Origin of the sequence: Rhizobium sp. CECT 9324, assembly GCF_918741265.1 — a bacterium.
In the GTDB taxonomy this organism is placed as follows: Bacteria; Pseudomonadota; Alphaproteobacteria; order Rhizobiales; family Rhizobiaceae; genus Allorhizobium.
The window spans coordinates 111,216-166,715 of the sequence record NZ_CAKKMZ010000001.1 but is presented as its reverse complement, the minus strand read 5'-3'; the positions used below and the strand labels follow the sequence as shown (position 1 = coordinate 166,715).

The window sequence follows — 55,500 nt, the reverse complement described above, 5'->3', positions numbered from 1 at the left end:
ACAGCGGTCGGTTCCTTCAACGGTGCTTTTGCCACCGTTTCGGCCCATGACCTGGGTGCGGTCGCCATCAAGGGTGTGCTGGAGCGCGCCGGTGTCGAGGCGGCTGAAGTCGATGAGGTCATTCTCGGCCAGATCCTGACTGCCGGCCAGGGCCAGAATCCCGCACGCCAGGCGGCCATGAAGGCCGGTATTCCGCAGGAAGCAACCGCCTGGGGTCTGAACCAGCTTTGTGGCTCCGGCCTTCGTGCTGTCGCGCTCGGCATGCAGCAGATTGCAACCGGCGATGCCAAGATCATCATCGCCGGCGGCCAGGAATCGATGTCGATGGCGCCGCATTGTGCGCATCTGCGCGGCGGCACCAAGATGGGCGACATGAAGATGATCGACACCATGATCAAGGATGGTCTGACCGACGCCTTCTACGGCTATCACATGGGAACGACCGCCGAGAACGTGGCGCGCCAGTGGCAGCTTTCCCGCGACGAGCAGGATGCGTTTGCCGTTGCGTCGCAGAACAAGGCCGAGGCGGCTCAGGTTGCCGGTCGGTTCAAGGATGAAATCGTGCCGGTTGTGGTTCCGGGCCGCAAAGGCGACGTGACTGTCGATGCCGACGAATATATCCGTCTTGGGGCGACGTTGGAAAGCATGACCAAGCTTAAGCCCGCATTTGACAAGGAAGGCACTGTGACGGCCGGTAATGCGTCGGGTATCAATGACGGTGCGGCTGCCGCCCTGCTGATGACCGAGGCAGAGGCCGTGCGGCGTGGCATCACGCCGCTTGCCCGGATCGCGTCCTGGGCCACGGCGGGCGTTGATCCGCGCATCATGGGTACAGGCCCGATCCCGGCTTCCCGCAAGGCGCTGGAGCGCGCTGGCTGGAAGGTAACGGATCTTGATCTCGTCGAAGCCAACGAGGCGTTTGCGGCCCAGGCCTGCGCCGTGAACAAGGATCTCGGATGGGATACCTCGATCGTCAACGTTAATGGTGGTGCGATCGCGATCGGCCATCCGGTTGGCGCTTCAGGCGCGCGTATCCTCAATACCCTGCTGTTCGAGATGAAGCGTCGTGGCGCAAAGAAAGGTCTCGCGACCCTTTGCATTGGCGGTGGCATGGGTGTCGCCATGTGTCTCGAAGCGCTCTGACGCCTGGCGAGCGAAGGCATGATTTGCGAGAGCATGGCCTCCCGCATCCTCATCGGAAAATGAGTTTGTCCCGGTTGACGCCGGGACCTCTGATCTGCGTGCAACGTGACGGGAACCACGCTGCCAAATATTGCCAGAAAATCCAGAACAACATGGGGAGGAAGACATGAGCAGAGTTGCATTGGTCACCGGTGGGACGCGCGGTATCGGCGCGGCGATTTCCATCGCCCTCAAGGCCGCGGGCTACAAGGTCGCGGCAAACTATGCCGGCAACGACGAGAAGGCCAAGGCCTTTGAGGCGGAAACGGGCATACCGGTGTTCAAGTGGGACGTCTCAATCTACCAGTCCTGTGTGGACGGGATCGCCTCCGTCGAGGCTTCCCTTGGAGCAGTCGAGGTGCTGGTCAACAATGCCGGCATTACGCGCGACGCGATGTTCCACAAGATGACGCCGGATCAATGGAACGAGGTGATGAATACCAATCTCACCGGTCTGTTCAACATGACGCATCCCGTCTGGACCGGCATGCGCGAGCGCAACTTCGGTCGGATCATCAATATCTCATCGATCAATGGCCAAAAAGGCCAGATGGGCCAGGTGAACTATTCGGCTGCCAAGGCGGGTGATCTCGGCTTCACCAAAGCTCTGGCGCAGGAAGGTGCGGCCAAGGGCATCACCGTCAACGCGGTCTGCCCAGGCTATATTGGGACGGAAATGGTGCGTGCCATCCCGGAAAAGGTTCTGAACGAGCGCATCATCCCGCAAATTCCCGTGGGGCGGCTCGGCGAACCTGAAGAAATCGCGCGCTGCGTGGTTTTTCTTGCGTCAGATGACGCCGGTTTCATTACCGGTTCGACGCTTTCGGCCAATGGGGGACAATTCTTCGTTTGACGAGGGTTGGACTGCCTCTGATTAACGTTTGGCATCCAATCGCAGCGCCCAAACGCTTAATATCCACGGATTTCTATGGTTAAGTAACTGTTATTCCACAATATATAGCGGTGAACAAAGCAGGAAGCCGGTTGCGTCCGCGATTCGTCGCCGATTCGTTCCGGCTTTGATCAAAAGGTTAACTGCGACAAAGAAAAGGCCGCCAAACTCGAGGTTTGGCGGCCTTTTCAGTGGTTAAATTATTAGCGGCAACGCGCTTCGTATGTGCGGCCATAACGGTCGCGATAGACGCAGTAGCCAGCACGCTCCTGGGAGTTGCCGATCAGCGCGCCGGCGACACCGCCGACGGCCGCACCAACGGCTGCACCGCGAACGTTACCTGTGGCCACGCCGCCAATGACGGCACCGGATGCCGCGCCGATGGATGCGCCCCGTTCGGTTGCGGTGCACGATGCGAGGGGAGCAATCAGTGCAAGTGCAAGGATGATCTTTTTCATTGTTCCTGTCCTTTCGACGACGAGGTGTTAGATTCGGCCCATCAGCATCAAGATGATGAGGATGAGAAGTACCAGTCCCAAGCCGCCGGACGGGCCGTAACCCCAGCTGCGACTATGACCCCAGTTCGGCAGAGCGCCGATCAGCAGAAGAATAAGAATAACGATGAGAATGGTGCTCATTGGGGGCCTCTCCTAAGCCTATGGAAAAATTTGTGTTCTGTGCTGCATGAACGCCACCGACTTTGATTTGTTCCATCGACGTGGCGAGAGTTTTGAGCAATTCGTCGAGATGGGTTGGCATCGCAGGGCCGATCATCCGAAGCAGGGACGGCGTGACGCACCTCGTGTGGTGAGCCTGGATGAAGCTTTCCACGATTCGATCCGTCTGCATCTGGTGCTCGACCATCGGAAGATGTCCGCATTGCTGCAGGATGACTGTCTGAGCCTGGGGTAACAGCCTGGAGACATGCAGTTGATGCGCCGGTGGAACGACTACGTCATTCGCACCGACGAGATTGAGGACCGGCATGCGCAATTGCTCCAAATCCGGCAAAAGAGTCGTCCCGGACATGAAATTTATGCATGCCGCGATATCTTCGGAACGGCCACGCAACAGGTTTTCACGGACCTCTTCCATTGCCGCTCGCGATCGTTCGTCCTCCCAGGGGCACGCCTTGTCATAAACGCATTCAATCGATCCCCAGCGAAACTGCTCGCTGGTCGAGATCCAGCGATGAAAGAATTGGCGAAACAAATAGGGTCCGACATGTGGGATGCGCAGCAACCGTGCAGCCAGTCGTTCCTGTCCCTCGAACCGTCCGCAAGCGAAGGCTCCGATCATGATCACCGAGCGCACAAGTTCGGGATGGGCGAGGGCGAGCAGCAGGGCGACGAACCCGCCGGTGGAGTGACCTATCAGCGTTACCGGTCGGCCGTCGAAATCACGGCGGATCGCAGCAGCCAGCGCATCGGTGACCATCAAGCTGGTAATACGTTCGCCCGGCCCATCCAGTATCCAGGGATGATGCCCGGGAAGAGGGTAGGCTGCAGTCCAGCCCTGCCGGGTAATCGTCGGCGCATAAGCATGCCAAAATGCTGGGGCCATGACCATGCCGTGCAACAACACGAAGTCCTGTCCGTCGCTTTTCCGACTAATCCATTCAGCAGGTGGGTGCTTATGTGCCATCTCAGTGATACCTCGGCTACCACAACGCGGTGATCAAAGCCGAGGTTCCATGCACGGAACAGTTCAAATCCAGACGATCGAATGGCTATATTCTGGTTTTTGGCGATTCAGCATATGGTGGTCAAGAACGAGCTTGGTCCGAGATGTAGCCGTGAACAAATCCGGAATTCGCCGGAGTCTGTGATTCGTCTCTGATTCGTTCGCATACTGTTCCGTCGGCTAATTCGCGCGCAAAAAGATGATTCTGATCAAGGGCTTGCGGCCTTTTTCCCGGCTTGGGCGACAAGCAGCTTGCCTTTGGTGCACTTCATCGCCATTTGTTGCCCAGGGTCGCCCCCCCCCTTTGGTACGGCGGCCCTGTGAACTGGAGCGGTCTTTGAATACCCAACCCATGATCCTGAGTGGCCGCAGCGTGACAGCCGTGCTGGGGCCAACGAATACGGGCAAGACCCATTTCGCCATCGAGCGCATGGTTGCGCATGGATCCGGGATCATCGGACTGCCGTTACGACTGCTTGCCCGCGAGGTTTATACTCGTGTCGTTGAGCGCGTTGGCGTGCAAAATGTCGCGTTGGTGACCGGCGAGGAAAAGATCTCGCCGCCGAATGCGCGCTTCTCGGTTTGCACTGTCGAGGCGATGCCGCGCGAGACCAAAGCGTCTTTTGTGGCGATCGACGAAATTCAGCTCGCCGGTGATCTCGAGCGCGGGCATATCTTTACCGATCGGCTGTTGCATTTGCGCGGACGGGACGAGACGCTGCTGCTTGGTTCGGCAACGATGAAATCGATCCTTATTCAGCTTCTGCCCGGCATTACCATCGTCGAGCGGCCGCGCCTGTCGCAGCTTTTTTATGCCGGACAGAAGAAGATCACCCGGTTGCCACAGCGCACGGCGATCGTCGCCTTCTCGGCCGATGAGGTTTATGCAATTGCCGAATTGATCCGCCGTCAACGGGGCGGTGCTGCCGTCGTACTCGGTGCACTGAGCCCGCGCACCCGCAACGCCCAGGTTGGGCTCTACCAGGAAGGTGATGTCGAATATCTCGTTGCAACCGACGCCATCGGCATGGGCCTCAACCTTGATGTCGACCATGTGGCATTCGCCCAGGATCGAAAATTCGACGGCTTCCAGTTTCGCAATCTGAATGCTGGCGAGCTTGGGCAGATCGCAGGCCGCGCCGGTCGGCACCTGAAGGATGGAACCTTTGGGGTGACCGGGCGGGTCGATCCCTTCGACGACGAGTTGGTCGAACGGTTGGAGGCGCATCAGTTCGACCCGGTCAAGGTCCTGCAATGGCGAACTGCGCATTTCGATTATTCTTCGGTAGCGGCGTTGCGGCGCAGCCTGGATGACGCGCCGAAGATTGCAGGATTGACAAGGGCCTTGCCGGCCATCGATCAGCAGGCGCTCGAATATCTGGCACGATATCCAGAAGTGATCGATCTTGCCAATCGGCCCGACCGGGTCGAGAAATTGTGGGAGGCCTGCGCGCTGCCCGATTATCGGCGCATTACGCCCGCACAGCATGCTGACTTGATTCAGAGCCTGTTTTTCGATCTGGTTCGTCAGGGTGCGGTAAACGAAGATTTTCTCGCCGAGCAGGTCCGCAGAGCCGATCGGACGGACGGGGAAATCGATACACTATCCGCGCGAATCGCGCAGATCAGAACTTGGACTTATGTGTCGAACCGGCCGGGTTGGCTTGCCGATCCGACACACTGGCAAGAAAAGACGCGGGAAATCGAAGACCGATTGTCCGATGCGCTACATGAACGGTTGACGAAACGCTTTGTTGATCGCAGGACATCTGTGCTCATGAAGCGCTTGAGAGAGAATGCAATGTTGGAAGCTGAAATCAGTGTGAACGGTGATGTCTTTGTAGAAGGACATGCCATGGGACAACTCTCCGGTTTCCGGTTCACGCCGATTTCCGGTGCCGAAGGTCCGGATGCCAAGGCAATACAGGCGGCGGCCCATCGGGCCATGGCGCTGGAATTCGAAGCGCGTGCTGCGCGGCTTCATGCCTCCGGCAACAATGATCTGGCGATCGGATCGGATGGACTGGTACGTTGGGTCGGTGATCCGGTGGCGAAGCTGTCCGGAAGCGATCATATCCTGCACCCGCGGGTGATCCTGCTGGCTGACGAACAGTTGACCGGCAATGCACGCGATCACGTTGCCGCCCGTATCGAACGTTTCGTCAATCATCATATCTCGACGATCCTGAAGCCGCTCGACGATCTGTCGCGTGCAGAGGATCTTCAGGGCCTGGCCAAGGGGCTTGCCTTCCAGCTGGTTGAAAATCTGGGTGTGCTGTTCCGTCGTGACGTGTCCGACGACGTCAAGTCGCTCGATCAGGACGGCCGCGCTTCGATGCGCCGCTACGGCGTGCGTTTCGGCGCCTATCACATCTTCATGCCGGCTTTGCTCAAGCCTGCCCCGGCCGAGTTGATCTCGCTGCTCTGGGCGTTGAAGCACGATGGTCTCGACAAGGCGGGCTACGGTGACCTGATCCCAGTGTTGGCCGCCGGCCGTACGTCGGTTGTCACCGACCCTACTTTCGAGCGGATGTTCTACAAGCTCGCCGGTTTCCGGTTTCTCGGCAAGCGTGCCGTGCGCATCGACATCCTTGAGCGTCTGGCCGACCTGATCCGTCCGCTGCTGCAGTGGAAGCCCGGTTCGCCGGCGCGTCCGGACGGCGCCTATGATGGTCGCCGCTTCACCACGACAACAGCCATGCTGTCGATTCTGGGTGCGACGCCGGATGATATGGAAGAGATCCTGAAGGGTCTCGGATATCGCGCCGACAGCGTATCGGCCGAAGACGCAGCCGTTTTCCTTGCCGCCCAGACCTCTGGTGGCCCAGTCGCGTCTGAAGCTGCCAGCGAAAAGAATGAAGACGATAGCGTTGACGACGCCGATCACACTGCTGCGGAAGCACCGACTGCGGAAACATCGGCTGTCGAGACACCTGCAGTCCAGGAAATCGCCAGCGAAACACCCGCTGGCGAGACGTCCGCTACCGAAGCACCAGTAGAGACGATTGAGGCTATCAACGGCGAGCCTGCGATTGTGGATGCCGATGTGGCGCCTGCCGAGCCCAAGCCAGTCCTGCTCTGGCGTCCGGGTGGTCGCAGCGACAATCAGCGCGGTGCTAGACCGGCTGGAGATCGTCGCCCGCAAGGCCAGCGCACGGCACCAGCCGGCGAAGGCAAGACCGAAGGCCGTCGCGACGATCGGCGCCGCGATGGTGGCCGTACCGAACAGGGTGCGGGCGCAAAGTCGCGTGACAACACCAATCGCGGCAACGCCAGCAACACGGGCAAGGGCGATCGCCAGGAGCGCGGTGATCGTCAGGATCGCAAGGATCGCGGCCCGCGTCCGGAGCGCGATAACAACAAGTCGCAACCGGCTCGTTTCGAGGCAAAGCCGCCCCGTAAGGAGAAGCCGCTGGATCCGGATTCGCCGTTTGCCAAACTCGCTGCCCTTAAGGAACAGATGAAGAAGTAAGATGGACGAGGAACAGTCACACACCGGTTCGCGTCAGCGCATCGACAAGTGGCTGTTCTTCGCCCGTGTGACAAAATCACGCAGCCTTGCTCAGGCGCGTGTGGCGAGCGGGCATGTGCGCGTCAATGGCCAGCCCGTGCGGCAACCCAGCTATCAGATCAAGCCTGGTGATCGGCTGGAGATCAATGTGGGAGAGCGGCAGCTGATCCTGGTGGTGCGTTTGCCAGGCGAAAGGCGTGGTCCCTACGAGGAGGCCCGTCACCTCTATGAGGACGTTTCGCCGCCGCCGAAGAAAAGAGACGCCTTCTCACCGATGGAACAGGCCGTGCGCGCACCCGGCGCCGGCCGGCCGACCAAAAGAGACCGTCGGGCGATCGAAGATTTGCGCTCCGGGCCGGACTGGGGCGATGATTAGAAAATTTGTGGCCGTTGCGGCTAAATAGCGAATTGATAATCCTTGCCTTGAGCTTGAGAACACAGTAGCTCACAACGCTGTCCAATAGACCTTACCGATGGGGACACAGGTGTTACGTCTGGGCAAATGGCCCGGAATGCAACAATGCAGTCGTTTCCCACCCGTGCCTAACGCCATTCTGGAGTGCCGCATGACCTATATCGTCACAGACAATTGCATTCGCTGCAAATACACCGATTGTGTCGAGGTCTGCCCGGTCGATTGTTTCTATGAAGGCGAGAACTTCCTCGTCATCCATCCGGATGAATGCATCGACTGTGGTGTTTGCGAACCGGAATGTCCGGCTGAGGCTATAAAGCCGGATACGGAGCCGGGTCTCGATAAGTGGCTCAAGATCAATACGGATTATGCGAAGATCTGGCCGAATATCACGGTCAAGAAAGAGCCGATGCCTGAAGCCAAAGAAATGGATGGCGTCGCCGGTAAATTCGAGAAATACTTCTCTGAGGAACCGGGTTCCGGTGATTGAGCTTTCGGCCGGAGTTGCCTATTTGGCAAATTGCCCGTTGCACAGTTTTTTGGCTTATTGGCGTCCCATCAGGCGCCAAGTTCGCCATGATTGTGACGGTCGACAGTAAAATATTGATTTCCTCGTCTTTTTGTGATAGCCTCTTAAAACTGTTCCACTTTGCGGCATAGTTGTGCCCAGAAACATCACGAAAGCAACTTCACCATCGACCGCGGTCTCCGTGACATAAACGACATTTGCGTGTCGTGTCTCTGTCGCGACGAGGGGGATGTTTGTTTTGTGACGTATTGGATCAGGATGGAATAACCTGGCGGTTTCTTCCATCTCATCCGGGCCTGACCGACCCGGCGCCGGCATTATGCCGGGAGCAAAACAGGGAGTTTTTGAATCGAATGACGACCCAGCAGAAAAAATCCTCGGCACGCCACGGTTTCAAGACCGGCGAGTCGATTGTCTACCCGGCACATGGCGTCGGTACCATCACCGCTATCGAAGAGCAAGAAGTGGCCGGCATGAAGCTTGAGCTTTTTGTTATCGATTTCGAAAAGGACAAGATGCGCTTGAAGGTTCCGGTTGCCAAGGCCGTGAGCATCGGTATGCGCAAGCTGTCCGAAACCGACTTTGTCGAGCGCGCTCTCAAGGTTGTACAGGGCAAGGCTCGCGTCAAGCGCACCATGTGGTCGCGTCGGGCTCAGGAATATGATGCCAAGATCAATTCCGGCGACCTGATCTCGATTGCAGAGGTCGTCCGCGACCTCTACCGCGCCGAGAACCAGCCGGAGCAGTCTTACTCCGAGCGTCAGCTGTATGAAGCTGCTCTCGACCGCATGGCGCGGGAAATCGCCGCCGTGAACAAGATGTCCGAAACCGAGGCCGTGCGTCTGGTCGAGGTCAATCTTGCCAAGGGCCCGAAGCGTGGCAAGACCATTGAAGAAGAAGACACCCAGGAAGAAGAAGCGGCATAAGCCGATCCTCTCATGGGTCACCTCTAAAAAGCCTCCGGTGCGAACCGGAGGCTTTTTTGTGTCTGCCGTTTGCAGAGACTGGCGGATCAGGCAATAAAAAACCCCCGCCGAAGCAGGGGTTTCCATGACTATAGGCAGAGCCGAAGTCGGTACTGGTCAGTTGCGGTTTCCGAGGAAGCGCAGCATGAACAGGAACAGATTGATGAAGTCGAGATAGAGGCGCAACGCGCCCATGATGGCGTTGCGGCCAGCCGTCTCCTGGCTATCGGATTCAGCATAGGCAGCCTTGATCGCCTGCGTATCATAGGCGGTCAAGCCGGCGAAGATCAGCACGCCGATCACCGAGATGGCGAAGTCGAGCGCCGAAGAGGCCATGAAGATGTTCACGACCGATGCGATGATCAAGCCGAACAGACCCATCATCAGGAACGAGCCCATGGCCGAGAGGTCACGCTTGGTGGTGTAGCCATACAGCGACAGGGCACCGAAGGACGCGGCCGTGACGAAGAAGGTCTGGACGATGCTGGCGCCGGTGTAGATCAGGAAGATCGACGACAGCGACAGGCCCATCAGGGCGGCATAGACCCAGAAGGTCATCTGCGCAGAAGCGACGCTCATTTTGTGGATGCGGAAGCTCAGGAAAAACACCATGGCGACGGGTGCCAGGATCACGACCCAACGCAGCGGCGAACCGTAGATCGCCTGGGCGAATGCCGGGCTGGACACGGCCATCTGGAAGGTTGCGTAAGCGGCAATACCGGTGATGGCAAGGCCCAGCGCCATGAGGTTGTAAACCTTGAGCATGTAGGCGCGCAGACCTTCGTCGATCATCGTCGCCGACTGGGTCTGGCCCGCACGGCTCTGATAGTTGCGAAGTTCAGACATTGGTTTCCTCTTTCAAGCTCCGATGGATGACGGTGCGGACTAAATGTCCGGGCGCCGCTGCGGAGCTCAGCATGCGTAACAACAATATGAGGTGTTCCCGGGTCTTGGACAAGAGCCGAAAGCTTAAATCGCGGTAATCCGCCCGACCGTGCGTCAAGTGTGTCAGAAGTTTTGTTTCTGACCTAAAGTTCACGCAGAACGGGAGCTGCTTTCTGTCCGAGAATGCGCCAGGTGCCTGCCAGACCTATGCCGATGGTGACCACAAGAGCAATGAGGATTGTCATCACAGCGACATCGGGCAGGAAGTTGGATGGAAGCTTCATGATCTGGCTCAATACATACCAAGCGATGCCACCGCCGGCGATGAGGGCGAACAGGGCGGTTGCTGCGCCAAGCAGCATATATTCGTAGGTGAATGCGCGGATCAGCATGGCGCGCGTGGCTCCCAGCGTCTTCAGGATGACCGCATCATGCGTTCGCGCGCGGTTGCCGGCGGCAAGAGCGCCTGACAGCACGAGCACCGATGCAATCAGGGCGAGGGCCGCTGCAGACCGGATCGCCGTGGCAAGTTGCCCAACCAGGCGGTCTACCACCTCCAGAGCATCCTTGACCCTCACGGTGGTGATCGTCGGGAAGGCCTGCGTGACGGAACGCAGGATCGTGGCTTCCTCGGCGGCCGTCGCCTCGCCGTCGATCAGGGTTGCCAGCCAGGCATGCGGCGCACCGGCGAACGTGTTGGGGGAGAAGACCATGACAAAGTTCATCGACAGGCTTTCCCACTGAACCTTGCGGAAATTGGCGATCCTCGCGGTGATGCTGCGGCCGAGCACATTGACGGTCACGGTGTCGCCGATCTTCAGACCGAGCTCCCGGCCTTCCTGTTCGGAGAAGGAGACGAGCGGCTCGCCGGCGTAGCCGTCCTGCCACCACGTGCCTTCCGTCACGCTGCTGTTTTCCGGTACGTTGCGGGCATAGGTGAGGCCACGATCGCCGCGCAACACCCAGCGGCCTTCCGGCGGCACGTTGATCTTGGCGACATCCGTGCCGTTCAGTGCCAGGATACGGCCGCGCAGCATCGGCACTTCGACCAGCTTGCCCTCGGGGGCCTCGCGCTGGACGAGGCTCCGGAAGCTGTCTAGTTCACTTCCTTGAATGTCGACAAAGAAGAAGTTCGGTGCACGGTCCGGCAGATTGCCGGTCAGTTCACGGCGCAGGTTGCCGTCGATGAGCGCCAGCGCCACCAAAAGGCTCAGGCCCAGTCCCAACGACAGCGTTACGGCCGGCGTCAGGGCGCCCGGCCGATGGATGTTGCCGACGGCGAGACGCAGCGCTGCCGAATGGATCCGCGGGCTGCGGCGCGCGGCCAGCGCAATCAGATAGGCAACCACGCGCAAGAGGACAAATCCTGCAGCCATGGCAATGAGGAAAACCGTCGCAATGCGCTTTTCTTCCGAGGAATAGATCGCAAGGGCTGCGAGCGCTGCCAGCGCCAGAGCGGTCGCAAGAATATAAGGCCAGGATGGCAGGCCACGGGTTTCGAAGCCCTGTTCGCGGAACAGGGCCGTTGCCGGAACCCTGCGTGCGTGGCCGAGCGGCAGGATGGCAAAGGCGAGCGTTACCAGGATGCCGAAGAGGGCAGCAAGCAGCAGCGCGCGCGGATAGAGCGTCGCTTCCGTCGAGATCGGCAGGATGCCGGCCAGATAGCTGGCCGTGATCGGTGGGGCAATGGCGCCAAGGGCCAGCCCGATCAGGATGCCGACCGAGGCGACCAGCGTGATCTGGATCAGATAGACCATGACGACCACGGATGCCGGAGCGCCAACGCATTTTAGCGTGGCGATGACGGTCCGTTTGGAGTCGAGGAAGGCCCGCACGGCATTGGCGACGCCGACGCCACCGACCACCAGGGCCGTGAGGCCGACCAATGTCAGGAACTGTGAGAAGCGCTCGATGTTTTCCGTCAGCGCCGGTGCTGCACGATCGCTGCTGCGGATCGACCAGCCGGCATTGGGAAGTTCCGTCTGGGCGCGTTGCCGTATCATTGCCGGATCGGGCGCAGGGTCGCTGAAGCGAACCTTGTAGGCTTGTTCGACGAGGCTGCCGGTCTCTGTCAGGCCGCTTGCCAGCAGCGCGGTGCGGCTGGTCAGGAAGCGCGGTGCAAAGCCGAAGCCATCCGAAATGGAATCCGGCTCATTGACGATCACGCCGTTGATCCGGAAGCGGGCGTTGCCAACCAGGATCTCATCGCCGACAGCCATGTTCATCCGGTCGAGCAGCAACTGTGCAACGACTGCGCCGTAAGTGCCGTCGCGTTGCGCAAGGAGCTCTGACAAGGGTTGGTCGGGTTCGGCCGTGAAACGGCCATAGAGCGGATAGGCGTCGTCAACAGCCTTGAGTTCGACCAGCGACTGATCCGCACCGTCCGGCAGGCGCGCCATCGAGCGCAGCGCCGTCGTCAGCGAAACGGTGCCCAGTCCCTGCAGGAAGCGCAGTTCTTCGGCGCTGGCCTCCCGGTTGTTGAGTTCGAAACGCATGTCGCCGGCGAGCAGCGTGCGGCCTTCCGAGGAAATCGCATCGGTGATGGCGGTCGAGACGGAATTGACGGCGGCGATGGCGCCGGTTCCCAGCGCGATGCAGGCGAGGAAAATGTAGAAGCCCTTGAGGCCGCCGCGCAATTCGCGAAGCGCGATGCGGAAGGCGATCTTCACCCGTGATGCAAAACCGCTCATGCGGGCACCGCGGTCGGGCGGCTGGTTTCAGCGGCGCTGTCGCCGGCAATCTTGCCGGATGCAACGCGGACCTGGCGCGAGCAACGGGCTGCCAGCGCGTTGTCGTGGGTCACCAGCACCAGCGTCATGGCCCGCTCGGCCTGCTTGGAAAACAGCAGATCAGCAATCTGGCGACCGGTTTCGGTGTCGAGATTGCCTGTCGGCTCGTCGGCAATCAGAACGGCGGGGGACGGCGCCAGGGCGCGGGCAATGGCGACGCGCTGCTGCTCGCCGCCGGACAATTGTCCGGGATAGTGGTTCAGGCGCTCACCCAGGCCGACAGCCTCCAGTTCCTTGCGGGCGATGTCGAAGGCATTGCGAACATTGGCGAGTTCCAGCGGAACTGCAACATTCTCGATCGCCGTCATATTGGCAATCAGGTGGAAGGACTGGAAGACAATGCCGATATTCTTGCCGCGAAAATCGGCCAGCGCATCTTCGCCAAGCGCGTGCAGCGCCGTGTCGCGGACATGAATTTCGCCGCTGTCCAATCGTTCCAGACCGGCCAGAACCATCAGCAGCGTCGATTTGCCTGAGCCGGAGGGACCAATGATGCCCACAGCTTCGCCTTCGGCTATGGTGAGATCAATATCTTTCAGGACGTGGACGGAGGCAGCAGCATTGCCCAGAGTGAGATCGGCGCTTTTGAGTTCGATGATGGTTTTTCTCACGCGCGGCCGTCCTATATCTATGGGAAATCAAATTCGTTGCCGCAGGATGCGACCTGACGGCAATCTAGGAAAGCCATGATGAGATTTAAAGCCGTAGCCCTTCATTTCACCGTGATCCTGATGGCAACGCTGGGTGCCGCCCGGCTCGCTGCCGCCGAGCCAGTGCAACTGGTCGGCTTCGGCGACAGCTTGATGGCCGGCTATCAATTGCCGCAGGAAGATGCGCTGCCGGCCCAGTTGCAGCGCGCGCTGGTGGCAAAAGGCCATGATGTCGTCATCACCAATGCCGGTTTTTCAGGCGACACCACGTCTGGCGGCCTGTCGCGCGTGGACTGGTCGGTTCCCGACGGGACCGATGGCGTGATCCTTGAGCTTGGGGCAAATGACGCCTTGCGCGGAATCCCGCCGGATCAGTCGGAAAAAAATCTCGACCAGATCATCAGCCGCCTGAAGGCGCGTGGAATCCCCATTCTTCTCGTCGGCGTGCTCGCACCGCCGAATATGGGCGCGCAATACGGTGAAACATTCAATGCTATCTATCCTCGTCTCGCTGCGAAACACGCGCTGCCGCTCTATCCGTTCATCCTCGATGGTGTGATTACCGAGCGCAGTCTTTTGTTGGAGGATGGCATGCATCCCAACACCAAAGGGCTGGCCGTGATGGCGCAGCGGATGCTGCCGCTGGCTGAAGAGCTGGTGAAAAGCGTTGAGGGTAAGTCTAAATAAGCGCTTGCGCCTGATGGCATTGCGTGATTCGCTGTGAGCATCTGCAAAAGATTCGGGGAGCTCGCGATGCCGAGATTATTCACTGCCCTCGAAATTCCCCGCAATGCGGCGATGAGCCTTTCATTGTTGCGGGGTGGTCTGCCCGGCGCCCGGTGGATTGATGTGGAGAACTATCACATCACCTTGCGCTTCATCGGGGATGTGGACGGACGCACGGCTGATGAAATCGTCGATCGTCTCGACCGGATTGACCGACCGGAATTCTCTCTCTCGCTGAATGGTATCGGTTCCTTCGGTTCGAAGAAACCGCATTCGATCTGGGCCGGCGTTACGCCGGTACCGGAGATGTATGCGCTGCAGGGCGAGATAGAACGGATTTGCCAGCGGATAGGGCTTCCTCCGGACCCGCGAAAGTTCACCCCGCATGTGACCCTGGCACGCCTCAAGCAGTCTCGTCTCGAGGATGTGGTGCATTACTTGAGCGGTCGCGGCGATTTCCATACCGTTCCCTTCATTGCGCCGCGCTTCGTATTGCTGTCGTCGAGGGAATCGGTGGGGGGTGGGCCTTATCTGACCGAGGAAGTCTTTCCGCTTCACGAAAACCGTTCGGTGGCGAATTTTGCGACCAAGGCTTTGCAGCCAGAAAAGAGCATGGTGTAGACAGCGTCGAATTCGGCCTGTCCACCATAGTAGGGATCCGGGATATCGACATCGGTTGACGTCGCATAACGGCTGAACAGATGCAGCCGGTCCTGATATTCACGGGGCGCCAGCGCCTGCAGGCGCCCAAGGTTGCTGCTGTCCATGGCGAGAATCAAATCGAACGCGGCGAAATCCTGCTGCTTGACCTGCCTTGCCCTCTGCGTCGAAATATCTATGCCATATTGGCGGGCTGTCTCGATGGAGCGGCGGTACGGCGGATCGCCTGCATGCCAGCCGCCGATACCGGCAGAGGCGATCTGGCCTGCATAGGTCTCGGCTGAGACGAGGTGCCGGTAGATACCTTCGGCCAGCGGCGAACGGCAGATATTGCCGAGACAGACAAAAAGGATCGAGGGTGTGTTCATCGGCACATTCCATTGGGAGGTGAAGAGATGAAATATGAGAAACTGGACGATGCGGCAATCGCTGCCCGCCTTGGTGAACTCAAGGGATGGTCGATCGGGCGCGCGGGTGCCGCGATCGAGAAGCACTATGTCTTTCGCGATTTTCGCCAGGCGTTCGGCTTCATGGCCGAAGCGGCCCTTGCTGCCGAAAAGCTCGACCATCACCCCGAATGGTCCAATGTCTACAAGCGGGTCGATGTGGCGCTGACCACGCATTCCGCCGGAGGCCTGACGGAACTGGATTTCAAGCTGGCCGTTCTCATGGATATGGCGGCCGCGCAGGAAGATTGAAACTGCCGCAGTCCATCCACATATCTTTTCAGGGTCCAAACGAAGGAATCGATGGACGATGGATGACGTGAAAATCGGCGAAATTCTGTTGCCGGGCGACGAAGAAACGCAGGAGCGGCAGGAGGCGAAGGTTCGCAGTCGCTTCTGGCCGACCTTGAAAAAAGCCGCTCGCCAGATCCCGTTCTCGCGGGATGTCGTTGCTGCGTTCTATTGCGCAACGGACAGGGAGACGCCGTTCCGTGCGCGCGGCATTTTGCTGGCTGCGCTGGGTTATTTCGTCCTGCCGCTCGATGCCGTTCCGGATGTGTTTGCCTTTATCGGTTTTACCGACGACGTCGCTGTGCTGACGGCCGCATTTGCGCTGATCAACAGGCATATCAAGGAGCGGCACTATGACGCTGCGGACGAAATATTGGCGGAAAAAGCCGAAGGTCCCGGCAAGAACGCCTAAGCGCTACCAAGATCGCTGACGAAAAATCAGATCAGCCTAACTCTTGCCTGATTTGCTCTTTCTACATCGCTGTCGGGAGCCAATGTCCATATCGGGTGATTTTTGCCGGATTTCGGGCGCCAAATTCAGTTCGACGACGCGGTTTGTGACAAGAAGGCGTCCTTCGTTCACGTTTTGGTAAGGTAAATTAAGTCAAACTGAACACAGGTTTTGACGAAGAGCGTCCGGTTTTGTGACTGGGCGATGGATGGAAACAACCGGCAGGAAGACATGTTTGTAAGAAGTAGCGTAGCCGCACTGGCACTGATCCTGGCAAGCAGCGGGCTCGCCGTCGCGCAATCGCCGACGCGTATCGAGCAGTTCAAGGCCTGGGGTGCTTATTCCTATAAATCCAACGGTGGCACTGTTTGCTACGTTCTGTCGGTCCCGACGACCAAAGAACCGGCCAGTGTCAATCATGGCGATATCTTCTTCGTCGTGTCGCAGCGCCCCGGCCAGAACATATCGTACGAGCCGCAGGCGATGATGGGTTATGCGATGAAGGGCGATTCGAAAGTCAATGTGACGATCGATGACAAGAACTTCGTCCTATTCGTCAAGGACACCTCGGCTTGGGTCGAGAATGCGGCCGAGGAACCGGCACTGGTTGCTGCGATGAAGACCGGCAAGTCGATGACGGTCAAGGCGACGTCGGCACGCGGTACGGGCACGAACTACAGCTATTCGCTGTCGGGCATTTCGGCGGCTCTGAAGAAGATCGAAGGCTGCAAGTAAACATCCTTTTGTCTCATCGTTAGCATGGGGTCGGCGTTGCCGGCCCCTTTCGCCGTTAAGGCTTTCGTGTCGACCGCAGCGCTGCGGGGTGACGGCGGCCGAAAAAGCTGATATTGCCCCGCATCAAAGTCGAATGCGCGACCATGTTCCGCATTGCAAAGTCCAGCATTCATGCATCGCCGAACATTGATCGCCGCCCGCCGGTGACGGTCCTGATATCGGCAAGAGGTTTGAACCATGTCCGCCACCGACACCCTTTCCGAGCGTCCTCGCACCGTTGCGCCAGCCCAGCGCCCTGGCGCCATGGCCGAGAAACCGAGCCTGATCGGCATGGACCGCGACACATTGGGGGCGGCGCTTCGCGAAAAGGGCGTGCCGGAAAAGCAGATCAAGATGCGCGTCGCGCAGATCTGGAACTGGGTCTATGTGCGCGGTGTCTCCGACTTCGACGCCATGGTCAATGTGTCCAAGGACATGCGCGAAATGCTGAAGACGCATTTCACCATTGCCCGGCCGGAGATTGTCGAAGAGCAGATTTCGAACGACGGCACCCGCAAATGGCTGCTGCGTTTTCCGCCACGCGGAGCCGGTCGGCCGGTCGAGATCGAGGCAGTCTACATTCCAGAAGAGGGACGAGGCACGCTCTGTATTTCCAGCCAGGTCGGCTGCACGCTGACCTGTACCTTCTGCCACACCGGGACGCAGAAGCTTGTGCGCAACCTGACTGCCGAGGAAATCCTGTCGCAGTTGCTTTTGGCGCGCGACCGGCTCGGCGACTTCCCGGATCGCGACGTGCCACAAGGCGGCATGGTGCCGTCGAGCGATCGCAAGGTGACCAATGTCGTGATGATGGGCATGGGCGAGCCGCTCTACAATTTTGAGGAAGTGAAGAAGGCGCTGCTGATCGCATCCGATGGCGATGGGCTGTCGCTGTCGAAGCGTCGCATCACGCTCTCCACCTCGGGCGTCGTGCCGGAAATCTACAAGACCGGCGAAGAGATCGGCGTCATGCTGGCGATTTCCCTGCATGCGGTGCGCGACGACCTGCGCGACCTGCTGGTGCCGATCAACAAGAAGTATCCGCTGAAGGACCTGATCGAGGCCTGTCGCAACTATCCGGGTCTGTCGAACGCCCGTCGCATCACCTTCGAGTATGTGATGCTGAAGGACGTCAACGACAGCCTGGAAGATGCCAAGGGGCTGATCAAGCTGTTGAAGGGCGTGCCTTCCAAGATCAACCTGATCCCGTTCAATCCGTGGCCGGGCACCAATTACCAGTGTTCGGACTGGGAGCAGATCGAAAAGTTTGCCGATTTCATCAATGCAGCCGGCTATGCCTCACCGATCCGCACGCCGCGTGGCCGCGACATTCTGGCTGCCTGCGGCCAGTTGAAGTCGGAATCGGAGCGTATGCGCAAGACCGAGCGGCTCGCTTTCGAGGCGATGATGATCGCCAATCACGGCACCGACGACGAGGATTAAAAAGCGGGCTTCGGCCCGCTTTTGCGTTGCAGCCTTTTTCGTTTCAGACTGTCACTTGGCTTGGGTCATCAGGATCTTGGCGGCGAAGATCGAGAAGACGCCGGCAAAGGTGTAGTCGATGCCGCGCAGGATCTTGCGATTGGCCTGCAGCCAGCCGGAGAGGAAATCCGCACCGAAGATGATCGCTATGCCGATCGGCAGCGACAGGATGATCGACCAAAGGCCGAGGAAGACCAGTTTGCCGGTGACATGCGGATCGTCGGCGGTAACGAATTGCGGCAGGAAGGTCATGAAGAAGATGATGACCTTGGGGTTGAGCAGATTGACCCACAGGCCGTTGACGAAGGCGTTCAGCCGCGAGGCTTCGCTGTCGCCATCGGCCTTGACGACGAAGTTCGAGCCATGGCGAATGGCTTGGATCGCCAGCCACAAGAGATAGGCAGCCCCGCCGGTCTTCAGCATCATGAAGGCGGTTGGCGACGCGACGATCAACGCGGAGATGCCGAAGGCGACCAGGATCGTGTGAATGGAGATACCGAAGCTGGTGCCGGCCAGAACCATCAGGCCGATCGAGCGGCCGTCGCGCAGGGACCGGCTGATCCACAGTGTCATGTCGGGTCCGGGCGTCAGCGCCAGGAGCAGAATGGCGAGGCTGAAGGCGAGGAATGTCGGCAGGCTGGGAACGAAATCCATGAATGACACCAAAAATCAAAAAGCCCGATAAGGCCGGATTGTCCATCCTTATCGAGCTTCGTGATGCTTGCCAATCCGGCGCCTACTTTGCGAGATACGCCTTGAAGGCCTCGGCATAGTCTGGATGCCAGCGCGACAGCGGTGGCCTGTTTTCGATGATGTCGCCGGCAGCCCAGGCAATGCGCTTTTCGTCCGTTGCCCGATCGACGTCGTTGTCCGGGCAAAGGATGTAGAAATCGCCTCGGCCTATGCTTTCCAGCATGAAATTGACCGTCTGTTCAGACGTCCAGGCAGCAGCCGGCTTTTCTGCCCGGCCATTGGCGGTGAGCCCGGTATAGACAAAGCCCGGGATCAGCAGATGGGCTGTGACGTTGCAATTCGGCGTGTTGCGCAATTCGTGCTGCAAGGCTTCGGTGAAGGCCTTCACCCCTGCCTTGGCAACATTGTAGGCCGGATCGCCCGGCGGCGTGGTGATGCCCTGTTTCGAGCCGGTGTTGATGATGATGGCCGGATCCTTGTGGTTGATCATGCCCGGACCGAAGACCCGCGTGCCATGCACAACGCCCATCAGATTAACAGCAAAGACATTGTCCCAATTGGCCTGCGGGCCAAACAGGCTGCTGCCCGGCTGGATACCGGCATTGTTCATCAGCAGGTGAACGCGACCGAAGCGCTGAACAATGGCACGCTCCAGGGCTTCCAGATCCTCGCGCTTGCTGACGTCGGTTTCGATGGCAACAACGTCACTTTCCGGGTTTTCCGAAAGTGCTGCGACCTCCTGGGCTGCCTCAGCCAGATTGTCCCCGCCGAGATCGGCCAGCACGACGCACATGCCCTTGGACGCGAAGGACTTGGCGGCGGCCAAGCCGATGCCAGAGGCAGCACCGGTCACGACCGCAACCTTGCCCTTGGCTATCACGGATAGGATGTCTGCCATGTTTTGCTCCTTTGGTCTGTCATTGTGCCGTGACGGCATATGGTATGATTTTCCTGCAAGTCAAACCGTAGCGCTTCATCGCATAGATAAGGTGACAGAGCCAAATTGCACCCACCGGATGCGGAGCTGTGAGGTGCATGCTTGCTCCTGCGATCATTTTCCAGTCTCCAAGAAAGTCGCGGAAGCGACCTCCAGCGGCGCGCTTGCCCTTGCACCGCGCCGGAATCCGGCTAAAAGTGCCGCCAAACCAGGGGCCCAGGTTGGTCGGGCTCGCCTTCATCAACGGACTTTATCATCATGGCACTCCCGAAAGACGTCAAAAAGGTCGTTCTCGCTTATTCCGGCGGCCTCGATACCTCGATCATCCTGAAGTGGCTGCAGACCGAACTCGGTGCTGAAGTCGTCACCTTCACTGCCGACCTTGGCCAGGGCGAAGAGCTCGAGCCGGCGCGCAAGAAGGCCGAGATGATGGGCATCAAGGAAATCTTCATCGAAGATGTCCGCGAAGAGTTCGTCCGCGATTTCGTCTTTCCGATGTTTCGTGCCAATGCCGTCTATGAAGGCGTCTATCTGCTCGGCACGTCGATTGCCCGTCCGCTGATCTCCAAGCACCTGATCGAGATCGCCAGGAAGACCGGTGCCGATGCCATTGCGCATGGCGCGACCGGCAAGGGCAATGACCAGGTTCGTTTCGAACTGTCGGCCTATGCACTGAACCCGGACATCAAGATCATCGCACCGTGGCGCGACTGGGCCTTCAAGAGCCGTACGGACCTACTGGCGTTTGCCGAACAGAACCAGATCCCTGTTGCCAAGGACAAGAAGGGCGAGGCACCGTTCTCCGTCGACGCCAACCTTCTGCATTCGTCGTCCGAAGGCAAGGTTCTGGAAGATCCGTCCGTCGAGGCGCCGGAATACGTGCATATGCGGACGATTTCGCCGGAAGCTGCGCCCGACAAGGCGACGACCATCAAGGTCGGCTTTGAAAAGGGTGATGCCGTTTCGATCAATGGCGTGCGCATGAGCCCGGCGACGTTGCTGGCGGCCCTCAACGATTACGGCCGCGACAATGGTATCGGTCGTCTGGACCTGGTCGAAAACCGCTTTGTCGGCATGAAATCGCGCGGCGTCTACGAGACGCCCGGTGGCACGATCCTCCTGTCGGCGCACCGCGCGATCGAATCGATCACCCTCGATCGTGGTGCCGCCCATCTCAAGGACGAGATCATGCCGCGTTACGCCGAGCTGATCTATTACGGCTTCTGGTACTCTCCGGAACGCGAAATGCTGCAGGCGCTGATCGACAAGAGCCAGGAGCATGTCGAGGGCGAAGTGACGCTGAAGCTCTACAAGGGCAATGTTATGGTCATCGGCCGCGAATCGCCCAAGTCGCTCTATTCCGACCAACTGGTCACGTTCGAGGACGACCAGGGCGCTTATGACCAGAAGGATGCGGCCGGCTTCATCAAGTTGAACGCCCTTCGCCTGCGCACGCTCGCCAAGCGCAATCTCGGCAAATGACCAGGTTTGGCTTTTAGCCGGCCTGAAGACGCTTGATTTGCCCGAACCCGCCGTCCCCGGACGGCGGGTATTTTCATGCCTGCGTTTTGCTGCCGCGCAGGAAGGTGAGGTAGGCGAGGTAGGCCAGCAGTGCGCCGATCTCCATGACTGGAATGATTGTTCCGAAGGCGGTCAGCGGATCGGTCAGCAGCGAGGCGGCGACCCCACCGGCAAAACCCGATGCCATCTGGACGAAGCCGATCAGCGCAGCTGCTGACCCGGCAATCTCGGGATGCGGCTCCAGGCCGGCCGTGGTGATGTAAGGGATGATAAAGGCGATGCCGAAGGAGCAGAGTGCCACCGGTCCCATGATCGAGAGGAAACTCGGCTCCAGCATGCGTACCGACAGGGCGATGATCATTCCGCCAGTGGCTGCCATCGCAAGGCCAAGCCGCAAGGCGCGGGTTTCGCCGAGCCGTGGGGCGAGCAAACGCAAAGCCACCGAACCGGCGAAGAAGAAACCGGACTGCATCAACATGCCGACGCCAAACTGAGCCGGGGACAATCCGACACGATCGATCAATATGAAGGGCAGCATGGTCGATTGTGCGTAAAGGGCGCCGACGCAGCCGCCGAGGACCAGCGACGGGAAAAGCACGCGTGGATCCGCGATCAATGTGCGATAGGCGCTCAGGATGCGGCGTGGCCTTATCCTGGCGCGATCCGGGACGGTGGTTTCGCTCATGCCCAGGATTACAACGGCTACACTCAGGAGACCGAAGCCAACCATCAGGTAGAAGACCGCCTGCCAGCCGGCCAGGGATAGCGCGATACCGCCCAGCGTCGGGCCGGCTGCCGGTCCGACAGCCAGCATGATGCCGATCATGTTGAGGATGCGGGCCGCCTCGCTGCCGGTGAACTGGTCGCGGACGATGGCACGAGAGACGGTGACGCCGACCGATGCGCCGATGCCTTGGATCAGGCGGCCGGCCAGCAACAGGTCCACTGTCGAGGCAAGTGCCGCGACGATGCTGCCAGCGAGGTAGATCAGCAGGAAGGCGAGCGTTGCCTTGCGGCGGCCAAAGGCATCCGAGACGGGGCCTGCGACCAGTTGCGCCACGGCGAAACCGGCGAAATAGAGTGACAGGCTGAGCTTGATCGCCGAACTGGTCGTATCGAAGGCCGCGACCAGTTGCGGCATGGCCGGCGTGTAGATCGCCATGGAGATCGGCCCGATCGCCGTCAGCAGCGCGCCGATCAGCGAGGTTCGCCTCTCGCTCATGCGAGCCTGTGTCATGTGATCTGCTTTCGCAAGTGATGGAATTCGGCGCCGCGGGTGTCGCTGGCCGGACCATGTCCGGTAAACCAGACTTTGCTGGGGCCGGACATAATCCGGACCAGCCATAATTCGCGAATTTCACGAAGGCGAGAATATTTTGTGTTTTTAGCGCGCCTGGATCCGCTTAGCTTGTGCGGCCGAAGAAATCGAGGATTTTTGCATAAGAGTCGGCGTTGTCGAGATTGCCGATCATTTCTGCCAATGCATGCTGGGTACGATAGTATTCGGCATAGTCGAATTCAGTATTGTCGGTGAGATTGGAAAGGTCGGCAACGTTGCCATGGCGATCCACGGCTTGCAGCGGCAGCTCGGTGGACAGTTCTCGATAGGTATCCTCGTCGATTTCGGCGCGGTCAAAGCTCTCGGTGGCAATCTCCCGCAGCCGCCGCGGGGTCATGCTGGCAAAAACAGAAAGTGCTTCCTCGAATGTCTCGCGTTCTCGCGAGACGAGAGGCTTCACCGACAGCTCGCTCAGCTTGACCTCTTGCTGGAGGTTGCTTTCCTTGATCTTCAGTGAAGGGCCGCCAATCGGCCGTATCGGAAACACTTCCATGGCACACACCATCCTTTCATAGGATAGTTCGATCTATCTCCCTGTTCTAATTTTCGTCAATGTTGATGGAACAAAGTTGTGGGGCATATTCATTTTTGTTCACTGCTTTTTGCGTGCTTGTCATCGGTTCGTCGCGATAGCATATCGGATGAAGGCGCTTCGCGGTTTGGAAGCGCAACGAAGGAGACGCTTATGACTTGTTCCCCCGCCTATAATCCTGCCGTTGTCGAATGGACGGGGCCGCATGGCCTGCCGAAATTCGAGGAGATTGCCGATGGCGATTTCGCACCGGCCTTCGACGTGGCGCTGGCGGAACATGACGCTGAGATCGAAGCGGTTGCGGGCAATCCGGCGGCGCCGAGTTTTATCAACACGATCGTCGAGCTTGAACTGGCGGGCGACACTCTGTCCCGGGTGTCGGCGCTGTTTTGGAACCGGGCAGGGGCGCATACCAATCCGGCCATCCAGGCGCTGGAGCGTGAGATAGCGCCGAAGATGTCGCGTCACTATTCAAGGATCGGCATGAATGCGGCTCTGTTTCAGCGGATCGATACGCTGTGGAACCAGCGCGATACCCTGGGGCTGACGCTCGAGGAAGCGCGTGTCTTGGAGCGGCACTGGAAGGGGTTTGTCAAATCGGGTGCAAAGCTCCCCAAGGTGGAGCAGGAGCGCCTGGCTGCGATCAATGAGCGACTGGCGAGCCTCGGGGCGCAATTCGGCCAGAACGTGCTTGCAGATGAGAGTTCATGGACCCTGCCGCTGGCCGGCGAGGATGACCTTGCGGGAATTCCGGGTTTTCTGCGCGATGCCATGGCCTCGGCTGCGGCTGCCCATGTGGGCGGACACGCCTATGTGGTGACACTGTCGCGATCGATCATCGAACCGTTTCTGACTTTCTCCGAGCGCCGCGATTTGCGCGAGGCAGCGTTCAAGGCCTGGACGGCGCGCGGCATCAATGGCGGCGCCACCGACAATCGCGACATCGTCAAGGAAACACTGGCACTTCGTGCCGAAAAGGCCGCGCTTCTGGGATACAAGGATTATGCCAGCCTCAAGCTCGACAATACCATGGCCAAAACGCCGGACGCGGTGAATGGGCTGTTGATGAAGGTGTGGGAGAAGGCCGTCAAGCAAGCCGAGGGCGAGGAACGGGAACTGGCCGCGCTGATCGCCGAGGAAGGTCGTAACCATGCGGTGGCGCCTTGGGACTGGCGCCATTATGCGGAAAAGCTGCGCGCTCGCAAATTCGATTTCTCCGAAGCCGAGTTGAAGCCCTATCTGCAACTTGAAAAGATCATCGAGGCTTGCTTCGATGTCGCCGGTCGCATCTTTGGCATCAAGGCCGTGCCGATGCCGGATGTTGTCGGATATCATCCCGACGTCCGTGTCTTCGAGATCCGCGACAGTTCCGATCGGCTGGTTGCGCTGTTCCTCGGAGATTACTTCGCCCGCCCCTCGAAGCGTTCGGGTGCATGGATGAGCTCGTTCCAGTCGCAACACCGGCTGACCTTGAAGAACGGGCATGTCGGTGAGATCCCGATCATCTACAATGTCTGCAATTTTGCCAAGCCGGAGCCGGGGCGGCCGGCGCTGCTGTCGCTCGATGATGCGCGCACGCTGTTTCACGAATTCGGCCATGCTGCCCATGGCATGCTGTCGAACGTGACCTATCCGTCGGTATCGGGCACCAGCGTTTCGCGTGATTTCGTCGAATTGCCGTCGCAACTCTACGAACACTGGCTGACCGTACCGGACGTGCTGAAGACCTATGCCGTGCATGTGGAAACCGGCGAGTCGATGCCGCAAGCCCTGCTTGACAAGGTTCTGGCGGCCCGCACATTCAACTCCGGCTTCAATACGGTGGAATTCACGTCTTCGGCGCTGGTCGACATGGCGTTCCATACGCAAGGTGCCGTCGAGGATCCGATCGCCGTGCAGACGGCGGTGCTTGCGAAAATCGGCATGCCGGCGTCCATGGTGATGCGTCACGCCACACCGCATTTCCAGCATGTTTTTTCCGGCGACGGCTATTCGGCCGGCTACTATTCCTACATGTGGTCGGAAGTTCTGGACGCGGACGCGTTTTCGGCATTTGAGGAAACCGGCAATGCGTTCGATCCGGAAACGGCCCGAAAGCTCAAGGAAAACATCTACTCGGTGGGTGGCTCCGTCGATCCGGAAGAGGCTTACATGGCCTTTCGCGGACGGATGCCGACGCCCGAGGCGATGCTAAAGAAAAAGGGGCTTGCGGCTTAGTCTGCCTGCAAGAAAAGGCCGATTTTCTGCGCCGCCGGTAACCATTGATTCGGTGCCGGCGGTTTCCCCTCTTTCGCAATTGCAAAAAAAAGGTTATGAGCGCCCCAAAGTAACAGGCGCGCCACCGGCACTACTCCGGCACTTGCTCCAAAGCCATCAGAGATCCTTATCATGAAAATGCGCAACATCGCGATTATCGCGCACGTCGACCATGGAAAAACAACGCTCGTCGACGAGCTCCTGAAGCAGTCCGGTTCGTTCCGCGAAAACCAGCGCACGGTTGAGCGCATGATGGACTCGAACGACCTCGAAAAAGAGCGTGGCATCACCATCCTCGCCAAGGCGACCTCGATCGAGTGGAAGGGCACGCGCATCAACATCGTCGACACCCCCGGCCACGCCGACTTCGGCGGCGAAGTCGAGCGTATCCTGTCGATGGTGGATGGTGCGATTGTTCTCGTCGACTCGTCTGAAGGCCCAATGCCGCAGACCAAGTTCGTCGTTTCAAAGGCTCTGAAGGTCGGCCTGCGCCCGATCGTTGCGATCAACAAGATCGACCGCCCGGACGGCCGCCACGAAGAAGTCATCAACGAAGTCTTCGACCTGTTTGCCAATCTCGACGCTACCGACGAGCAGCTCGACTTCCCGATCCTCTACGGTTCGGGTCGCGATGGCTGGATGAACGTCAACCCGGAAGGTCCGAAGGACCAGGGCCTGGCGCCCCTGCTTGACCTGGTTCTCGAACACGTTCCCGAGCCGAATGTTGGCGAAGGCCCGTTCCGCATGATCGGCACACTGCTGGAAGCCAACCCCTTCCTTGGCCGCATCATCACAGGCCGTATCGCTTCCGGCTCGATCAAGCCGAACCAGTCGGTCAAGGTTCTCGCCCAGGACGGCAAGACGGTTGAAACCGGCCGTATCTCGAAGATCCTCGCGTTCCGCGGCATCGAGCGTCAGCCGATCGAAGAAGCCCATGCCGGCGACATCGTTGCTATCGCAGGTCTATCCAAGGGCACGGTTGCCGACACCTTCTGTGATCCGTCGGTCACCGAAGCAATGACCGCCCAGCCGATCGATCCGCCGACCGTTACCATGTCCTTCCTCGTCAATGACAGCCCGCTGGCCGGTACGGAAGGTGACAAGGTCACGAGCCGTGTCATCCGCGACCGCCTGTTCAAGGAAGCCGAAGGCAATGTTGCGCTGAAGATCGAAGAGTCGGACGGCAAGGATTCGTTCTTCGTGTCCGGCCGTGGCGAATTGCAGCTCGCTGTCCTGATCGAAACCATGCGTCGTGAAGGCTTCGAGCTTGCCGTGTCGCGTCCGCGTGTCGTCATGCACAAGGATGAAGACGGCAATGTGATGGAGCCGATCGAAGAAGTCGTCATCGACGTTGATGAAGAACATTCCGGTATCGTTGTTCAGAAGATGTCCGAGCGTAAAGCCGAATTGGCCGAGCTCCGCCCCTCCGGTGGTAGCCGCGTGCGCCTGAAGTTCTTCGCGCCGACCCGCGGCCTGATCGGCTATCAGTCGGAACTTCTGACCGACACCCGCGGCACCGCGATCATGAACCGTCTGTTCCATGATTATCAGGCGTACAAGGGCGAGATCGGCGGTCGTACGAACGGCGTTCTGCTGTCGAACCAGTCTGGCGAAGCTGTGGCCTACGCCATGTTCAACCTGGAAGATCGTGGTCCGATGATCATTGAGCCGGGCGAAAAGGTTTATGCCGGCATGATCATCGGCATCCACTCGCGCGACAACGACCTTGAAGTCAACGTGTTGAAGGGCAAGCAGCTCACCAACATTCGTTCGGCCGGCAAGGACGAAGCTGTGCGTCTCACTCCGCCGATCCGCATGACGCTCGATCGCGCCTTGTCCTGGATCCAGGATGACGAGTTGATGGAAGTGACACCGAAAAACATTCGTCTGCGCAAGACCTATCTGGATGCCAACGACCGCAAGCGTTTCGGCAAGGCAAAGATCGCCTGATCGTCCAAATCAGTTTGATCGTTTCGAACCCCGGCAGAAATGCCGGGGTTTTTGTTTGTGCATGGGGGGCATAGGTGCTTGCGGGTTGGGTTAAAAAAGCGTTAAATTTTCGTGTGTGGTCCAGATGATGGGATCGGAAATCGACTGACGGATGAGCCGTCGAGCGGTTTCAGCGAGGACGAGAGTGACGTTATGAAGACGTTGTCGATTGATATGCGCCTTGCCGATCCCCGCGACGGTGCGGCGATTGCGGAAGCTCATCGCAGCGCGTGGCTGCACGCCTATTCCGGCATCATTCCCCATCGTGCGCTCACCCGGATGATCGAGCGCCGCGGCGAAGCCTGGTGGCGCAAGGCGACACGCGGACCCGCCACGATCCTGGTGGTCGAGGTGGCTGGCGTTGTAGCCGGTTATGCCTCCCTTGGCCTCAATCGCGCCCGTGCCCTGCCGCATGAGGGCGAGATCTATGAAATCTACCTGCGCCCGGAGTATCAGGGTATTGGACTTGGCTATGCGCTGTTCAACGAGGCGCGCCGGCTGCTGAAATCGCTTGGCTGCGACGGCATGGTCGTCTGGTGCCTGGAAGATAGCGACATCGCTGCCGGCTTCTTCCGCTCAAACGGGGGAATCGATACTGTCGAAGGCATGGAAGATTTCGACGACGTGCATCTGAAGAAGCTGGGTTTCGTCTGGAACTGAGCCTGACTTTTTCCTAGGCATCACAGCGAAAGCTTTCGTCGACGCGACCGTATCAGCCGCCACTATTGGTGCTATTCCTCCCACCCGTGCAGTCCTGTGATCGCGATCGGGATTGCTGCTGCTCTTTACCATTCCCAAGCTTCGCCCAAAGCCGTGTTGCAATGCGCCATCTTTCGCTTTAGGAAACGCGGGATTTCAACACTCCCACGGGGTCCAAAATGCGCATCGATGCAATTGCCATTGGCAAGAATCCGCCTGACGACATCAACGTCATCGTTGAAGTTCCGGTTGGCGGTCAACCGATCAAGTATGAAATGGACAAGGAAGCCGGCACGCTGGTGGTCGACCGCTTCCTCTACACCCCGATGACCTATCCGGGTAACTACGGTTTCGTGCCGCATACGCTCTGCCTCGACGGCGATCCGCTTGACGTGCTGATCTGCAACACACGCCCGCTGGTGCCGGGCTGCGTGATCAATGTTCGTCCGATCGGTGTCATGCTGATGGAAGACGATGGCGGCATGGATGAAAAGATCCTCGCCGTTCCGGTTCCCAAGCTGACCCGCCGTTACGACAAGATCACCAACTATACCGACCTGCCGGAAATTACGCTCAAGCAGATCCAGCACTTCTTCGAGCACTACAAGGATCTCGAGCCGGGCAAGTGGGTCAAGATCGGCGGCTGGCGCGACGTGGATGTCGCCAAGCAGTTGATCCTCGAATCGATTCAGCGCGCCAACGAAGAAAAGAAATAAGCTCTAGCGAGCCAGAAGGGCTTCAAGCCTCTCCGCCAAATCCTCCGGGTCGCCATCGATCCGGAGGATTTTTTGTCTGGAGGTGTCGCCGGATATAACCGCGATCGCGGACTTGGGGCAGCGGAGCGTCTTGGAGACCAGCGCAATCAGGGCCTTGTTGGCCTTTCCCTTCTCGGGCACGGCCGTAACCCTGGCCTTCAGATGAACCTGTCCGTCGGCTGCCGTCTCTGCGCCATCAAGCAAGTAGCGCCCGCCATTCGGCGTCAGCCGTATGGCGAGCAGCAGATGGTCGGCACCAAGACGGTAGGGCGTGTTCACGCCACCAGCGGGTAGATCGTGTTCCACAGCAGCGAACGGGCGAAGAAGATCAGCACAAGAACGACGATCGGCGAAATGTCGATGCCGCCGAGATCGGGCATGAAACGACGGATCGGGCGCAGGACCGGCTCGGTGACATTGTAGAAGAACGACCCGAGCGACGCGACGAAGCGGTTGCTCGAATTGATGACATTGAAGGCGTAGAGCCACGAGAAGATCGCGCTGCCGATCAGAATCCAGGTGAAGATGCTGAGTACGAGATCGATGGTTTGAAATAGCGCAAGCATTCAAGTCTCCATTTCTTGGTTGACAGAGATGTAGACATTGGCGACTTAACGGACAAGTGGATGGGGCGCCCGCATTCGAAATCATGTTTAACGGGCTCGTTTGTCCCGCTGTTTCTGAAAGTTGTGCCATGACCCCTTCTTCCGCCGGCGACCGCTTTGCTGCGTTCCGGCACAAGTCCTATGCGCGGTTCTTCTTTGCCCGTTTTCTGGGTGCCTTTGCCACCCAGATCCTCAGCGTTTCGGTAGGCTGGCAAATGTACGACCAGACCGGCAGCGCCTTCTATCTCGGCCTGATAGGGCTGGTGCAGTTTCTCCCCGCCCTGCTGCTGATCCTCGTCACGGGTTCCGTTGCCGACCGCTACAATCGCCGGGCGATCGTTGCTGCCTGCATGGTGCTGAGTTCGCTTTGTGCTGCGGCCATGCTGGGTCTGACGCTCACGGACGCGTTCGAACCGACGATCGTCTTCGCCATTCTCGTGATCTTCGGCATCGAACGGGCGTTTGCTGCGCCCGCGGTCCAGTCCCTCGCCCCCAATCTGGTACCGCCTGCGGATCTTGCCAATGCGGTGGCCTGGAATTCGTCGTCCTGGCAGACCGCGTCGATCATCGGTCCTGTTGCGGGCGGATTGCTGTATGGCGCAAGTCCGGTGCTCGCCTATTCGATGTCGCTGGCGTTTTTTCTCGGGGCTGCCGTTCTGGTCTTCCTGGTTGAGCGGCCTGCCCAGCGCATGTCGAGCAAGGCGGTCACAAAGGACACGCTATTGGCCGGCTTCCGCTTCATCTTCGGTGAGAAGATCGTGCTCGGGGCAATCTCGCTTGATCTGTTTGCCGTACTTCTCGGCGGCGCGGTCGCGCTCATGCCGGTCTTTGCACGCGATATCCTGACGCTCGGGCCATGGGGCCTTGGGCTGTTGCGCGCGGCGCCGGGCATCGGCGCGATTGTCGTTGCCATTGCGCTGGCAAGCTATCCGGTTCGCCACAATGCCGGTGTGTTCATGTTCGTTGGCGTGGCCCTGTTCGGTGTCGGCACGATCATGTTCGGCCTGTCGCAGACCGCCTGGGTGTCTATCCTTGCGCTGATGCTGATGGGGGCTGCCGACATGGCGTCGGTGTATGTGCGCGAAACGCTGATCGCGCTCTGGACGCCGGATGAGGTGCGTGGCCGCGTCAATGCAGTCAACATGGTGTTTGTCGGGGCGTCGAACGAGCTTGGCGAGTTTCGCGCCGGCACGATGGCGCATTTCATCGGTCCGGTCGCAGCCGTGGTCGTCGGTGGCGTCGGCACACTGGCCGTCGCCGGGCTGTGGGCGTTCGGCTTTCCGCAACTGCGCAAGATCGACAGTCTGCAAGCGCCGGAGCCTCAGGCGGGCAAATGAGACTTCTCGAATATCAGGTCGAGAAAGTTCGATAGCCAGGCCTTGAGCGGCGCGTCGAAGATCATGCGTCCGTCAAGGTGGTCACGGCCCTGTTGTGCGTTGGGCAGGACGAAACGGTGTGCGCCATGCACGACCCAGCGATGCATCATGGCGCGGGTCAGTTCGGCGTGGAACTGCACGCCCCAGGCGTTCGTGCCGTAGCGAAACGCCTGGTTCGGATAAACGTCGCCTTCTGCCAGAAGTTTGGCGCCCTGCGGCAGGCTGAAACCTTCGCGATGGAAATGATAGACCATCTGCGGCCAGTGCATCAGCAGGCGGCCATGCTCCGTCGGGCGGATCTGATACCAGCCTATTTCCGTGCGCTGCTCGCGATCGGCTTCGACCTTGCCACCGAGATGGCGAACCAGCATCTGCGCACCGAGACAAATGCCAAGATAAGGCTTGTTTTCCTTGAGCGGGATATCGAGCCAATCGATCTCGCGCTTGACGAAATCGTCGGGATCATTGGCGCTCATCGGTCCGCCAAAAACCACCGCACCCGCATGATTGACCAGCGTCGACGGTAAGGCTTCCCCGAGTACGGGTCGTCGAATGTCGAGTGGATAGCCTTTTTCCTCCAGCATCTGGCCGACACGGCCTGGGCTCGACCGCTCCTGGTGCAGGACGATCAGGATAGGCTGTTTTACCCTGCTGCGTGTCGGGTCATGGAGCATCGTCGCTTGCTCCCAGTCCCGCGCGGGCTTCGGCCTCCTGGCGCTGGATCACCCGTCCACGCGATGAGACGCCGAGCAGGTCGGCAACGCGCCAGAGGGCGTGATCCTCCATCTCGCTACGGCTTCCGTCGGCATAGACGATGTCCCAGAGGATGCCGATCAATTGTTCACGGGCCGGTTCGTCCAGGTGGCGCTTCAGATCGGTGGTGAAGCGATAGTAATCGACAGCTTCACTTTCCGCTTCCTGGCCGGCGGCAATCAGGGCTTCAAGCTTGGCCTCATCGAGATCGTATTGCTCCTGCAGGATCGCGCGCAGTTTTTTCCTTTCTGCATCGCGGACCACGCCGTCGGCTTCCATCACCTGAAAACAGAGGGCAGCGACAGCAATGCGAGGATCATCAGGCGCGAAAACCGCCGGGGGGCGGTCTTGCGTGATCGATTGAAAAAAGGATTGCAGACGTTCGAGCATGGAAATCCTATCAGAAAAGTTTGAGCCGGGTCTTTGCTTCCGTGCCTGCGTTGTGCGGATCTTTGACACCGGGGTCATCGGGTGGACGACCGAAGAACGGCTCCGCTATGACGTCCGGTTTGACCTTTTGTTCCGTAAGCGCTGCGGGAACAGGTGTGGCCAATGTGTCGTTTGCCACAGCCTTCGATTTTTCTTCGACGACAATGAATTGCTCGCCGTCGACGACCCTTGGTGCCGGTGCCGGATCTCTTACTGCGATCGGCGGCAGCGTTCCCAATGCCCTTTCGGCGCCTGAGACATAACCCTCCTCGACAGGCCCCTCAAGCTGATCGAAGGGTACCTTCCATTCGAAGGCGTCCAGGCGGCCGGTGACTGGCGAGACCGGCATCCAGCGTTCGGAGACGTGGCCGTCCGCCACCCATGCGGGATCGCGTGCCGCCTTGACCGCCTGGCCCATCCAATGGCGTATCCTGCCCTGGTCGCCAGTCTCGGCCTCCTCGATATCGGCGAGCAGCAGGTAGACGCGCTCGCGTGATTCGATCCGGGCGGCCGCCTCTGCCTTGGCGCGTGCCTTGCCGAACTCCTGCGCATCAAGCGCGGCCTCGGCAACGGCCAGCAGGGATTCGATATTGTTCGGCTTCAAGGATTCAAGCTTTTCAGCTTTTTTGAGACGATCGACAGCACTGTCGCCGCTTCTGGCCCTCACATAGGCCTGGGCGATTTCAGGATGTGGCGATAGTTTCCAGACCTGCTCCAGGGTACTGGCCGCCTTGCGCAGATTGTCTTCCCGCAGATAGGCCTTGGCTGCGATGATGGCCGCCGGGACGAGGTCCTTGGCAAGCTTCAGCGCCTTCAGGGCATGATCGCGGGCGGCCGCCGGCTCACCCTCGAACTGGTCCTCAGCCTTGGCGGTCAACAGCACTGCCTTCAAACGGTCAGCCTCGTGGCGGTCCAGAACATGGGCGACCCTCTGCTGGTCGAGCAGACGGATGGCATCGTCCCAGTGACCGGCGCGGCAGCGATATTCCAGCGTCGCCTTGGCGGCCCATGGCAAATAGGGAGCCTTTTCGGCGGCTGTTTCTGCATATTGCCGGGCAGCCTCATGGGCGCCCAGGCGGCTTGCCTCGACATAGAGACCGCGCAGGCCGAGTTCCTTGGTTTCGGGATCCTCCGACATCTGCTGGAAAATCCGCCGTGCCTCGTCGTGGCGGCCTTCGATGATGGCCGCCTGGGCATCCAACACCAGGATCAGCGGCTCCTGGTCGGCGCGCAGAAGACCGCGGGCGCGGGCACTCATCTTGCGGGCAAGGATGGCATTGCCAGAGCCGGCGGCAATCAGGCCGGTCGACAGGGCTTGATAGCCACGGTCACGGGTGCGGGCGCGGAAGTAGCGGCGGACGGAATGCGGCGATGTCCAGAGCGTGCGAAACAGCCACCAGAAGGCCATCACGATAGCCACGATGCCGATCACGATCGTGGCGGCAACCATCAGGCTCATCTCGATCAACTGGCCTTCCCAGATGATCGACAGGGATCCGGGCCGATCGGCCAGCCAGGAGAAGCCGAAGCCGAGAACGAGAATGGTGATGAAAAAGAACAGGATTTTTACAACTGTCGCCATGATCTCAGCCTCCCGTCCCGCCGGTTGTCCCGGCAGATGTCCCGCCAACGGTCCGGGTCAGAGCTTCACCGATTGTGGCTTCGACCTCGACCCTGCGGTTCAAGGTTTCGGCAAAGTCGGACGAGGCGACCTTGCCGGCTTCCGGCAGCGTTTGCCATTCGAGGGAAGCGCCCTTCAGGTCGCCGTTCTGAAGCTTGTTCTCGATGCGGGCAACGATGGCTTCGGGCGTTTCACCCTCGATATTGCCAACGGGGCGAACCTTGATCACCGACAAGGCGCCGGACAGCAGACGGTCGGCAATGCCCTGGTTCGGATCAGGCTGATGGATGGCGGCAAGGATCGTATCGGCCGTTTCGGCAAATCCGTTGGCGATGTCGGCGCGCGACGGAATGCCGGTCGCAGCCATGGGCGAAAGCGATTGCACGGCGGGATCATCCGGTGCGACGCTTCTCAGCGCGTCCAGTTCGGACATGAAGGGACCGCCGCGATCGATGGCAGTCTTCAAGCCGGCCAGCGCGATGGCGCGGGCCATTTCCACGTCGTTGCGTGGCTCTTCGATCTTCTTTTCCGCCTCGGCCAGACGCGCCTCGCTCTGGTTCAGTGCCTCGGCATTGCTGGCGACGTCGCTACGCAAGGCGGCGATGGCATCCCTGGAGAGGGTAATCTGGGCATTGAGTTCGTTGAGCGCTGCCGCATCGATTGGCGGCGTGGCCGAGCTGGCGGCTTGAGCGGAGGCTTCCAGTGCCGCAACGCGGTCGGCCAGTTCTTGGTTGGCCAGTCCGCTGTCGGCTGCCGGGGCGGACTGTGCCGCTGCAAGGCGCGCCACTTCGGCCTTCAGGGCCTGGAGTTCAGTGTTGTCGGCCGGTGCTGCAGTGCTTGGTTGCTCTGGGCCAATTCCCGGGACGATGCCCGCATATTGCATGCTGCCGGCGAGTGCCAGGGCAACCAGGCCACCAAAGATACCGGAGGCAATCAGCGTCGATGTGGCCGGTGACTGGCGGGTCTGTTCACGGGATGAGGCAGCGGGTTGTGCAACCGTCTCCTCATCGGACGGATATGGCATCGGTTCTGGCTCTAGTATTCGCAATGGCTCTGCTTCCGGCTCGGGGGCCGGTGGTGGCTCGGCCTGGATGCCGATCGGTTCAGCATCGTCGACAGGCGTTACGGGGACATCGACAGAGGTCCGCTCGTCATCTGAAACCGTGTCAGAGGCGGCGACTGCGTCTGCAGCGGTGGTTGGCGCGCCGGTTTCCTCTGCGGACAGGTCAATCGTGACCGGATCGTCCGAGGACTTCGATCGGCGGGGTGGCTTTCCGGAAACCATGGCAACCTCTTCATTTCCCAGCATCGACATAAACGTAGTCAGTCAGTCTCTGGAAGGAAAGGGTGAAGATGGATTTAGCGGCTGCGACCTTCAGATGAGATCGAGAAGAAGATCCTCACGCGGCTCCAGGGGCCAGGCGGCCATGGGACGAAGATCGGCGGGCAAGGTCTCGGCAATCTTCTCGCTCAGGCACAAAAGGCGCAGGGCCTTGATCCGTCCGGTGTCTTTAGCCACGGGGGGCAGGGAGAGAAAATGCCGGGCGGTTTCAGCCGAATAAAGCAGGACAACATCCGGCAACGGATCGAGGGCGGCTTTGAGCCTCTCTGCGTGGTGATCGACCGGCAGCATCCGGTAGCATTCCGCGACGGCGAGGTTCACATTGGCGGAAATTAGCTTTTCTTCCAAAGAAGATGATCGCGGCGTGCCTGCCAGGTACAAAATCTGCCCGTCTGGTTCGGTTTTATCGTCGGCCAGAAGGCAATCGGCCAAGGCCTCACCATCGCCACCGCCGATGGTGACACGGGTAAAGCCGAGATTGCCGGCAGCCTCGGCTGTCGTCGTACCGACGGCGAACAGGCGCAGTGCCAGCAGGGGCGACAGATCCAAGCTGGCGCCGGCCAGGACACGCATCGCCTCGGCACTGGTGACGATGAGGGAGCTGGGGAGATGCGATACATCCGCCAAGGCCTGGCGAAGTGCCTCGGGCTGGTGATGGGCCCGCATCAGCGGCAGGAGCACCGGCTGGTGGCCGCGTTGCAGGAGCTGGGCTGCGGTGCTCTCCGCTGACGGCTCGGGTCGCGTCACCAGAACGCGCATGGATTCAACTCCAACTGGAGAAGAAGCTGCTGCCGGCTTTGAAGCGGATTGCTTCGCCGGCCTCTCGGCCAAGCTTCGTGGCGTCCGAGACATGGCCTTCTGCGGTGATGTCGAAGGACTGGCTGCCGTCCGGTGTCAGGATCGTTCCCGAAAAACGAAGCTCATCGCCATCGATGGTGGCCAGGCCGCCGATCGGCGTGCGGCAGGAGCCGTCAAGCGCGCTCAGGAAGGCCCGCTCGCAAGTGACTGCATCGGATGTCGGGCGATCGTTGATGGCGTCAAGCAGTCCGTTGATGCGAGTGTCGCCGATCCGGCTCTCGATGCAGATCGCGCCCTGGGCAGGTGCCGGCGGAAAGTCGGTAGGGTCGAGCAGCTGCGTCGGGATATCCGGCTTGCCGAGGCGCTTGAGGCCGGCCAAGGCGAGCAGTGTCGCATCTACTTCGCCGTCCGCAAGCTTGCGCAGCCGTGTGTCGACGAGACCGCGGAATGTGATGACCTTGACGTCGGGCCGGAGGCGGCGGATCAGGGCCTGGCGGCGCAGCGACGAAGAGCCGACGGTTGCACCCTGCGGGAGTTCCTGGAGGGTGGGGGCCGTGCGGCCGACAACGGCATCGCGCACGTCCTCGCGTGGCAGAAAGGCGGAAAGATACAGGCCATCGGGCAATTTCGTCGGCATGTCCTTGGAGGAATGGACGGCAAGATCGAGTTCGCCCGAGCTCAGCTGCTGCTCCAGTTCCTCGGTGAAGAGGCCCTTGCCGCCGATCTCCGACAGGGAACGGTCGGTGATCCGGTCCCCTTTTGTCGAGAGGACGACGATCTCGAACATTTCCTCCGGCAGATTGTGGGCCTGCATCAGGCGATTGCGTGTCTCGTAGGCCTGGGCAAGCGCCAGCGGACTTCCGCGTGTGCCGATGCGGAAAGGTTTTGTTTGCATCCGATCAGATCCGTTGTTACCGACAGTCCTCGTAGACCGGTTTCCCGGCCACCGCAATCAATGAACAGGGTCCATGACGTCGCAACTCCGTATTCTCGGTCTCGAAACCAGCTGTGACGAAACGGCTGCCGCAGTGGTCACGCGCCTTCCCGACGGGACCGCCGTTACGGAGGCCGACGTTGTCCTCAGCCAGCTGGACGAGCACAGCGCCTATGGCGGCGTCGTGCCGGAAATCGCAGCGCGGGCGCATGTCGAGGCGCTCGATACGCTGATCGAAGAGGCGCTGACCCGCGCTGGCATCACGCTTGCCGATGTCGATGCGATCGCGGCGACTTCCGGTCCGGGCCTGATCGGCGGCCTGCTGGTCGGACTGATGACCGGCAAGGCGATGGCGCGCGCCTCTGGCAAGCCGCTCTATGCCATCAACCATCTGGAAGGCCATGCGCTGACGGCGCGGCTGACCGATGGTGTGGCTTTCCCCTATCTCATGCTGCTGGTCTCCGGGGGGCATACGCAGCTCGTGCTGGTCAAGGGCGTCGGCAACTATGAGCGCTGGGGCACGACGATCGACGATGCACTGGGCGAGGCATTCGATAAGACCGCCAAGCTCCTCGGCCTGCCTTATCCGGGTGGACCGGCCGTCGAGCGTGCGGCCGCCACCGGCAATGCCAAGCGGTTCGCCTTTCCTAGACCGCTGGTCGGCGAAGCCCGGCTCGACTTTTCGTTTTCGGGTCTGAAGACCGCCGTGCGGCAGGCGGCCGAAGGCATTGCGCCTGTCAGCGACCAGGATATTGCCGATATCTGCGCCTCGTTCCAGCGCGCAATCTCGCGCACGCTGATGGACCGTATCGGCCGAGGGCTGCAGCGTTTCCACGAAACCTATCCCGATGCGGTCGAACCGGCGCTGGTCGTGGCCGGTGGGGTTGCCGCCAACCAAGAAGTGCGCCGCACCCTGGATGAATTGTGCGCCCAGCACCGATTCCGCTTCGTCGCCCCTCCGCATCACCTGTGTACCGACAATGCCGTGATGATCGCCTGGGCGGGCCTTGAGCGCATGGCGCTCGGGATGCCCCCCGACGATCTGAATGTCGCGCCGCGTTCGCGCTGGCCGCTGGATGCCGGCGCCCAGGCCTTGCTTGCCTATGGCAAACGCGGAGCCAAGGCATGAGCGGGCATGACCGGATTGCGGTTATCGGTGCCGGCGCTTTCGGCACGGCGCTCGCGGCGGTCATGGCGCAAGAGGGCCGGGCGGATGTCGTGCTTGTCGGCCGCGACGCTTCGCTGATGGCGGATCTGGCGGCGTCCGGCGTCCATGAGGCGGCCTTGCCAGGCATCCGGCTGCCGGCAGCCCTGCGCTATTCGTCGCAGCCGGAGGGTATCGCGGACGCCGACATCGTGCTGTTTTCCATGCCGTCGCAGGCGCAGGTCGATGCGGCACATGCCTATGGTCCTCACCTCGGCCGGGATGTGCCCGTCGTGATCTGCGCCAAGGGTATCGAAAAGCAGACCGCCCGACTTCTGACCGACGTCCTGGAAGAGGCCCTTCCCGATCATCCGATTGCGGTGCTGTCCGGTCCCGGCTTTGCCGCCGATATCGCCAAGGGACTGCCCACCGCAATGGCGCTCGCGGCCGCCGATCTTGCCATCGCCGAACGGCTGGCAAAGGCGATCTCCGGCAAGACATTCCGGCTCTATGCCTCGGACGACCGGGTCGGCGTGCAGCTTGGCGGTGCTTTGAAAAACGTGCTGGCGATCGCCTGTGGTGTGGTCGAAGGCATGGGCTTGGGCGATTCGGCCCGGGCCGCGCTGATCGCGCGTGGGCTTGCGGAAATGTCGCGCCTGGTCGAGGCGATGGGCGGGCGCGGCGATACGGTGCGCGGCCTGTCCGGCCTGGGAGACCTCGTGCTGACGGCGACAAGTCACCAGTCGCGCAACCTGCGCTTCGGCATCGGCCTCGGCCGTGGCGAGGATATGGCGGCGGGGAATGGTCCGCTGGTCGAAGGCGCCTTTGCCGCGACCGTTGCCGCCCGTCTGGCCGAAGGCCTGAATGTCTCGATGCCGATCACCCAGGCGGTGGCGGCGATCATCGATGGACGTCTTGATATTCCAACCGTGATCACGCAGTTGATGTCACGTCCGATCACCACCGAATAAACCCATCGCGAAGGAGCGTTTCATGCTGTTTGCCGTCATTTGCGCCGACAAGCCCGGTCATCTCAACCTCAGAATGGAAACGCGTCCGCCGCATGTGGAATGGCTGAACGGTCTGAACGCTGCCGGCACGCTCAAGATCGGCGGCCCGTTCCTCGACAACGATGGCAAGCCCTGCGGCTCTATGCTGCTGATCGCGGCCGACAGCTTGGAGGACGCCAAGGCTCTCGCAGCCCAGGATCCCTATGCCAAGGCCGGCCTGTTCGAGAGCGTCGAGATCAAGCCCTATAACTGGGTCTTCAACAACCCGGAGGCGTAAGCCCATGGCATTCTGGCTCTACAAGTCCGAGCCGTTCAAGTGGTCCTGGCAGATGCAGAAAGATGCGGGTGCTGCCGGTACCGAATGGACCGGCGTGCGCAACTATCTGGCGCGCAACAACATGCGGGCGATGAAGATCGGCGACAAGGGCTTCTTCTATCATTCGAACGAAGGGCTCGAAGTCGTCGGTATCGTCGAGGTCTGTGCCCTGTCGCATCCGGATTCCACCGCCGAAGGCGATGCCCGCTGGGACTGCGTCGACATCCGGGCTGTCTGCGACATGCCGAAGCCCGTCTCGCTGAAAGACGTGAAGGCAAGTTCGGCGCTGGAAAAGATGGCGCTGGTCACATCCATGCGGCTTTCGGTTCAGCCGGTGACGGAAGAGGAATATTTCGAGGTCTGCCGCATGGGCGGGCTGGAAAACCCGCCGGTCTGAGCCTTTGAAAACAGATCCCGAGCGTTTCATCCTCGACAATACAAGTCTGCTTGCGCCGCCGCATGTGCCGGAAATCCGGCTGCATCTGGCGAGCGAGGTTCACGACCTGTGGCTGAAGACCGAGGCTGATCTTGAGGCGATCGGCCTGCCGCCGCCGTTCTGGGCGTTTGCCTGGGCCGGCGGGCAAGGGCTCGCGCGCTATATTCTGGATCATCCCGAAACCGTGCGCGGCAAGCGGGTTCTCGATTTCGCCAGCGGCTCCGGCCTTGTGGCGATTGCTGCGGCGATGGCAGGGGCTTCCGATGTGGTCGCCGCAGATATCGATCCGTGGGCGAAAAATGCCGTGCGGCTGAATGCCGCGGTCAATGGCGTGACGCTCGATTTCACCAATGACGACCTGATCGGCATGTCGGTGGATGCGGATGTCGTTCTGGCCGGCGACGTGTTTTACGACGGGGATTTTGCCGCCGCGCTGAAGGCTTGGTTCGGTCGGCTGGCCGCCTCCGGCACGATGGTCCTTGTCGGCGATCCGGGCCGGAGTTACCGGCCGACCGAGCATCTGGAGGAGCTTGCCACCTATCAGGTGCCGGTCACGCGGGTGCTGGAAGACAGCGAAGTGAAGAAAACCACCGTTTGGCGGTTTGTCTGAGGTGATTTGATCCGGGTCGGCAGGTTCAGGGACGAATCACGCAGACGCCGGCTTCAAACGAGCAGGCGGCATCCGGCGCATCCTCTGAAATCTCGATGATCCGCGCCTTGGGCGCCTTGTAGGACACGACGGCAGGCCTGGCTGCGCCATCGCGATAGAAATAGATTCCACTGCCCTTGATGCGGACAGCCGCGATGCTTCCGGCAAAGGTGCCGACACCCGGTACCACCGAAGGAAGCCCGTTGCCGCCGATCACGGCCTGAGACCGGTTGTGATGAGACCGGTTATGATGACCGTGTTGGCGATAGTCTCCGGCCATGGATGCCGTGGAGATTGCGATCGTTGCGATGGCAGCCGCACCCGTCAGCGTGAACCGATAGACCGTCATGGGGCGCGCTCCTTTGCAGCCTGGTTAACGTAACGTTAACGCACAATGCCGCATACAGTTGCTAAAGTCATCCGCCGACGTCGTTTTTTCGTAAGGGGGATATTGGTGTGCTGACTAGGCTAAAGTTCTATCGACCCGAATCGATTAAATTGAAAACGTCAAGCGAATGTGCTTGTCGTCCGGGGTGACGAGGATTAAAGCCGTGATGCAGTGCACCCGATCTGGGCTGCAAATTCTGTAATTGGATCTCCGAGAATTCGGACCGCATCGAAACGCCGCGAGGTTTAGATGGCGAATGTGACGAAAAGCCGGCCTCTGTCGCCGCATCTGCAAATTTACAAGCCAATCCCGACCATGATGGCGTCGATCCTACACCGTATCACCGGTGCGGCGCTGTATTTCGGTACCGTGCTTGTCGCCTGGTGGCTGATCGCCACGGCGTCGGGTGGTGTCTATTACGATTGGGTCCAGTGGGCGATGAACTCGATCATCGGCAAGCTGATCCTGGTCGGCTACACTTGGGCGCTGATGTATCACATGCTCAGTGGCCTTCGCCATTTCATGTGGGATCTCGGCTATGGCTTCGAGAAGCATTTTACCACCAAGCTGGTGAAGGTCTCCTTCGTCGTGTCGCTCTGTCTGACCGCGCTGATCTGGGTCATCGCCTACATCGTGCGCTAAGGAGATAAATTCATGGATATGCGTACACCTCTCGGCAAGGTTCGCGGTCTTGGATCCGCCAAGGATGGCACCGAGCATTTCTGGCGCCAACGCGTCACGGCCGTCGCCAATGTTCCGCTCCTGATCATCTTCGTGGTCTTCCTCGTCATGTATGGCGGCGCGCCGTATGCGGAAGTGACGGCTGCCCTGTCGAACCCGCTGGTTGCCGTGGTCATGGGCCTGGTGGTCATCTCCGGCATCATTCACATGAAGCTCGGCATGCAGGTCATCGTCGAAGACTACGTGCACGCGGAAATTCCGAAGCTCGTGCTTTTGATGCTCAACACATTCTTCGCTGTCTTGATGGGCGCTCTCTGTCTTTTCGCCATCTTGAAGATCGCATTCGTAGGATAATTCAAAATGGCATCCACTCATAACACTGCGCCGAACGGCAAGGCCTATACCTACGTTGACCATTCCTACGACGTCGTTGTTGTCGGCGCCGGCGGCGCCGGCCTGCGCGCGACGCTCGGAATGGCGGAACAGGGCTTCAAGACCGCCTGCATCACCAAGGTCTTCCCGACCCGTTCGCATACGGTTGCGGCACAGGGCGGTATCGCCGCTTCGCTCAACAACATGACGCCGGACTCGTGGCAGTGGCATCTCTACGACACCGTCAAGGGCTCCGACTGGCTCGGCGACGTCGACGCCATGCAGTATCTCGCCATGGAAGCACCAAAGGCTGTCTATGAGCTCGAGCACTACGGCGTGCCATTCTCACGCAACGAGGAAGGCAAGATCTACCAGCGCCCGTTCGGCGGCCACATGCAGAACTACGGCGAAGGCCCGCCGGTACAGCGCACCTGTGCCGCCGCCGACCGGACCGGTCATGCCATCCTGCACACGCTCTATGGCCAGTCGCTCAAGCACAATGCCGAGTTCTTCATCGAATATTTCGCCCTCGACCTGATCATGTCCGAGGACGGCAGCAAATGCACTGGCGTCGTCGCCTGGAACCTCGACGATGGCACCATCCATCGCTTCTCGGCGAAGATGGTTGTGCTGGCGACCGGCGGTTATGGCCGCGCCTATTTCTCCGCCACGTCCGCCCATACCTGCACCGGCGACGGCGGCGGCATGGTTGCGCGCGCTGGCCTGCCCCTGCAGGATATGGAATTCGTGCAGTTCCATCCGACCGGCATCTATGGTGCGGGCTGCCTGATCACCGAAGGGGCACGCGGCGAAGGCGGTTACCTGGTGAATTCCGAGGGTGAACGCTTCATGGAGCGTTACGCACCGTCGGCCAAGGACCTTGCCTCGCGCGATGTCGTCTCGCGCTGCATGACGCTGGAAATCCGCGAGGGTCGCGGCGTCGGCAAGAACAAGGACCACATCTACCTGCATCTCGACCATCTGGATCCGGCAGTTCTGAACGAGCGCCTGCCGGGTATTTCTGAATCGGCGAAGATCTTTGCCGGCGTCGACGTGACCCGCGAGCCGATCCCGGTTCTGCCGACCGTGCACTACAACATGGGTGGCATCCCGACCAATTACTGGGGTGAAGTGCTGAATGCCGACAGCGACAATCCGGAACGGGTCCTGCCCGGCCTGATGGCGGTCGGCGAAGCCGGTTGCGCTTCGGTTCACGGCGCCAACCGTCTCGGCTCCAATTCGCTGATCGACCTGGTCGTCTTCGGTCGTGCTGCTGCCATCCGCGCGGCAGAGGTCATCGACCGTGCAGCGCCGATCCCGGCGCTGAACACTGCCGCCTGCGACAAGATCATGGATCGCTTCGACAGCATCCGCAATGCCAGCGGCTCGACACCGACGGCCGTCTTGCGTGACAAGATGCAGCGCGCCATGCAGGAAGACGCGGCCGTGTTCCGCACACAGGAAGCGCTGGAAAGCGGCTGCCGCCGCATTTCGGCGATCTGGAAGGAATTGCCCGACATCAAGGTGACCGACCGTTCGATGATCTGGAATTCCGATCTGGTCGAAACGCTCGAACTGCACAACCTCATGGCAAACGCGATCACCACGGTCTATGGCGCCGAGGCCCGCAAGGAAAGCCGTGGCAGCCACGCCCGCGAAGATTATGTCGACGGTCCTTTCTCCGGCCGCGACGACGTCAACTGGCGCAAGCATACGCTGGCCTGGGTCAACGAGGCTGGCGACGTGAAACTCGACTACCGCCCGGTTCACACTGAACTCATTGCCGAAGGCATCGATCCTTACAAGATCGCGCCGAAGGCACGTGTGTACTGATCTGAAGAGGAACTGGACATGGTTGAACTCGCTCTCCCCAAGAACTCCCAGATGACCGAAGGCAAGGTCTGGCCGAAGCCGACCAATGCCAAGAATGTGCGCGAATACCGCGTCTATCGCTGGAACCCTGATGATGGTCAGAACCCGCGCATTGACACGTTCTATATCGATATTGACGATTGCGGTCCGATGGTTCTCGATGGACTTTTGTACATCAAGAACAATATTGACCCGACGCTGACGCTGCGCCGCTCCTGCCGCGAAGGCATCTGCGGTTCGTGCGCGATGAACATCGATGGTACGAACACGCTCGCCTGCACCAAGGGCATGGACGAGATCAATGGCACGGTGAAGGTCTATCCGCTGCCGCATATGCCGGTCGTCAAGGATCTCATCCCGGACCTAACCAATTTCTATGCGCAGCATCGTTCGATCGAGCCTTGGCTCAAGACCGTTTCTCCGGCGCCAGCCAAGGAATGGAAGCAGAGCCATGAGGATCGCCAGAAGCTGGACGGTCTCTACGAATGCATCCTCTGCGCCTGCTGCTCGGCCTCCTGTCCGAGCTATTGGTGGAATGGCGACCGTTACCTCGGTCCCGCTGTTCTGCTGCAGGCCTATCGCTGGCTGATCGACTCCAGAGACGAGGCAACCGGCGAACGTCTCGACAATCTCGAGGATCCCTTCCGCCTCTATCGCTGCCACACGATCATGAACTGCGCGCAGGCTTGCCCGAAGGGTCTCAACCCTGCCAAGGCGATTGCCGAGATCAAGAAGATGATGGTCGAGCGCCGCGTCTGATCGGTCTGGTCGATTGTTACGGCATTACAACAGGCCGCCCGGTTTCGACTTGGGCGGCCTTATTTTGTCCGCATATCAACGGCCTATCGTCTAATTGCCATATGGAACTTGATTAACCATATGCGCGTAACATATTTCTAACCTAGATATACGGCAGATTGCGGCAAGTGTCGCTTGAGCGGGAGTGTGATGATGAAATTGAACCACGCGGTCACGGGAATGGCCATTGTACTGGCGCTCGCAGGTTGTCAGCGGACGTCCTACAACAGCTCGGCCGCTGCCAACAGCGCTCTGCCGCCGCTGCAGGCTTCTCCCGTTCCCTCGGTTCAGTCCGGTCAGTTGCCGCCTCCAGGTGCCGCCGATCCGTCACAGTTTCCCACCGCGCCGACCAATACGGCTGCCGTGACGCCGGGCGTTGGTACGGCCGCCCCTCCGGCCACCGCTCTGGATGTGACGAAGGAATCGATGGTTGGCAATTGGCGTGTCCAGAATGCCGGTGCGAGCTGTGACATGTTCCTGACGCTGACCAATCTTGGCAGTGGGTCACGTGGTGGTACCCGTGGCTGCGCAGGCGAACTCACGGCGATGGGTTCGTGGGAGGTTTCCGGCCGACAGGTTCTCCTGAAGGACCGCAACGGCAATACCATCGGTAGTCTCTACAAGACCGCTGATGCCCGCTTCGATGGGTCGACCAATTCCGGCCAGCCCGTCAGCCTTAGCCGCTAATCCCTCCCTTATCCCTGCGGCAGCCGGATGAGGCTGTCGCCCAGGCAGAGCCTTATCCATGCAGCCTATTCCCGATTATGCTCTCAGCGTCGTAGAACAGCTGCGGGCAATGACCGACGCTGGCACGCTGAAGGCAGATCCGGCGCAACTGGCTGTGGCTGGCAAGCTTGATCGGATCCTCAGCGAGCTGAAAAGCCGCCGCCCGGCCGCCAAGAAAAGTGCGCTGGGTTGGATTTTTGCGCAGAAACGCAAGGCGGAACAGCCGATCAGGGGGCTCTACGTGCACGGCAGCGTTGGTCGCGGCAAGACCATGCTGATGGACCTGTTTTTCAATCTGGCCCCCGTCGAGAAGAAGCGGCGGGCGCATTTCCATGAATTCATGGCCGATGTGCATGGGCGTATCCACGCCCATCGGCAGAAATTGAAGGCCGGCGAAACGAAGCAGGCCGATCCGGTGCCGCCAGTGGCGGCTGCCTTGCGAGAAGAGGCCGAACTGCTGTGCTTCGATGAATTCACCGTGACCGACATCGCCGATGCGATGATCCTGGCGCGGCTGTTCACCGAACTGTTCGCGCGCGGCTGCACACTGGTGGCGACCTCCAATGTCGAGCCCAACAATCTCTATCGCGACGGTCTGAACCGGGGTCTCTTTCTACCGTTTGTCGATCTCCTGAAACGCTATGTCGAAGTGGCAACGCTCGATTCGCCAACGGACTACCGGATGGAGAAGATGGAGAGCTTGCCGGTTTATGTCGCACCACTGTCGCCGGACGCGCGCCGTCAGCTCGAACTTGCCTGGCGCCATGTCACGGACGGCGCGCCGGAAGTCCCGGTGTCGATCGAGATGAAGGGCAGGCAGGTCGATATCCCCCGCGCGGTCGGTCGTGTGGCCCGTTTCACGTTCGACGATCTGTGCGGCAAGCCGCTCGGAGCATCGGACTATCTGGCGATTGCCCAGCGGTTCGACGTGGTCTTCGTCGAAGACGTGCCGCATCTCGGGCCGGAAAAGCGCAACGAGACGAAACGGTTCATCATCCTGATCGATGCCCTCTATGACGCGAGCGTCCGGCTGTTCGTTTCCGCCGCTGCGATGCCAGAGGGGCTGCTGACCGAGAAAAAGGGCACGGAAGGCTTCGAGTTCGACCGGACTATTTCCAGACTATTTGAGATGCGCAGCGCAGACTATCTCGAGCTTCATCAGGCAAATCGTCACGATCCTGACACGCGATTGTCGCAATAACTTACGTTTACGTAAGAATTTGATGATCTAACCGATTGAAATTTCTACACCGAAAATTATCGATTGCGATTCTATGTGGTTAGGTCTATTCGGTCTGTCCACAAGGATGGACTAACACACGTCACGACCTTGGTTATGGATCTAAAAGGAAGCTCTTCAATGGCGCGCAATAAGATCGCTCTTATCGGTTCTGGAATGATTGGTGGAACGCTGGCGCATCTCGCCGGTCTGAAAGAACTGGGCGACATCGTCCTGTTCGACATTGCTGACGGCATCCCGCAGGGCAAGGGTCTCGACATTGCCCAGTCTTCGCCGGTCGAAGGCTTCAATGCGAAGATGACTGGCGCAAGCGACTATTCCGCCATCGAAGGCGCAGACGTCTGCATCGTCACCGCCGGTGTTGCCCGCAAGCCGGGCATGAGCCGCGATGACCTGCTCGGCATCAACCTCAAGGTCATGGAACAGGTCGGCGCCGGCATCAAGAAATATGCCCCGAACGCCTTTGTCATCTGCATCACCAACCCGCTCGACGCGATGGTCTGGGCGCTGCAGAAGTTCTCCGGCCTGCCGGCCAACAAGGTCGTCGGCATGGCTGGCGTTCTCGACAGCTCGCGCTTCCGCCTCTTCCTCTCGGAAGAATTCAACGTGTCCGTCCAGGACGTCACCGCATTCGTTCTCGGCGGTCACGGCGACACCATGGTGCCGCTCGCTCGCTATTCGACTGTCGGCGGCATTCCGCTCACCGATCTGATCAAGATGGGTTGGGTCACCAAGGAGCGTCTCGAAGAAATCATCCAGCGCACCCGTGACGGTGGCGCCGAAATCGTCGGCCTGCTGAAGACCGGTTCCGCTTATTACGCGCCTGCCGCTTCGGCCATCGAAATGGCTGAGTCCTACCTGAAGGACAAGAAGCGCGTTCTGCCTTGCGCCGCCTACCTTTCCGGCCAGTACGGCGTGAAGGACATGTATGTCGGCGTTCCCGTCGTCATCGGTGCGGGTGGCGTCGAGCGCATCATCGAAATCGACCTGAACAAGGCTGAAGAAGAAGCCTTCCAGAAGTCGGTCGGCGCGGTTGCCGGTCTCTGCGAGGCCTGCATCAATATCGCCCCGGCTCTCAAGTAATTGCCATTCCGCCCAAGACAGGGACACGACAATGAATATTCATGAATACCAGGCCAAGGCTCTTCTGAAGAGCTTTGGTGCACCGGTCGCCGAAGGTGTGGCGATCTTTTCTGCCGAAGAAGCCGAAGCCGCCGCAAAGCAGCTTCCAGGCCCGCTCTACGTGGTCAAGAGCCAGATCCATGCTGGCGGCCGAGGCAAGGGTAAGTTCAAGGAACTCGGCCCTGACGCCAAGGGCGGCGTTCGCCTGGCTTTCTCGATCGATGAAGCCAAGAGCCACGCCAAGGAAATGTTCGGCAATACGCTGGTGACCGCCCAGACCGGCGACGCCGGCAAGCAGGTCAACCGCCTCTACATCGAAGATGGCGCCGACATCGCCCGCGAACTTTACTGCTCGCTGCTCGTTGATCGCTCGGTTGGCCAGGTCGCTTTCGTCGTTTCGACCGAAGGCGGCATGGACATCGAGGCTGTTGCCCATGACACACCGGAAAAGATCCACACGATCGCCATCAACCCGGAAACCGGCGTGACGGATGCCGACATCGCCGCCATCTCGAAGGCGCTCGAGCTTTCGGGTGCGGCTGCCGAAGATGCCAAGTCGCTGTTCCCGATCCTCTACAAGGCCTTCGTCGAGAAGGACATGGCGCTGCTCGAAGTGAACCCGCTGATCGTCATGAAGAATGACCATCTGCGCGTGCTCGACGCCAAGATGTCCTTCGACGGCAATGCGCTGTTCCGCCACGACGACGTCAAGGCGCTGCGCGACGAGACCGAAGAAGACGCCAAGGAAATCGAAGCCTCCAAGTGGGACCTCGCTTACGTAGCACTCGACGGCAATATCGGCTGCATGGTCAATGGTGCCGGTCTCGCCATGGCGACGATGGACATCATCAAGCTGTACGGCAAGGAGCCTGCCAACTTCTGCGACGTCGGCGGTGGTGCGGGCAAGGAGAAGGTCGCGGCTGCGTTCAAGATCATCACGGCTGATCCGAAGGTCGAGGGCATCCTCGTCAATATCTTCGGTGGCATCATGAAGTGCGACGTCATCGCCGAGGGCGTTGTCGCAGCTGTTCAGGAAGTCGGCCTCAAGGTTCCGCTCGTCGTTCGCCTTGAGGGCACCAATGTCGAGCTCGGCAAGAAGATCCTCAACGAATCTGGTCTTGCGATCACCGCTGCTGACGACTTGGACGATGCTGCCAAGAAGATCGTCGCTGCGATCAACGCCTAATTTAAGGACCGGAAACAATGTCTATTCTCGTCAATAAAGACACCAAGGTCCTGGTTCAGGGCCTGACCGGCAAGACCGGTACCTTCCACACCGAACAGGCGCTTGCCTATTACGGCACGCAGATGGTCGGCGGTATCCACCCGAAGAAGGGTGGCGAAACCTGGACCGGTTCGAAGGGCGAAAGCCTGCCGATCTTCGCCTCCGTCGCAGAAGCCAAGGAACGCACAGGCGCCGACGCGTCGGTGATCTACGTTCCGCCGGCAGGTGCTGCGGACGCGATCATCGAGGCGATCGAAGCCGAGATCCCGTTCATCACCTGCATCACCGAAGGCATCCCGGTCATGGACATGGTTCGCGTCAAGGCGCGCCTCGACCGTTCCAAGTCGCGCCTGCTCGGCCCGAACTGCCCGGGCATCATGACGCCGGAAGAATGCAAGATCGGCATCATGCCGGGCTCGATCTTCCGCAAGGGTTCGGTCGGTATCGTTTCGCGCTCCGGCACGCTGACCTATGAAGCCGTGTTCCAGACGTCGAACGAAGGCCTCGGCCAGACCACGGCTGTCGGCATCGGTGGCGACCCGGTCAAGGGCACCGAGTTCATCGACGTGCTTGAAATGTTCCTGGCTGACCCGGCCACCACCTCGATCATCATGATCGGCGAAATCGGCGGTTCGGCTGAAGAAGATGCGGCGCAGTTCCTCATCGACGAAGCCAAGAAGGGCCGCAAGAAGCCGATGGCAGGCTTCATCGCCGGTCGGACTGCTCCGAAGGGCCGCACCATGGGCCACGCCGGTGCTGTGGTTTCCGGCGGCAAGGGCGACGCAGAATCGAAGATCTCGGCCATGGAAGCGGCTGGCATCAAGGTTTCGCCGTCCCCGGCACGCCTCGGCAAGACGCTGGTCGAAGTCCTCAAGGGCTGACCCTATATAAAGCAAGTGCCAGGCAAGGAGATTGTTTCATCATCTCTTTGCCTGGTTTCAGCATTTAAATCGAAGGCCCCGCTCGGACGCGGGAAAGCGGCAGACCGGATCCGGTCATCATCTCAATTCGGGAGGCGAGCCAGGGCGCTCGCGAAACACCATGAGTAGGCAAGAAGCCAACGAGCAGTTCCTGATCACGTCCTTCCTCGACGGATCGAACGCAGCCTATATCGAACAGCTTTACGCGCGCTATCAGGAAGATCCGTCGTCGCTATCGGGCGAATGGCAGTCTTTCTTCAAGGCGCTTGCAGACAACCCGGCCGATGTGAAAAAAGCCGCATCCGGTGCGTCGTGGCAGCGGAAAAACTGGCCGATCGCGGCCAATGGCGAGCTTGTCTCGGCGCTTGACGGCAATTGGGGCACGATCGAGAAGGTCGTCGAGACCAAGGTGAAGGCCAAGGCGGAAGCTGCCGGCCAGCCGATCTCCGAAACCGAAGTGCTCCAGGCGACCCGCGACAGCGTGCGTGCCATCATGATGATCCGCGCCTATCGCATGCGCGGCCACTTGCACGCCAATCTCGACCCGCTCGGCCTTGCCGCGCCGGTCGATGACTATAACGAACTGTCGCCGGCTGCCTACGGGTTCACCGAGGCCGATTACAGCCGCAAGATCTTCATCGACAATGTGCTTGGTCTCGAATACGCGACCATTCCGCAGATGCTCGATATCCTTAAGCGCACCTATTGCTCGACGCTCGGCGTCGAATTCATGCATATCTCCGATCCAGAAGAAAAGGCCTGGATCCAGGAGCGTATCGAAGGTCCCGGCAAGGGCGTCGAATTCACGCCGGAAGGCAAGAAGGCGATCCTGCAGAAGCTAATCGAGGCGGAAGGCTTCGAGCAGTTCATCGATGTCAAATACAAGGGCACCAAGCGTTTCGGTCTCGATGGCGGTGAATCGCTCATCCCGGCGCTCGAACAGATCATCAAGCGTGGCGGCCAGGAAGGTCTCGAGCAGGTCGTGCTCGGAATGGCCCATCGCGGCCGTCTGAACGTGCTGACAAACGTTATGGCAAAGCCGCATCGTGCGGTGTTCCACGAGTTTAAGGGCGGCTCGTTCAAGCCTGACGAAGTCGAAGGTTCGGGCGACGTGAAGTACCATCTGGGTGCTTCGTCGGACCGTGAATTCGACGGCAACAAGGTTCACCTGTCGCTGACGGCAAACCCGTCGCATCTGGAAATCGTCAACCCGGTCGTCATGGGCAAGGCGCGCGCCAAGCAGGACCAGCTCGCCAAGACCTGGGACGGCGATGTCATTCCGCTGAAGGAACGCTCGAAGGTTCTGCCCCTGCTGCTGCATGGTGATGCGGCGTTTGCCGGCCAGGGCGTCGTTGCCGAAATCCTCGGCCTGTCCGGTCTGCGTGGTCACCGCGTGGCTGGCACGATGCATGTCATCATCAACAACCAGATCGGCTTCACCACCAATCCGGCCTTCTCGCGTTCGTCGCCTTATCCGTCCGATGTTGCCAAGATGATCGAGGCACCGATCTTCCACGTCAACGGCGACGATCCGGAAGCGGTTACCTACGCCGCGAAGATCGCCACCGAATACCGGATGAAGTTCCACAAGCCTGTCGTCATCGACATGTTCTGCTACCGTCGCTTCGGCCACAACGAGGGCGACGAGCCTTCGTTCACGCAGCCGAAGATGTACAAGGTCATTCGTGCCCACAAGACGGTCGCGCAGATCTATGCGGAGCGTCTGATCGCGGAAAACCTGATCTCGGACGGCGAATTCGAGAAGATGAAGGCCGACTGGCGCGCCAATCTCGAGACCGAGTTCGAAGCCGGGCAGAGCTACAAGCCGAACAAGGCCGACTGGCTTGACGGCCAGTGGTCGGGTCTGCGTTCGGCTGACAACGCTGACGAGCAGCGTCGCGGCAAGACCGCCGTGCCGATGAAGTCGCTGAAGGATATCGGCCGCAAGCTGTCGACCGTTCCGGATGGTTTCAAGGCGCATCGCACGATCCAGCGTTTCATGGAAAACCGTTCGCAGATGGTCGAAACCGGTGAAGGCATCGACTGGGCGATGGCCGAGGCACTTGCCTTCGGTTCGTTGGTCGTCGACGGCCACAAGATCCGCCTGTCCGGCCAGGATTGCGAACGCGGGACGTTCAGTCAGCGTCATTCGGTTCTCTACGATCAGGAAACCGAAGACCGCTACATCCCGCTGGCCCATCTCGCGCCGAACCAAGCCAAGTATGAGGTCATCAACTCGATGCTGTCCGAAGAGGCCGTTCTCGGCTTCGAATACGGCTACTCGCTGGCCCGTCCGAATGCGCTGACGCTCTGGGAAGCCCAGTTCGGCGACTTCGCCAATGGTGCGCAGGTCGTGTTCGACCAGTTCATCTCGTCGGGTGAACGCAAGTGGCTGCGCATGTCCGGCCTCGTCTGCCTTCTGCCGCATGGCTATGAAGGTCAGGGTCCGGAGCATTCGTCGGCCCGCCTCGAGCGCTGGCTGCAGATGTGTGCCGAAGACAATATGCAGGTTGCCTATTGCACGACGCCGGCCAACTATTTCCACATCCTGCGCCGGCAGATGAAGCGTGACTTCCGCAAGCCGCTGATCCTGATGACGCCGAAGTCGTTGCTGCGCCACAAGCGCGCCACGTCGAGCCTTGCCGAAATGGCGGGCGAATCGTCCTTCCACCGCCTGCTGTGGGACGATGCGGAAGTGGTCAAGGATGGCCCGATCAAGCTGCAGAAGGATGCCAAGATCCGCCGCGTCGTGATCTGCTCCGGCAAGGTCTACTATGACCTGCTGGAAGAGCGTGAGAAGCGCGGCATCGACGACATCTACCTGCTGCGCATCGAACAGCTCTATCCGTTCCCGGCCAAGGCCCTGATCAACGAGCTGTCGCGCTTCCGCAATGCCGAGATGGTCTGGTGCCAGGAAGAGCCGAAGAACATGGGCGCATGGTCGTTCATCGACCCGTACCTCGAATGGGTTCTTGCCCATATCGACGCCAAGTATCAGCGCGTTCGCTACACCGGTCGTCCGGCTGCAGCCTCGCCAGCAACGGGCCTGATGTCGAAGCATCTTGCCCAGCTCGAAGCCTTCCTGGAGGACGCACTGGGCGGTTAAGCCGCCCAGTCACCACCCCGTCGACCGAAACGTTCTCTGATTAACGGAATTGAGATCATGGCCACTGAAATCCGCGTACCCACCCTCGGCGAATCCGTCAGCGAAGCCACCATCGGCACCTGGTTCAAGAAGGTCGGCGATGTCGTCAAGGCTGACGAACCGCTCGTCGAACTGGAAACCGACAAGGTCACGGTCGAAGTGCCGTCGCCGGTCTCGGGTGTGCTGACCGAAATCGTCGCCCAGAATGGCGAAACCGTCGGCCTCGGCGCCCTGCTCGGCCAGATCGCCGAAGGCGCTGCCGGCAGCGTGTCTGCCGCTCCGGCTGCTGCTGCACCTGCGCCTGCTGCTCCGGCACCAGCGGCACCAGCTCCGGCCGCCGCCGCAATGCCCGCGGCCCCTGCTGCTGCCAAGGTTGCTGCCGACAACAATATCTCGACCGCCGATGTCGACGGCTCCGGCAAGCGTGGCCAGGTTCTCAAGGGTGATGTGCTCGCTGCGATCGCAAAGGGTACAACTACACCGGCGGCCCCGGTTGCCGCTGCTGCTCCGCGTCCCGCATCGGGCGCCAACGATGTCGTGCGCGAAGAGCGTGTCAAGATGACCCGCCTGCGCCAGACCATCGCCAAGCGCCTGAAGGATGCCCAGAACACGGCAGCCATGCTGACCACCTATAACGAGGTGGACATGTCGGCCGTGATGAGCCTGCGCACCAAGTACAAGGACATCTTCGAGAAGAAGCATGGCGTGAAGCTCGGCTTCATGGGCTTCTTCACCAAGGCGATCACGCATGCGCTGAAGGAATTGCCGGCGGTCAACGCCGAGATCGACGGCACCGACATCATCTACAAGAACTACTGCCATGTCGGCATGGCCGTCGGCACCGACAAGGGCCTGGTCGTTCCGGTCATCCGCGACGCCGACCAGATGACGGTCGCCGAAGTCGAGAAGGAACTGGGACGTCTTGCCAAGGCTGCCCGTGACGGTTCGCTGTCGATGGCCGACATGCAGGGCGGTACCTTCACCATCACCAACGGTGGCGTCTACGGCTCGCTTATGTCCTCGCCGATCCTGAACGCGCCGCAGTCGGGTATCCTCGGCATGCACAAGATCCAGGATCGCCCGGTTGCCATCGGCGGTCAGGTTGTCATCCGTCCGATGATGTATCTGGCGCTGTCTTACGACCACCGTATCGTCGACGGCAAGGAAGCCGTGACCTTCCTCGTCCGCGTCAAGGAAAGCCTGGAAGATCCGGAACGTCTGGTTCTCGATCTCTAAGGAGCAGCCGTGATGGATCCGCTTGCCGTGTCGGCGTCTCCGCTCCTGCCCTTGATCGGCGGGAGCGTGGTCCTTCTGGTCCTGCATGTTCTGATGCAGTCCATGATTGCCACGACGGAGCTTGGCTCGGCCTGGAACGCGGGTCCACGCGACGAAGAGAAAAGGCCGGCGGGCAAATTCGCCGGCCGGGCGGAACGGGCATCTGCCAATTTCCGCGAGACCTATCCCGGCTTTCTGGCCCTTGCCTTCGGCCTGCTGTTTGCCGGCAAGGCTGCGGGAATGGGGCTTGCCGGAGCTTGCATCTGGATGGCGTGCCGGATTGTCTATATCCCGCTTTATCTGGGCGGCATTCCCTATGTGCGTTCTCTGGTCTGGTTGGGTTCAATGGCAGGCATGGGACTGATGTTCCTTGCCCTTGTCTACTAGGACGGCGGACGATGTTGGGTTTGCGCATAGTTTCCGGTACAGCCATTTCGATCCTGCTGGCCCAGCCGTTGATGGCGGCAGACTGCCCGATCGAGCGCGCATCCTACATGGAAGCCGAAACCAAGGCGCAACTGCGCTTCCGCGCGGCAAGCGGCGAAAATACGCCGGTCAGCAATGGGTTCACCCTGGTCATCAAGGGCGCTGCAAAGCCGTTGGATGGCCACGTGATCTACGATGCCGAGATCGAAAGACCGGTGGCGATGATCATGAACAATTGTCCCGAAGGGGATGTGACGGGCGCTGATCTTGCCGCCTGCACCATCTGGAAAGGCATCATCTATGGCGTCGACAAGGTAACTGGGCACGTCGATCTCCTGCCGCCGGAAGGCACCAGCGCTCCAGACAGTTTGCTATTTCCCGGTTTCGGCCCCGCATATGCGCAATCCGAGTTCGGCAAGATGCTCGAAACCGCGCCTTGGGATGTCTTCGAATACAAGGGTTGCGGCTCATGAGCGAGCGTCCGGTTCTCCTCGTCACCGGCAGTAGCCGTGGTATCGGCGCGGCCGTCGTTCGCAAGGCGGCCGAAGCCGGATGGGACGTTTTGATCAACTATGTTTCCAATCAGGCAGTGGCGGATGAACTGGCCGCCGAGGTGCGCCTGCGGGGCGTGCGCGCCGAGATCGTGCAGGGTGATACCGGCACGGAAGAGGGCATCGCTGCCATCTTTGCGGCCGTCGACCAGCAATTCGGCAGGCTCGATGGCCTGGTCAACAATGCCGGCGTGGTCGATCAGACGGCGCGGGTCGAAGACTATAGCCGCCAACGGCTGGACCGGATGTTTGCCATCAATGTGATCGGCAAGATCCGCTGTGCTTCCGAGGCGG

Annotated in this window: 57 protein-coding genes (2 of these 57 running past the window's edge); 37 read left to right on the top strand and 20 right to left on the bottom strand. The window is 60.1% G+C overall.

The window, feature by feature from the left end; all coding sequences use genetic code 11:
• Together LQ231_RS00845 and LQ231_RS00840 are read left to right on the top strand one after the other, a co-directional pair.
• Positions 1-1,143, top strand: partial view of an acetyl-CoA C-acetyltransferase gene (locus tag LQ231_RS00845; RefSeq protein WP_113142705.1) — the 3' portion only. Its footprint begins 39 nt before the window's first position; the window shows 1,143 of its 1,182 coding nt (coding positions 40-1,182); the start codon falls outside the window, past its left edge; the stop codon is at positions 1,141-1,143.
• A gap of 166 nt (positions 1,144-1,309) precedes the next feature.
• Entirely contained in the window at positions 1,310-2,035 is a 726-nt protein-coding gene (locus tag LQ231_RS00840; protein WP_230169915.1) for a beta-ketoacyl-ACP reductase, read from the top strand.
• A 242-nt stretch (positions 2,036-2,277) separates the two neighbouring features.
• On the opposite strand, the gene LQ231_RS00835 is transcribed toward LQ231_RS00840, so the two are convergent.
• Genes LQ231_RS00835 through LQ231_RS00825 form a run of 3 tightly spaced genes read right to left on the bottom strand, consistent with a single transcriptional unit; the run spans position 2,278 to position 3,718 of the window.
• Positions 2,278-2,532, bottom strand: coding sequence for a glycine zipper domain-containing protein (locus tag LQ231_RS00835; protein ID WP_113142703.1), 255 nt, complete (start codon positions 2,530-2,532; stop codon positions 2,278-2,280).
• 27 nt (positions 2,533-2,559) lie between these two features.
• On the bottom strand, positions 2,560-2,712 hold the full coding sequence (locus LQ231_RS00830) for a DUF3309 family protein (RefSeq protein WP_102021035.1): 153 nt from the start codon (positions 2,710-2,712) through the stop codon (positions 2,560-2,562).
• Entirely contained in the window at positions 2,645-3,718 is a 1,074-nt protein-coding gene (locus tag LQ231_RS00825) for an alpha/beta hydrolase (RefSeq protein WP_230169914.1), read from the bottom strand. The genes LQ231_RS00830 and LQ231_RS00825 overlap by 68 nt, the downstream gene beginning before the upstream one ends.
• A gap of 391 nt (positions 3,719-4,109) precedes the next feature.
• Here LQ231_RS00825 and LQ231_RS00820 point away from each other — a divergent pair, with 391 nt between their 5' ends.
• The 4 genes from LQ231_RS00820 (at position 4,110) to LQ231_RS00805 (ending at position 9,138) form a co-directional block, all read left to right on the top strand.
• Positions 4,110-7,229, top strand: coding sequence for a helicase-related protein (locus tag LQ231_RS00820; RefSeq protein WP_230173198.1), 3,120 nt, complete (start codon positions 4,110-4,112; stop codon positions 7,227-7,229).
• Between the two features lies 1 nt (position 7,230).
• Entirely contained in the window at positions 7,231-7,644 is a 414-nt protein-coding gene (locus LQ231_RS00815; RefSeq protein ID WP_230169913.1) for an RNA-binding S4 domain-containing protein, read from the top strand.
• 190 nt (positions 7,645-7,834) lie between these two features.
• On the top strand, positions 7,835-8,173 hold the full coding sequence (gene fdxA / locus LQ231_RS00810) for a ferredoxin FdxA (protein WP_113142699.1): 339 nt from the start codon (positions 7,835-7,837) through the stop codon (positions 8,171-8,173).
• A 392-nt stretch (positions 8,174-8,565) separates the two neighbouring features.
• A complete protein-coding gene (locus tag LQ231_RS00805; RefSeq protein WP_113142698.1) occupies positions 8,566-9,138 on the top strand; it encodes a CarD family transcriptional regulator in 573 nt (190 codons plus the stop codon).
• A gap of 156 nt (positions 9,139-9,294) precedes the next feature.
• Here LQ231_RS00805 and LQ231_RS00800 read toward each other — a convergent pair whose 3' ends face one another.
• The 3 genes from LQ231_RS00800 to LQ231_RS00790 all read right to left on the bottom strand — a co-directional run bounded on the left by LQ231_RS00800 (position 9,295) and on the right by LQ231_RS00790 (position 13,462).
• Positions 9,295-10,023, bottom strand: coding sequence for a Bax inhibitor-1/YccA family protein (locus tag LQ231_RS00800; RefSeq protein ID WP_230169912.1), 729 nt, complete (start codon positions 10,021-10,023; stop codon positions 9,295-9,297).
• A gap of 182 nt (positions 10,024-10,205) precedes the next feature.
• A complete protein-coding gene (locus tag LQ231_RS00795; RefSeq protein WP_230169911.1) occupies positions 10,206-12,752 on the bottom strand; it encodes an ABC transporter permease in 2,547 nt (848 codons plus the stop codon).
• On the bottom strand, positions 12,749-13,462 hold the full coding sequence (locus LQ231_RS00790; protein ID WP_230169910.1) for an ABC transporter ATP-binding protein: 714 nt from the start codon (positions 13,460-13,462) through the stop codon (positions 12,749-12,751). Before LQ231_RS00790 ends, LQ231_RS00795 begins: the two co-directional genes overlap by 4 nt.
• A gap of 78 nt (positions 13,463-13,540) precedes the next feature.
• Between LQ231_RS00790 and LQ231_RS00785 the strand changes: the two genes are divergently transcribed.
• Together LQ231_RS00785 and thpR are read left to right on the top strand one after the other, a co-directional pair.
• Positions 13,541-14,188, top strand: a complete 648-nt coding sequence (locus LQ231_RS00785) for an arylesterase (protein WP_230173196.1) — start codon at positions 13,541-13,543, stop codon at positions 14,186-14,188.
• A gap of 66 nt (positions 14,189-14,254) precedes the next feature.
• Positions 14,255-14,848 (top strand): RNA 2',3'-cyclic phosphodiesterase, encoded by a 594-nt coding sequence (gene thpR / locus LQ231_RS00780; protein WP_230169909.1) that lies wholly within the window; start codon positions 14,255-14,257, stop codon positions 14,846-14,848.
• Here thpR and LQ231_RS00775 read toward each other — a convergent pair.
• Positions 14,782-15,255, bottom strand: a complete 474-nt coding sequence (locus LQ231_RS00775) for a low molecular weight protein-tyrosine-phosphatase (RefSeq protein ID WP_230169908.1) — start codon at positions 15,253-15,255, stop codon at positions 14,782-14,784. The genes thpR and LQ231_RS00775 overlap by 67 nt on opposite strands.
• A gap of 27 nt (positions 15,256-15,282) precedes the next feature.
• Here LQ231_RS00775 and LQ231_RS00770 point away from each other — a divergent pair, with 27 nt between their 5' ends.
• The 4 genes from LQ231_RS00770 (at position 15,283) to rlmN (ending at position 18,292) form a co-directional block, all read left to right on the top strand.
• A complete protein-coding gene (locus LQ231_RS00770; RefSeq protein ID WP_230169907.1) occupies positions 15,283-15,585 on the top strand; it encodes a 4a-hydroxytetrahydrobiopterin dehydratase in 303 nt (100 codons plus the stop codon).
• Positions 15,586-15,643: 58 nt separating this feature from the next.
• The gene (locus tag LQ231_RS00765; RefSeq protein ID WP_230169906.1) at positions 15,644-16,036 is read left to right on the top strand and encodes a YkvA family protein; all 393 of its coding nucleotides are present in this window, start codon (positions 15,644-15,646) and stop codon (positions 16,034-16,036) included.
• A 270-nt stretch (positions 16,037-16,306) separates the two neighbouring features.
• Positions 16,307-16,810, top strand: a complete 504-nt coding sequence (locus LQ231_RS00760; protein WP_113142874.1) for an invasion associated locus B family protein — start codon at positions 16,307-16,309, stop codon at positions 16,808-16,810.
• Between the two features lie 303 nt (positions 16,811-17,113).
• Positions 17,114-18,292 (top strand): 23S rRNA (adenine(2503)-C(2))-methyltransferase RlmN, encoded by a 1,179-nt coding sequence (gene rlmN, locus LQ231_RS00755; protein WP_230173194.1) that lies wholly within the window; start codon positions 17,114-17,116, stop codon positions 18,290-18,292.
• A gap of 51 nt (positions 18,293-18,343) precedes the next feature.
• On the opposite strand, the gene LQ231_RS00750 is transcribed toward rlmN, so the two are convergent.
• Both LQ231_RS00750 and LQ231_RS00745 read right to left on the bottom strand, forming a co-directional pair.
• Positions 18,344-18,985 (bottom strand): LysE family translocator, encoded by a 642-nt coding sequence (locus LQ231_RS00750; RefSeq protein ID WP_230169905.1) that lies wholly within the window; start codon positions 18,983-18,985, stop codon positions 18,344-18,346.
• Between the two features lie 82 nt (positions 18,986-19,067).
• The gene (locus tag LQ231_RS00745) at positions 19,068-19,922 is read right to left on the bottom strand and encodes an SDR family NAD(P)-dependent oxidoreductase (protein ID WP_230169904.1); all 855 of its coding nucleotides are present in this window, start codon (positions 19,920-19,922) and stop codon (positions 19,068-19,070) included.
• A gap of 297 nt (positions 19,923-20,219) precedes the next feature.
• On the opposite strand from LQ231_RS00745, the gene LQ231_RS00740 reads away from it, so the two are divergent.
• Complete coding sequence (locus tag LQ231_RS00740) at positions 20,220-21,443, top strand: argininosuccinate synthase (protein WP_230169903.1); 1,224 nt, start codon at positions 20,220-20,222, stop codon at positions 21,441-21,443.
• Between the two features lie 73 nt (positions 21,444-21,516).
• Here LQ231_RS00740 and LQ231_RS00735 read toward each other — a convergent pair whose 3' ends face one another.
• A complete protein-coding gene (locus tag LQ231_RS00735) occupies positions 21,517-22,719 on the bottom strand; it encodes a multidrug effflux MFS transporter (RefSeq protein WP_230169902.1) in 1,203 nt (400 codons plus the stop codon).
• A gap of 166 nt (positions 22,720-22,885) precedes the next feature.
• Positions 22,886-23,314 (bottom strand): hypothetical protein, encoded by a 429-nt coding sequence (locus tag LQ231_RS00730; protein WP_113142684.1) that lies wholly within the window; start codon positions 23,312-23,314, stop codon positions 22,886-22,888.
• A 192-nt stretch (positions 23,315-23,506) separates the two neighbouring features.
• Here LQ231_RS00730 and LQ231_RS00725 point away from each other — a divergent pair, with 192 nt between their 5' ends.
• The 4 genes from LQ231_RS00725 to ppa all read left to right on the top strand — a co-directional run bounded on the left by LQ231_RS00725 (position 23,507) and on the right by ppa (position 29,013).
• Positions 23,507-25,570 (top strand): M3 family metallopeptidase, encoded by a 2,064-nt coding sequence (locus tag LQ231_RS00725; protein ID WP_230169901.1) that lies wholly within the window; start codon positions 23,507-23,509, stop codon positions 25,568-25,570.
• A gap of 171 nt (positions 25,571-25,741) precedes the next feature.
• Positions 25,742-27,559 carry a translational GTPase TypA gene (gene typA / locus LQ231_RS00720; protein ID WP_230169900.1) on the top strand — a complete coding sequence of 606 codons (1,818 nt, stop codon included), beginning with the start codon at positions 25,742-25,744 and terminating at the stop codon, positions 27,557-27,559.
• A 192-nt stretch (positions 27,560-27,751) separates the two neighbouring features.
• Positions 27,752-28,258, top strand: coding sequence for a GNAT family N-acetyltransferase (locus LQ231_RS00715; RefSeq protein WP_230169899.1), 507 nt, complete (start codon positions 27,752-27,754; stop codon positions 28,256-28,258).
• A gap of 218 nt (positions 28,259-28,476) precedes the next feature.
• On the top strand, positions 28,477-29,013 hold the full coding sequence (gene ppa, locus LQ231_RS00710; protein ID WP_113142680.1) for an inorganic diphosphatase: 537 nt from the start codon (positions 28,477-28,479) through the stop codon (positions 29,011-29,013).
• A 3-nt stretch (positions 29,014-29,016) separates the two neighbouring features.
• Here ppa and LQ231_RS00705 read toward each other — a convergent pair whose 3' ends face one another.
• Both LQ231_RS00705 and LQ231_RS00700 read right to left on the bottom strand, forming a co-directional pair.
• On the bottom strand, positions 29,017-29,331 hold the full coding sequence (locus LQ231_RS00705; RefSeq protein WP_230169898.1) for a DUF167 domain-containing protein: 315 nt from the start codon (positions 29,329-29,331) through the stop codon (positions 29,017-29,019).
• Complete coding sequence (locus LQ231_RS00700; protein WP_007605860.1) at positions 29,328-29,618, bottom strand: YggT family protein; 291 nt, start codon at positions 29,616-29,618, stop codon at positions 29,328-29,330. The genes LQ231_RS00705 and LQ231_RS00700 overlap by 4 nt, the downstream gene beginning before the upstream one ends.
• A 128-nt stretch (positions 29,619-29,746) precedes the next feature.
• On the opposite strand from LQ231_RS00700, the gene LQ231_RS00695 reads away from it, so the two are divergent.
• Positions 29,747-30,994: an MFS transporter gene (locus tag LQ231_RS00695; RefSeq protein ID WP_230169897.1), complete on the top strand. Its 1,248-nt coding sequence runs from the start codon at positions 29,747-29,749 to the stop codon at positions 30,992-30,994.
• On the opposite strand, the gene LQ231_RS00690 is transcribed toward LQ231_RS00695, so the two are convergent.
• The 6 genes from LQ231_RS00690 to hemC all read right to left on the bottom strand — a co-directional run bounded on the left by LQ231_RS00690 (position 30,979) and on the right by hemC (position 36,871).
• Positions 30,979-31,707, bottom strand: a complete 729-nt coding sequence (locus tag LQ231_RS00690; protein WP_113142677.1) for a glutamine amidotransferase — start codon at positions 31,705-31,707, stop codon at positions 30,979-30,981. The genes LQ231_RS00695 and LQ231_RS00690 overlap by 16 nt on opposite strands.
• Positions 31,697-32,176, bottom strand: coding sequence for a TerB family tellurite resistance protein (locus LQ231_RS00685; RefSeq protein WP_230169896.1), 480 nt, complete (start codon positions 32,174-32,176; stop codon positions 31,697-31,699). Before LQ231_RS00685 ends, LQ231_RS00690 begins: the two co-directional genes overlap by 11 nt.
• 10 nt (positions 32,177-32,186) lie before the next feature.
• Complete coding sequence (locus tag LQ231_RS00680) at positions 32,187-33,797, bottom strand: heme biosynthesis protein HemY (RefSeq protein WP_230169895.1); 1,611 nt, start codon at positions 33,795-33,797, stop codon at positions 32,187-32,189.
• Between the two features lie 4 nt (positions 33,798-33,801).
• Positions 33,802-35,121, bottom strand: a complete 1,320-nt coding sequence (locus LQ231_RS00675; protein WP_230169894.1) for a mitofilin family membrane protein — start codon at positions 35,119-35,121, stop codon at positions 33,802-33,804.
• A gap of 90 nt (positions 35,122-35,211) precedes the next feature.
• Complete coding sequence (locus LQ231_RS00670) at positions 35,212-35,937, bottom strand: uroporphyrinogen-III synthase (protein WP_230169893.1); 726 nt, start codon at positions 35,935-35,937, stop codon at positions 35,212-35,214.
• Positions 35,938-35,941: 4 nt separating this feature from the next.
• Complete coding sequence (gene hemC / locus LQ231_RS00665; protein WP_230169892.1) at positions 35,942-36,871, bottom strand: hydroxymethylbilane synthase; 930 nt, start codon at positions 36,869-36,871, stop codon at positions 35,942-35,944.
• Between the two features lie 73 nt (positions 36,872-36,944).
• Here hemC and tsaD point away from each other — a divergent pair, with 73 nt between their 5' ends.
• From tsaD to LQ231_RS00640, 5 genes are read left to right on the top strand one after another with little or no spacing between them, the layout of a single operon-like run.
• Entirely contained in the window at positions 36,945-38,039 is a 1,095-nt protein-coding gene (gene tsaD / locus LQ231_RS00660; RefSeq protein WP_230169891.1) for a tRNA (adenosine(37)-N6)-threonylcarbamoyltransferase complex transferase subunit TsaD, read from the top strand.
• On the top strand, positions 38,036-39,025 hold the full coding sequence (locus tag LQ231_RS00655) for an NAD(P)H-dependent glycerol-3-phosphate dehydrogenase (protein WP_230169890.1): 990 nt from the start codon (positions 38,036-38,038) through the stop codon (positions 39,023-39,025). The genes tsaD and LQ231_RS00655 overlap by 4 nt, the downstream gene beginning before the upstream one ends.
• A 22-nt stretch (positions 39,026-39,047) precedes the next feature.
• Positions 39,048-39,341 carry a YciI-like protein gene (locus LQ231_RS00650; RefSeq protein WP_230169889.1) on the top strand — a complete coding sequence of 98 codons (294 nt, stop codon included), beginning with the start codon at positions 39,048-39,050 and terminating at the stop codon, positions 39,339-39,341.
• 4 nt (positions 39,342-39,345) lie between these two features.
• Positions 39,346-39,777 (top strand): EVE domain-containing protein, encoded by a 432-nt coding sequence (locus tag LQ231_RS00645; protein WP_113142669.1) that lies wholly within the window; start codon positions 39,346-39,348, stop codon positions 39,775-39,777.
• Between the two features lie 4 nt (positions 39,778-39,781).
• Positions 39,782-40,426, top strand: a complete 645-nt coding sequence (locus LQ231_RS00640) for a methyltransferase (RefSeq protein WP_230169888.1) — start codon at positions 39,782-39,784, stop codon at positions 40,424-40,426.
• Between the two features lie 25 nt (positions 40,427-40,451).
• Here LQ231_RS00640 and LQ231_RS00635 read toward each other — a convergent pair whose 3' ends face one another.
• On the bottom strand, positions 40,452-40,814 hold the full coding sequence (locus LQ231_RS00635; RefSeq protein ID WP_230169887.1) for a hypothetical protein: 363 nt from the start codon (positions 40,812-40,814) through the stop codon (positions 40,452-40,454).
• A 288-nt stretch (positions 40,815-41,102) separates the two neighbouring features.
• Between LQ231_RS00635 and sdhC the strand changes: the two genes are divergently transcribed.
• The 14 genes from sdhC to LQ231_RS00565 all read left to right on the top strand — a co-directional run.
• Positions 41,103-41,495: a succinate dehydrogenase, cytochrome b556 subunit gene (sdhC, locus tag LQ231_RS00630; protein WP_230169886.1), complete on the top strand. Its 393-nt coding sequence runs from the start codon at positions 41,103-41,105 to the stop codon at positions 41,493-41,495.
• 12 nt (positions 41,496-41,507) lie between these two features.
• On the top strand, positions 41,508-41,888 hold the full coding sequence (gene sdhD, locus LQ231_RS00625) for a succinate dehydrogenase, hydrophobic membrane anchor protein (RefSeq protein WP_230169885.1): 381 nt from the start codon (positions 41,508-41,510) through the stop codon (positions 41,886-41,888).
• Positions 41,889-41,894: 6 nt separating this feature from the next.
• Complete coding sequence (gene sdhA / locus LQ231_RS00620; RefSeq protein WP_230169884.1) at positions 41,895-43,739, top strand: succinate dehydrogenase flavoprotein subunit; 1,845 nt, start codon at positions 41,895-41,897, stop codon at positions 43,737-43,739.
• 18 nt (positions 43,740-43,757) lie between these two features.
• Positions 43,758-44,537: a succinate dehydrogenase iron-sulfur subunit gene (locus LQ231_RS00615; RefSeq protein WP_113142663.1), complete on the top strand. Its 780-nt coding sequence runs from the start codon at positions 43,758-43,760 to the stop codon at positions 44,535-44,537.
• A 192-nt stretch (positions 44,538-44,729) separates the two neighbouring features.
• The gene (locus LQ231_RS00610) at positions 44,730-45,263 is read left to right on the top strand and encodes a protease inhibitor Inh/omp19 family protein (protein WP_230169883.1); all 534 of its coding nucleotides are present in this window, start codon (positions 44,730-44,732) and stop codon (positions 45,261-45,263) included.
• A gap of 58 nt (positions 45,264-45,321) precedes the next feature.
• Complete coding sequence (zapE, locus tag LQ231_RS00605) at positions 45,322-46,503, top strand: cell division protein ZapE (protein WP_230169882.1); 1,182 nt, start codon at positions 45,322-45,324, stop codon at positions 46,501-46,503.
• A 159-nt stretch (positions 46,504-46,662) separates the two neighbouring features.
• The gene (gene mdh, locus LQ231_RS00600) at positions 46,663-47,625 is read left to right on the top strand and encodes a malate dehydrogenase (RefSeq protein WP_113142660.1); all 963 of its coding nucleotides are present in this window, start codon (positions 46,663-46,665) and stop codon (positions 47,623-47,625) included.
• Between the two features lie 31 nt (positions 47,626-47,656).
• Positions 47,657-48,850, top strand: coding sequence for an ADP-forming succinate--CoA ligase subunit beta (sucC, locus tag LQ231_RS00595; RefSeq protein ID WP_113142659.1), 1,194 nt, complete (start codon positions 47,657-47,659; stop codon positions 48,848-48,850).
• Positions 48,851-48,867: 17 nt separating this feature from the next.
• Entirely contained in the window at positions 48,868-49,770 is a 903-nt protein-coding gene (gene sucD / locus LQ231_RS00590) for a succinate--CoA ligase subunit alpha (protein WP_113142658.1), read from the top strand.
• A gap of 160 nt (positions 49,771-49,930) precedes the next feature.
• Positions 49,931-52,915, top strand: a complete 2,985-nt coding sequence (locus LQ231_RS00585) for a 2-oxoglutarate dehydrogenase E1 component (RefSeq protein ID WP_113142657.1) — start codon at positions 49,931-49,933, stop codon at positions 52,913-52,915.
• A gap of 57 nt (positions 52,916-52,972) precedes the next feature.
• Positions 52,973-54,190, top strand: a complete 1,218-nt coding sequence (gene odhB / locus LQ231_RS00580) for a 2-oxoglutarate dehydrogenase complex dihydrolipoyllysine-residue succinyltransferase (protein WP_230169881.1) — start codon at positions 52,973-52,975, stop codon at positions 54,188-54,190.
• A gap of 12 nt (positions 54,191-54,202) precedes the next feature.
• The gene (locus tag LQ231_RS00575; RefSeq protein ID WP_113142655.1) at positions 54,203-54,616 is read left to right on the top strand and encodes an MAPEG family protein; all 414 of its coding nucleotides are present in this window, start codon (positions 54,203-54,205) and stop codon (positions 54,614-54,616) included.
• 11 nt (positions 54,617-54,627) lie between these two features.
• Complete coding sequence (locus LQ231_RS00570; RefSeq protein ID WP_230169880.1) at positions 54,628-55,128, top strand: hypothetical protein; 501 nt, start codon at positions 54,628-54,630, stop codon at positions 55,126-55,128.
• Positions 55,125-55,500: the 5' portion of an SDR family oxidoreductase gene (locus LQ231_RS00565; RefSeq protein WP_230169879.1), read on the top strand. 377 nt of this gene lie beyond the right edge of the window; the window shows 376 of its 753 coding nt (coding positions 1-376); the start codon lies at positions 55,125-55,127; its stop codon lies beyond the right edge, outside the window. Before LQ231_RS00570 ends, LQ231_RS00565 begins: the two co-directional genes overlap by 4 nt.

Bases quoted from the DNA above. Each gene is read 5' to 3' on its own strand.
- LQ231_RS00840 (WP_230169915.1), top strand. From the start codon at position 1,310: ATGAGCAGAGTTGCATTGGTCACCGGTGGGACGCGCGGTATCGGCGCG.
- LQ231_RS00835 (WP_113142703.1), bottom strand. From the start codon at position 2,532: ATGAAAAAGATCATCCTTGCACTTGCACTGATTGCTCCCCTCGCATCG.
- LQ231_RS00830 (WP_102021035.1), bottom strand. From the start codon at position 2,712: ATGAGCACCATTCTCATCGTTATTCTTATTCTTCTGCTGATCGGCGCT.
- LQ231_RS00825 (WP_230169914.1), bottom strand. From the start codon at position 3,718: ATGGCACATAAGCACCCACCTGCTGAATGGATTAGTCGGAAAAGCGAC.
- LQ231_RS00820 (WP_230173198.1), top strand. From the start codon at position 4,110: ATGATCCTGAGTGGCCGCAGCGTGACAGCCGTGCTGGGGCCAACGAAT.
- LQ231_RS00815 (WP_230169913.1), top strand. From the start codon at position 7,231: ATGGACGAGGAACAGTCACACACCGGTTCGCGTCAGCGCATCGACAAG.
- fdxA (WP_113142699.1), top strand. From the start codon at position 7,835: ATGACCTATATCGTCACAGACAATTGCATTCGCTGCAAATACACCGAT.
- LQ231_RS00805 (WP_113142698.1), top strand. From the start codon at position 8,566: ATGACGACCCAGCAGAAAAAATCCTCGGCACGCCACGGTTTCAAGACC.
- LQ231_RS00800 (WP_230169912.1), bottom strand. From the start codon at position 10,023: ATGTCTGAACTTCGCAACTATCAGAGCCGTGCGGGCCAGACCCAGTCG.
- LQ231_RS00795 (WP_230169911.1), bottom strand. From the start codon at position 12,752: ATGAGCGGTTTTGCATCACGGGTGAAGATCGCCTTCCGCATCGCGCTT.
- LQ231_RS00785 (WP_230173196.1), top strand. From the start codon at position 13,541: ATGAGATTTAAAGCCGTAGCCCTTCATTTCACCGTGATCCTGATGGCA.
- thpR (WP_230169909.1), top strand. From the start codon at position 14,255: ATGCCGAGATTATTCACTGCCCTCGAAATTCCCCGCAATGCGGCGATG.
- LQ231_RS00775 (WP_230169908.1), bottom strand. From the start codon at position 15,255: ATGAACACACCCTCGATCCTTTTTGTCTGTCTCGGCAATATCTGCCGT.
- LQ231_RS00770 (WP_230169907.1), top strand. From the start codon at position 15,283: ATGAAATATGAGAAACTGGACGATGCGGCAATCGCTGCCCGCCTTGGT.
- LQ231_RS00765 (WP_230169906.1), top strand. From the start codon at position 15,644: ATGGATGACGTGAAAATCGGCGAAATTCTGTTGCCGGGCGACGAAGAA.
- LQ231_RS00760 (WP_113142874.1), top strand. From the start codon at position 16,307: ATGTTTGTAAGAAGTAGCGTAGCCGCACTGGCACTGATCCTGGCAAGC.
- rlmN (WP_230173194.1), top strand. From the start codon at position 17,114: ATGGCCGAGAAACCGAGCCTGATCGGCATGGACCGCGACACATTGGGG.
- LQ231_RS00750 (WP_230169905.1), bottom strand. From the start codon at position 18,985: ATGGATTTCGTTCCCAGCCTGCCGACATTCCTCGCCTTCAGCCTCGCC.
- LQ231_RS00745 (WP_230169904.1), bottom strand. From the start codon at position 19,922: ATGGCAGACATCCTATCCGTGATAGCCAAGGGCAAGGTTGCGGTCGTG.
- LQ231_RS00740 (WP_230169903.1), top strand. From the start codon at position 20,220: ATGGCACTCCCGAAAGACGTCAAAAAGGTCGTTCTCGCTTATTCCGGC.
- LQ231_RS00735 (WP_230169902.1), bottom strand. From the start codon at position 22,719: ATGACACAGGCTCGCATGAGCGAGAGGCGAACCTCGCTGATCGGCGCG.
- LQ231_RS00730 (WP_113142684.1), bottom strand. From the start codon at position 23,314: ATGGAAGTGTTTCCGATACGGCCGATTGGCGGCCCTTCACTGAAGATC.
- LQ231_RS00725 (WP_230169901.1), top strand. From the start codon at position 23,507: ATGACTTGTTCCCCCGCCTATAATCCTGCCGTTGTCGAATGGACGGGG.
- typA (WP_230169900.1), top strand. From the start codon at position 25,742: ATGAAAATGCGCAACATCGCGATTATCGCGCACGTCGACCATGGAAAA.
- LQ231_RS00715 (WP_230169899.1), top strand. From the start codon at position 27,752: ATGAAGACGTTGTCGATTGATATGCGCCTTGCCGATCCCCGCGACGGT.
- ppa (WP_113142680.1), top strand. From the start codon at position 28,477: ATGCGCATCGATGCAATTGCCATTGGCAAGAATCCGCCTGACGACATC.
- LQ231_RS00700 (WP_007605860.1), bottom strand. From the start codon at position 29,618: ATGCTTGCGCTATTTCAAACCATCGATCTCGTACTCAGCATCTTCACC.
- LQ231_RS00695 (WP_230169897.1), top strand. From the start codon at position 29,747: ATGACCCCTTCTTCCGCCGGCGACCGCTTTGCTGCGTTCCGGCACAAG.
- LQ231_RS00690 (WP_113142677.1), bottom strand. From the start codon at position 31,707: ATGCTCCATGACCCGACACGCAGCAGGGTAAAACAGCCTATCCTGATC.
- LQ231_RS00685 (WP_230169896.1), bottom strand. From the start codon at position 32,176: ATGCTCGAACGTCTGCAATCCTTTTTTCAATCGATCACGCAAGACCGC.
- LQ231_RS00680 (WP_230169895.1), bottom strand. From the start codon at position 33,797: ATGGCGACAGTTGTAAAAATCCTGTTCTTTTTCATCACCATTCTCGTT.
- LQ231_RS00675 (WP_230169894.1), bottom strand. From the start codon at position 35,121: ATGGTTTCCGGAAAGCCACCCCGCCGATCGAAGTCCTCGGACGATCCG.
- LQ231_RS00670 (WP_230169893.1), bottom strand. From the start codon at position 35,937: ATGCGCGTTCTGGTGACGCGACCCGAGCCGTCAGCGGAGAGCACCGCA.
- hemC (WP_230169892.1), bottom strand. From the start codon at position 36,871: ATGCAAACAAAACCTTTCCGCATCGGCACACGCGGAAGTCCGCTGGCG.
- tsaD (WP_230169891.1), top strand. From the start codon at position 36,945: ATGACGTCGCAACTCCGTATTCTCGGTCTCGAAACCAGCTGTGACGAA.
- LQ231_RS00655 (WP_230169890.1), top strand. From the start codon at position 38,036: ATGAGCGGGCATGACCGGATTGCGGTTATCGGTGCCGGCGCTTTCGGC.
- LQ231_RS00650 (WP_230169889.1), top strand. From the start codon at position 39,048: ATGCTGTTTGCCGTCATTTGCGCCGACAAGCCCGGTCATCTCAACCTC.
- LQ231_RS00645 (WP_113142669.1), top strand. From the start codon at position 39,346: ATGGCATTCTGGCTCTACAAGTCCGAGCCGTTCAAGTGGTCCTGGCAG.
- LQ231_RS00635 (WP_230169887.1), bottom strand. From the start codon at position 40,814: ATGACGGTCTATCGGTTCACGCTGACGGGTGCGGCTGCCATCGCAACG.
- sdhC (WP_230169886.1), top strand. From the start codon at position 41,103: ATGGCGAATGTGACGAAAAGCCGGCCTCTGTCGCCGCATCTGCAAATT.
- sdhD (WP_230169885.1), top strand. From the start codon at position 41,508: ATGGATATGCGTACACCTCTCGGCAAGGTTCGCGGTCTTGGATCCGCC.
- sdhA (WP_230169884.1), top strand. From the start codon at position 41,895: ATGGCATCCACTCATAACACTGCGCCGAACGGCAAGGCCTATACCTAC.
- LQ231_RS00615 (WP_113142663.1), top strand. From the start codon at position 43,758: ATGGTTGAACTCGCTCTCCCCAAGAACTCCCAGATGACCGAAGGCAAG.
- LQ231_RS00610 (WP_230169883.1), top strand. From the start codon at position 44,730: ATGAAATTGAACCACGCGGTCACGGGAATGGCCATTGTACTGGCGCTC.
- zapE (WP_230169882.1), top strand. From the start codon at position 45,322: ATGCAGCCTATTCCCGATTATGCTCTCAGCGTCGTAGAACAGCTGCGG.
- mdh (WP_113142660.1), top strand. From the start codon at position 46,663: ATGGCGCGCAATAAGATCGCTCTTATCGGTTCTGGAATGATTGGTGGA.
- sucC (WP_113142659.1), top strand. From the start codon at position 47,657: ATGAATATTCATGAATACCAGGCCAAGGCTCTTCTGAAGAGCTTTGGT.
- sucD (WP_113142658.1), top strand. From the start codon at position 48,868: ATGTCTATTCTCGTCAATAAAGACACCAAGGTCCTGGTTCAGGGCCTG.
- LQ231_RS00585 (WP_113142657.1), top strand. From the start codon at position 49,931: ATGAGTAGGCAAGAAGCCAACGAGCAGTTCCTGATCACGTCCTTCCTC.
- odhB (WP_230169881.1), top strand. From the start codon at position 52,973: ATGGCCACTGAAATCCGCGTACCCACCCTCGGCGAATCCGTCAGCGAA.
- LQ231_RS00575 (WP_113142655.1), top strand. From the start codon at position 54,203: ATGGATCCGCTTGCCGTGTCGGCGTCTCCGCTCCTGCCCTTGATCGGC.
- LQ231_RS00570 (WP_230169880.1), top strand. From the start codon at position 54,628: ATGTTGGGTTTGCGCATAGTTTCCGGTACAGCCATTTCGATCCTGCTG.